This is a genomic window from Helicobacter mustelae, from assembly GCF_900476215.1.
Lineage (GTDB): Bacteria > Campylobacterota > Campylobacteria > Campylobacterales > Helicobacteraceae > Helicobacter_H > Helicobacter_H mustelae.
On record NZ_LS483446.1, the window covers coordinates 461371 to 519041 of the forward strand.

51 protein-coding genes and 1 tRNA gene (2 of these 52 only partly in view) are annotated in these 57671 nt (G+C 42.9%); 41 read left to right on the forward strand and 11 right to left on the reverse strand.

Annotated elements, in window-relative coordinates:
- The 3 genes from DQN48_RS02230 to DQN48_RS02240 all read left to right on the forward strand — a co-directional run.
- A protein-coding gene (locus tag DQN48_RS02230) for a cytochrome b (protein ID WP_013022757.1) crosses the window boundary here: on the forward strand, positions 1-469 show its 3' end. It extends 767 nt beyond the left edge of the window; the window shows 469 of its 1236 coding nt (coding positions 768-1236); its start codon lies beyond the left edge, outside the window; it ends in the stop codon at positions 467-469.
- Positions 466-1380: a c-type cytochrome gene (locus DQN48_RS02235; RefSeq protein WP_013022758.1), complete on the forward strand. Its 915-nt coding sequence runs from the start codon at positions 466-468 to the stop codon at positions 1378-1380. Before DQN48_RS02230 ends, DQN48_RS02235 begins: the two co-directional genes overlap by 4 nt.
- 440 nt (positions 1381-1820) lie before the next feature.
- On the forward strand, positions 1821-4049 hold the full coding sequence (locus DQN48_RS02240; RefSeq protein ID WP_013022759.1) for an NADP-dependent isocitrate dehydrogenase: 2229 nt from the start codon (positions 1821-1823) through the stop codon (positions 4047-4049).
- Positions 4050-4638: 589 nt separating this feature from the next.
- Here DQN48_RS02240 and DQN48_RS02250 read toward each other — a convergent pair.
- The 3 genes from DQN48_RS02250 to DQN48_RS02265 all read right to left on the reverse strand — a co-directional run bounded on the left by DQN48_RS02250 (position 4639) and on the right by DQN48_RS02265 (position 9810).
- Positions 4639-5946 carry a restriction endonuclease subunit S gene (locus DQN48_RS02250; protein WP_013022760.1) on the reverse strand — a complete coding sequence of 436 codons (1308 nt, stop codon included), beginning with the start codon at positions 5944-5946 and terminating at the stop codon, positions 4639-4641.
- A gap of 835 nt (positions 5947-6781) precedes the next feature.
- The gene (locus DQN48_RS02260; protein WP_013022763.1) at positions 6782-8380 is read right to left on the reverse strand and encodes a bifunctional anthranilate synthase component II/anthranilate phosphoribosyltransferase; all 1599 of its coding nucleotides are present in this window, start codon (positions 8378-8380) and stop codon (positions 6782-6784) included.
- A complete protein-coding gene (locus tag DQN48_RS02265) occupies positions 8380-9810 on the reverse strand; it encodes a chorismate-binding protein (RefSeq protein WP_041913071.1) in 1431 nt (476 codons plus the stop codon). The genes DQN48_RS02260 and DQN48_RS02265 overlap by 1 nt, the downstream gene beginning before the upstream one ends.
- A 304-nt stretch (positions 9811-10114) precedes the next feature.
- Here DQN48_RS02265 and DQN48_RS02270 point away from each other — a divergent pair, with 304 nt between their 5' ends.
- The 4 genes from DQN48_RS02270 to DQN48_RS02285 are packed head-to-tail and all read left to right on the forward strand — an operon-like array spanning position 10115 to position 15890.
- On the forward strand, positions 10115-11428 hold the full coding sequence (locus DQN48_RS02270) for a TolC family protein (protein ID WP_013022765.1): 1314 nt from the start codon (positions 10115-10117) through the stop codon (positions 11426-11428).
- Positions 11429-11437: 9 nt separating this feature from the next.
- Positions 11438-12136, forward strand: coding sequence for an efflux RND transporter periplasmic adaptor subunit (locus DQN48_RS02275; RefSeq protein ID WP_013022766.1), 699 nt, complete (start codon positions 11438-11440; stop codon positions 12134-12136).
- A complete protein-coding gene (locus DQN48_RS02280; protein WP_013022767.1) occupies positions 12136-15321 on the forward strand; it encodes an efflux RND transporter permease subunit in 3186 nt (1061 codons plus the stop codon). The genes DQN48_RS02275 and DQN48_RS02280 overlap by 1 nt, the downstream gene beginning before the upstream one ends.
- The gene (locus tag DQN48_RS02285) at positions 15321-15890 is read left to right on the forward strand and encodes an outer membrane beta-barrel protein (RefSeq protein WP_013022768.1); all 570 of its coding nucleotides are present in this window, start codon (positions 15321-15323) and stop codon (positions 15888-15890) included. The genes DQN48_RS02280 and DQN48_RS02285 overlap by 1 nt, the downstream gene beginning before the upstream one ends.
- Before the next feature lie 182 nt (positions 15891-16072).
- On the opposite strand, the gene DQN48_RS07625 is transcribed toward DQN48_RS02285, so the two are convergent.
- Positions 16073-16375 carry a hypothetical protein gene (locus tag DQN48_RS07625; protein ID WP_013022770.1) on the reverse strand — a complete coding sequence of 101 codons (303 nt, stop codon included), beginning with the start codon at positions 16373-16375 and terminating at the stop codon, positions 16073-16075.
- A 499-nt stretch (positions 16376-16874) separates the two neighbouring features.
- Entirely contained in the window at positions 16875-17693 is an 819-nt protein-coding gene (locus tag DQN48_RS02295; protein WP_013022771.1) for a HugZ family heme oxygenase, read from the reverse strand.
- 534 nt (positions 17694-18227) lie between these two features.
- On the opposite strand from DQN48_RS02295, the gene DQN48_RS02300 reads away from it, so the two are divergent.
- Both DQN48_RS02300 and DQN48_RS02305 read left to right on the forward strand, forming a co-directional pair.
- A complete protein-coding gene (locus DQN48_RS02300; protein ID WP_013022772.1) occupies positions 18228-20285 on the forward strand; it encodes a carbon starvation CstA family protein in 2058 nt (685 codons plus the stop codon).
- Positions 20263-20454 carry a YbdD/YjiX family protein gene (locus DQN48_RS02305; RefSeq protein ID WP_041913072.1) on the forward strand — a complete coding sequence of 64 codons (192 nt, stop codon included), beginning with the start codon at positions 20263-20265 and terminating at the stop codon, positions 20452-20454. Before DQN48_RS02300 ends, DQN48_RS02305 begins: the two co-directional genes overlap by 23 nt.
- A gap of 394 nt (positions 20455-20848) precedes the next feature.
- Here the strand turns inward: DQN48_RS02305 and ruvA are convergent, their stop codons facing one another.
- Complete coding sequence (gene ruvA, locus DQN48_RS02310) at positions 20849-21403, reverse strand: Holliday junction branch migration protein RuvA (protein WP_013022773.1); 555 nt, start codon at positions 21401-21403, stop codon at positions 20849-20851.
- Positions 21400-23226, reverse strand: coding sequence for a FapA family protein (locus DQN48_RS02315; RefSeq protein ID WP_013022774.1), 1827 nt, complete (start codon positions 23224-23226; stop codon positions 21400-21402). Before DQN48_RS02315 ends, ruvA begins: the two co-directional genes overlap by 4 nt.
- A 176-nt stretch (positions 23227-23402) precedes the next feature.
- On the opposite strand from DQN48_RS02315, the gene murJ reads away from it, so the two are divergent.
- On the forward strand, positions 23403-24854 hold the full coding sequence (gene murJ, locus DQN48_RS02320; protein ID WP_013022775.1) for a murein biosynthesis integral membrane protein MurJ: 1452 nt from the start codon (positions 23403-23405) through the stop codon (positions 24852-24854).
- Positions 24855-25071: 217 nt separating this feature from the next.
- On the opposite strand, the gene DQN48_RS02325 is transcribed toward murJ, so the two are convergent.
- Complete coding sequence (locus tag DQN48_RS02325; protein ID WP_013022776.1) at positions 25072-26127, reverse strand: transaldolase; 1056 nt, start codon at positions 26125-26127, stop codon at positions 25072-25074.
- A gap of 117 nt (positions 26128-26244) precedes the next feature.
- Here DQN48_RS02325 and DQN48_RS02330 point away from each other — a divergent pair, with 117 nt between their 5' ends.
- Entirely contained in the window at positions 26245-31563 is a 5319-nt protein-coding gene (locus DQN48_RS02330) for a hypothetical protein (RefSeq protein WP_013022777.1), read from the forward strand.
- Positions 31564-31802: 239 nt separating this feature from the next.
- Here DQN48_RS02330 and DQN48_RS02335 read toward each other — a convergent pair.
- Positions 31803-31890: transfer RNA gene (locus tag DQN48_RS02335), tRNA-Ser, on the reverse strand.
- 240 nt (positions 31891-32130) lie between these two features.
- On the opposite strand from DQN48_RS02335, the gene obgE reads away from it, so the two are divergent.
- From obgE to DQN48_RS02430, 19 genes are all read left to right on the forward strand, one after another.
- Positions 32131-33204, forward strand: coding sequence for a GTPase ObgE (gene obgE / locus DQN48_RS02340; protein ID WP_041913274.1), 1074 nt, complete (start codon positions 32131-32133; stop codon positions 33202-33204).
- Positions 33201-34100 (forward strand): methionyl-tRNA formyltransferase, encoded by a 900-nt coding sequence (locus DQN48_RS02345; RefSeq protein ID WP_013022779.1) that lies wholly within the window; start codon positions 33201-33203, stop codon positions 34098-34100. The genes obgE and DQN48_RS02345 overlap by 4 nt, the downstream gene beginning before the upstream one ends.
- Positions 34097-34711, forward strand: a complete 615-nt coding sequence (locus DQN48_RS02350; protein WP_013022780.1) for a biotin--[acetyl-CoA-carboxylase] ligase — start codon at positions 34097-34099, stop codon at positions 34709-34711. The genes DQN48_RS02345 and DQN48_RS02350 overlap by 4 nt, the downstream gene beginning before the upstream one ends.
- Positions 34712-34725: 14 nt before the next feature.
- A complete protein-coding gene (locus DQN48_RS02355; protein WP_013022781.1) occupies positions 34726-35517 on the forward strand; it encodes a ParA family protein in 792 nt (263 codons plus the stop codon).
- Positions 35517-36398: a ParB/RepB/Spo0J family partition protein gene (locus DQN48_RS02360; RefSeq protein ID WP_013022782.1), complete on the forward strand. Its 882-nt coding sequence runs from the start codon at positions 35517-35519 to the stop codon at positions 36396-36398. The genes DQN48_RS02355 and DQN48_RS02360 overlap by 1 nt, the downstream gene beginning before the upstream one ends.
- A gap of 43 nt (positions 36399-36441) precedes the next feature.
- On the forward strand, positions 36442-36867 hold the full coding sequence (locus DQN48_RS02365) for a F0F1 ATP synthase subunit B family protein (protein ID WP_041913073.1): 426 nt from the start codon (positions 36442-36444) through the stop codon (positions 36865-36867).
- A gap of 9 nt (positions 36868-36876) precedes the next feature.
- Positions 36877-37395, forward strand: coding sequence for a F0F1 ATP synthase subunit B (locus DQN48_RS02370; RefSeq protein WP_013022784.1), 519 nt, complete (start codon positions 36877-36879; stop codon positions 37393-37395).
- The gene (locus DQN48_RS02375) at positions 37395-37928 is read left to right on the forward strand and encodes a F0F1 ATP synthase subunit delta (protein ID WP_013022785.1); all 534 of its coding nucleotides are present in this window, start codon (positions 37395-37397) and stop codon (positions 37926-37928) included. The genes DQN48_RS02370 and DQN48_RS02375 overlap by 1 nt, the downstream gene beginning before the upstream one ends.
- Before the next feature lie 18 nt (positions 37929-37946).
- A complete protein-coding gene (atpA, locus tag DQN48_RS02380; protein WP_013022786.1) occupies positions 37947-39458 on the forward strand; it encodes a F0F1 ATP synthase subunit alpha in 1512 nt (503 codons plus the stop codon).
- Positions 39459-39466: 8 nt separating this feature from the next.
- Entirely contained in the window at positions 39467-40366 is a 900-nt protein-coding gene (gene atpG / locus DQN48_RS02385; protein ID WP_013022787.1) for an ATP synthase F1 subunit gamma, read from the forward strand.
- Between the two features lie 30 nt (positions 40367-40396).
- Positions 40397-41797 (forward strand): F0F1 ATP synthase subunit beta, encoded by a 1401-nt coding sequence (gene atpD / locus DQN48_RS02390; protein ID WP_013022788.1) that lies wholly within the window; start codon positions 40397-40399, stop codon positions 41795-41797.
- A gap of 9 nt (positions 41798-41806) precedes the next feature.
- A complete protein-coding gene (atpC, locus tag DQN48_RS02395) occupies positions 41807-42187 on the forward strand; it encodes an ATP synthase F1 subunit epsilon (protein WP_013022789.1) in 381 nt (126 codons plus the stop codon).
- Positions 42187-42747 carry a MotA/TolQ/ExbB proton channel family protein gene (locus DQN48_RS02400; protein ID WP_013022790.1) on the forward strand — a complete coding sequence of 187 codons (561 nt, stop codon included), beginning with the start codon at positions 42187-42189 and terminating at the stop codon, positions 42745-42747. Before atpC ends, DQN48_RS02400 begins: the two co-directional genes overlap by 1 nt.
- 11 nt (positions 42748-42758) lie before the next feature.
- Entirely contained in the window at positions 42759-43145 is a 387-nt protein-coding gene (locus tag DQN48_RS02405; RefSeq protein ID WP_013022791.1) for a biopolymer transporter ExbD, read from the forward strand.
- The gene (locus DQN48_RS02410) at positions 43145-43906 is read left to right on the forward strand and encodes an energy transducer TonB (protein WP_013022792.1); all 762 of its coding nucleotides are present in this window, start codon (positions 43145-43147) and stop codon (positions 43904-43906) included. Before DQN48_RS02405 ends, DQN48_RS02410 begins: the two co-directional genes overlap by 1 nt.
- The gene (gene tolB / locus DQN48_RS02415; RefSeq protein ID WP_013022793.1) at positions 43899-45155 is read left to right on the forward strand and encodes a Tol-Pal system protein TolB; all 1257 of its coding nucleotides are present in this window, start codon (positions 43899-43901) and stop codon (positions 45153-45155) included. The genes DQN48_RS02410 and tolB overlap by 8 nt, the downstream gene beginning before the upstream one ends.
- Positions 45156-45244: 89 nt before the next feature.
- Positions 45245-45754, forward strand: a complete 510-nt coding sequence (locus DQN48_RS02420) for an OmpA family protein (RefSeq protein WP_013022794.1) — start codon at positions 45245-45247, stop codon at positions 45752-45754.
- Positions 45755-45757: 3 nt separating this feature from the next.
- Positions 45758-46726 (forward strand): tetratricopeptide repeat protein, encoded by a 969-nt coding sequence (locus DQN48_RS02425; RefSeq protein ID WP_013022795.1) that lies wholly within the window; start codon positions 45758-45760, stop codon positions 46724-46726.
- Positions 46727-46729: 3 nt separating this feature from the next.
- Positions 46730-47275, forward strand: coding sequence for an FKBP-type peptidyl-prolyl cis-trans isomerase (locus DQN48_RS02430; RefSeq protein WP_013022796.1), 546 nt, complete (start codon positions 46730-46732; stop codon positions 47273-47275).
- 624 nt (positions 47276-47899) lie between these two features.
- Here DQN48_RS02430 and hisA read toward each other — a convergent pair.
- A complete protein-coding gene (gene hisA / locus DQN48_RS02435) occupies positions 47900-48622 on the reverse strand; it encodes a 1-(5-phosphoribosyl)-5-[(5-phosphoribosylamino)methylideneamino]imidazole-4-carboxamide isomerase (RefSeq protein WP_041913275.1) in 723 nt (240 codons plus the stop codon).
- Between the two features lie 97 nt (positions 48623-48719).
- On the opposite strand from hisA, the gene DQN48_RS02440 reads away from it, so the two are divergent.
- From DQN48_RS02440 to xseA, 11 genes are read left to right on the forward strand one after another with little or no spacing between them, the layout of a single operon-like run.
- Positions 48720-50405, forward strand: a complete 1686-nt coding sequence (locus DQN48_RS02440; RefSeq protein WP_013022798.1) for an N-6 DNA methylase — start codon at positions 48720-48722, stop codon at positions 50403-50405.
- The gene (locus DQN48_RS02445; RefSeq protein WP_013022799.1) at positions 50402-50866 is read left to right on the forward strand and encodes an acyltransferase; all 465 of its coding nucleotides are present in this window, start codon (positions 50402-50404) and stop codon (positions 50864-50866) included. Before DQN48_RS02440 ends, DQN48_RS02445 begins: the two co-directional genes overlap by 4 nt.
- Complete coding sequence (locus DQN48_RS02450) at positions 50853-51044, forward strand: hypothetical protein (protein WP_013022800.1); 192 nt, start codon at positions 50853-50855, stop codon at positions 51042-51044. Before DQN48_RS02445 ends, DQN48_RS02450 begins: the two co-directional genes overlap by 14 nt.
- Positions 51045-51104: 60 nt before the next feature.
- A complete protein-coding gene (locus tag DQN48_RS02455) occupies positions 51105-51305 on the forward strand; it encodes a flagellar biosynthesis anti-sigma factor FlgM (protein ID WP_013022801.1) in 201 nt (66 codons plus the stop codon).
- A 36-nt stretch (positions 51306-51341) separates the two neighbouring features.
- Complete coding sequence (locus tag DQN48_RS02460; protein ID WP_013022802.1) at positions 51342-51770, forward strand: hypothetical protein; 429 nt, start codon at positions 51342-51344, stop codon at positions 51768-51770.
- Between the two features lie 2 nt (positions 51771-51772).
- The gene (gene flgK, locus DQN48_RS02465) at positions 51773-53593 is read left to right on the forward strand and encodes a flagellar hook-associated protein FlgK (protein WP_013022803.1); all 1821 of its coding nucleotides are present in this window, start codon (positions 51773-51775) and stop codon (positions 53591-53593) included.
- Positions 53590-54345: a TIGR02757 family protein gene (locus DQN48_RS02470; RefSeq protein WP_013022804.1), complete on the forward strand. Its 756-nt coding sequence runs from the start codon at positions 53590-53592 to the stop codon at positions 54343-54345. Before flgK ends, DQN48_RS02470 begins: the two co-directional genes overlap by 4 nt.
- A gap of 58 nt (positions 54346-54403) precedes the next feature.
- Positions 54404-54592, forward strand: coding sequence for a 50S ribosomal protein L28 (rpmB, locus tag DQN48_RS02475; RefSeq protein WP_013022805.1), 189 nt, complete (start codon positions 54404-54406; stop codon positions 54590-54592).
- Between the two features lie 21 nt (positions 54593-54613).
- Complete coding sequence (gene pgsA, locus DQN48_RS02480; RefSeq protein ID WP_041913074.1) at positions 54614-55138, forward strand: CDP-diacylglycerol--glycerol-3-phosphate 3-phosphatidyltransferase; 525 nt, start codon at positions 54614-54616, stop codon at positions 55136-55138.
- Positions 55138-56199, forward strand: a complete 1062-nt coding sequence (gene rseP, locus DQN48_RS02485) for an RIP metalloprotease RseP (RefSeq protein WP_013022807.1) — start codon at positions 55138-55140, stop codon at positions 56197-56199. Before pgsA ends, rseP begins: the two co-directional genes overlap by 1 nt.
- Positions 56192-57448, forward strand: a complete 1257-nt coding sequence (gene xseA / locus DQN48_RS02490; protein WP_013022808.1) for an exodeoxyribonuclease VII large subunit — start codon at positions 56192-56194, stop codon at positions 57446-57448. Before rseP ends, xseA begins: the two co-directional genes overlap by 8 nt.
- Here the strand turns inward: xseA and DQN48_RS02495 are convergent.
- A protein-coding gene (locus DQN48_RS02495; protein WP_013022809.1) for an ankyrin repeat domain-containing protein crosses the window boundary here: on the reverse strand, positions 57435-57671 show its 3' end. It continues 597 nt past the right edge of the window; the window shows 237 of its 834 coding nt (coding positions 598-834); the start codon falls outside the window, past its right edge — the gene reads right to left on this strand; it ends in the stop codon at positions 57435-57437. The genes xseA and DQN48_RS02495 overlap by 14 nt on opposite strands.

Here is a 57671-nt window from a genome sequence, read left to right on the forward strand (position 1 = left end):
GGATATTTTTGTCATTGCAGTCTTTATGATTTTCTTCTTTTATTTGGTGTGCTATCACTATGAATTTGCAATGGACCCTATCAATTTTGAACGTGCTGATAGTCTCAAAACTCCCACCCACATCTATCCGGAGTGGTATTTCTTGTGGAGCTATGAGGTATTGAGAGGATTTTTCTTTAGCGCAGATTTGGGGCTCATTGCCTTTGGAATCGCGCAAGTGGTGTTTTTCATCCTGCCTTGGCTAGATCGAAGTGATGTCGTCGCTCCCGCACATAAGCGCGGCTGGTTTATGGTCTGGTTCTGGTTACTCATTATTGATCTCATCTTTTTGACCATCTATGGCAAATTGCCACCAATGGGCATGAATACTATGGTTGGATTCTTCTCATCCATTGGATTTTTGTTCCTCATGTTCATCGCTCTTCCTTGGATTACCTGGATGGAGAGAAAAAAAGGAGGTGTTAGATGAGAGAAATTAAGATTTTAGTGCTTTTGATTGTTGTGATTGGTGTGATTTATTGGGGTGTGGAGCCGTTTGCACATTCTGTGATGCATCCCAAAGTTGCCCCAGCAGATTTTACCTTCAAGGATCTCTCTAATGTGGAGCTAAATGGCGATCCCAAAAAGGGCAAGGAATTGGTGCAAACCAACTGTACAGCATGCCATGGCATCAAATCCCAGGGCCTTGCTGCCCCAATGGATGGGGCAAGTGCAGCATCTGCTTTTGGTGTGGTGCCACCAGATCTCTCCAATGTTGGGGCAGTGTTTGATGGGAAATATCTCGCACATTTCATCGCAGATCCTGTGCGCACCACGCTTTTGAGCCATAAATTCAAGGCTACTTGCGAGGGACTCAGTGGGGCTATGGCCAAAGAATGCGAGAATGCCAATGAGGGCAAGCAAGATTATCCAATGAGTTCTTTTAAGGGTGTATTAAGCGATGCTGAGATCGCAGATGTCGTAGCTTATCTTAAGTCCATTGCACCAGAAAAGCTGAGCAATAAGGAAGTATTTGCAGAAGCCTGCCAAAGATGCCATGATGTCAAATACGACCATATGATCGCACTCACTCCAGAAGGGGATCTCAAGAAATATCTAGGCACAGGTGCCCCAGATCTCTCCATGATGATCCGCAGCAAGGGTGAGCATTATCTCAATATCTTCATCAATGATCCGCAAAAAGAATTGCCCGGAACTCCAATGCCTAGGGTGGGCCTCACACAGAGTGCACAAACTCAGGTCATCCACTATATTGAGGAGGTGGGAGATAGGAAAAAGCATCAAAGAGATCAGCTTGGCATCAAGATCATGATTTATTTTGCAGTGCTTGCCATCCTGGCTTTTGCTTGGAAGAAAAAAGTCTGGAAAAATCTCCACTAATCTTCCCCCATGCCTTGTGCATGGGTTTTTTGTGTTTTTGATTTCCCTCCTGTAGTTTCCTTGCACAGGTTTTGTGATTCTTTTGTAACCCTCATGTTTTTGTGCTTGTTTTTTCTCTGTGTCAAACAATTCCCTCGCTTTAGCAGCATTGTTTAGTCTTTGTGATTTTCACCAAGATTTTTTGGGTTTTTAGATTGTTGCCCTCATTTATATTTTTTATTATCCAGCACTCATGCATTGCCAGTATTATCTGCCTGCCTATCATTTAGCCACACATTCCCATCCCCCCATGGTCTCATGCCAAATCCTCTTGCTGTGCATCCAAAATCACAGTACTTTATAAGAATTATTTTGATATAGTGGAGGTTTGAAAATTTCAGAACCCTTTTTGATCATCAATGATCACAACTCACCCTAACTTTTATCACAAAGGATTGATTATGAAAATTACCTACACCCTTACAGATGAATCCCCCGCTCTTGCTACTTATTCTTTTTTGCCCATTGTTAGGGCTTTTTTGCATACTGCTGGCATAGAGGTAGAGAGCGCAGACATCTCTCTAGCAGGCAGGATTTTGGCGCAATTCCCCCAACATCTCACCCCCTCTCAGCGCATCCCCAACGCCCTAGAAGCATTAGGAGAGCTGGTCAAACACAAAGATGCCAATTTGATCAAAACCCCCAATATCTCCGCCTCCATCCCCCAGCTAAAAAATGCCATCGCAGAATTGCAGGCCAAGGGCTACAATGTCCCTAATTATCCTGATAACCCCAAAAATCAAGAAGAGGAAGAAATCAAAGAGAATTATCAAAAAATCCTAGGCTCAGCGGTCAATCCTGTATTGCGACAGGGGAATTCTGATCGCAGGAGCACCAAGGCTGTGAAACAATATGCCAAAAAAAATCCTTATAAAATCGCGCCTTTTGATAGCAATTCTAAAACCATCGTCTCCTACATGCAGGAGGGGGATTTTTTCAGCAATGAGAAGGCAGTATGGATCAAGGAGCCTACAGAGGCTAGGATCGTGTTTGAAAACAAAGAAGGCAAGAGGGAGATCCTCAAAAAGGGCCTGAAATTAGAAAAAGAGGAAATTTTGGATGCGACATTCATGGATGTGGAGGCGCTGGATCGTTTCTATGTGGATCAAATTGCTCTATGCAAAAAGCAAGATATTCTTTTTTCTTTACATCTCAAGGCCACGATGATGAAGGTAAGTGATCCTGTGATCTTTGGTCATGCAGTTAGGACATTTTTTGCCGAATTATTTGAGGAATTTGCAGATGAGCTCCATGCCCTTGGCGTGAATCCCAATAATGGGATCTCAGAACTCCTACAAAAAATCCAAACTTCTGCGAAAAAAGATGCGATTTTGCAAAAATATGAGGAGATTTTGCACAAAAGTGCCAAGATTTCCATGGTGAATTCTGATAAGGGCATCACCAATCTCCATGTTCCTAGCGATGTGATTGTGGATGCTTCCATGCCCGCCATGCTCAAAAATGGCGCAAAGCTTTGGGATAAAGAGGGGAGGGAATGTGATACCAATGCAGTGATCCCAGATAGAACCTATGCCACCATTTATGAGGCTGTCATAGAAGATCTGCACAAATTCGGTCCCCTAGATCCCAGTAAGCTTGGAAGCGTGGCAAATGTGGGATTGATGGCTAAAAAAGCCCAGGAATATGGTTCTCATGACAAAACTTTCATCGCCAAAGAGGCAGGAAGCTTCAAAATCCTAGATCATCAAGATCGTGTTTTGTTGGAGCATGCGGTGCAAAAGGGCGATATCTACCGCGCCAATCAGGCCAAGCATGATGCCATCATCAATTGGATTGATCTGGGTATCCAAAGAAGTGAGACTAGCCACACTCCAGCGATTTTCTGGCTAGATGAGAAGCGCCCCAGTAACAAAATCATGATTGAAATGGTCCAAAAAAGATTGCAAGAGAGGGGCATTGCCCTCAAAAGCTCTCATGGCGCCAATCTTGAGATCCTCCCTCCCAAGGCCGCTTGCCTCAAATCCCTAGAGATCATCCGCAATGGCGGGGATGTGATCTCCATCACAGGCAATGTTTTGCGCGATTATCTCACCGATCTCTTCCCCATTCTTGAGCTTGGTACCAGTGCCAAAATGCTTTCCATCGTCCCCATGCTTAGCGGTGGAGCGATGTTTGAGACAGGCGCGGGGGGTTCTGCACCCAAGCAAGTGGAGCAGCTTCTTTTGGAAAATCATTTGAGATGGGATAGCTTGGGGGAATTTTTGGCTCTGCAGGCAAGTCTAGAATTTTTTGCACAGCAAAATCACAATGCAAGGGCAAAGGTGCTCGCAGATGCGCTAGATGTAGCAATAGGGAAGTGGTTGGACAATAACAAAGCTCCATCACGAAATGCTGGGCAGGATGACAATCGCACGAGTCATTTTTATTTAGCCATGTATTTTGCAGAAGCACTCGCCAAACAAAAAGAAGATACCGCACTGCAAGAGAGATTCGCGCCTATTGCTTCAGAGCTACAAGCCAAAGAGCAAAAGATTAAAGAGGAATTTTTGAGCAAAGAAGGCGTGAGTGTGGATCTTGGCGGGTATTATAAATTTGATGATGAGAAAGCTATAAAAATCATGCGCCCTAGCGCGACATTCAATGAAATCCTGCATAAAATCGCTCAGTAAACCCGGTTGGATAAAATTTGAATTTCTAAGCGCCACGGTTAGGCCGTGTGCAGAGCATTTTTCCCTCCCTTAAAGTCTCTTTTAAGGTGTTTTTAAAACCCCTTTAAGTCATCGAGGAAAGAGACTCCTCGCAAGGGTGGTAAAGGAAAAAAGAAACTTCTCAAGTCATCAAAAAGCAACCCGCTTAGGTTATTCGAGGAAAAAGTGCTACAGATTTAGAGAAAAAAGTGTTTTTTTTGGAAAGTGCTTTACTTGCTTTTTTGGTTCAACCCACCAAAAGGGCGGGGCAAAAGCCCCAAAGCGTTACCTCTTGAGTAGAATCTCCAACCTAAACCAAAAAAGGCTAAATTTGAAGTATAATACCCTCGTAGGACGCTTTTTGCTATGTCTCTTCATAGCAAAGCTCCTTTCGGATGGATTTGCCCCTCTAAAGAGGGGCGTTTGTATTATAGCAAAGCACTTAGATTTATTAGCTTCCCCTAACCCTCATCGCCAAAGAGTAAAACTCCCCCTCATCATCCACGGTAAGGTAGAGCCTAATGTTAAGAATGCCGCACTGGCAGTGCAGGGGTACAAGTGAGTAAAAGCATCATTCTCCCTCCTTTATGAGGGGTGTGAAGGTGAGCAGTTTGTCACGATAATATTCATATTGCTTTTTTCTTGCAGCAATCTCTGCAGGGATGCCAGAGCTAAGGTCCTCTGTGAGGGTGGAGAAATCATCTAAAATCTTCACAATCTCTCTTTGGACTTCCAGAGGGGGAAGGGGAATGGGGAGATTATCCGTATGCGAAACTTTCAGCTGTGGCATCTTTGTAAATTCATTTGCCAATCTTTGGAAATAATCCTGCTTGCTTGCAAGGTAGTAATGCAGAAATTTAATCATTGCCTCATTTGTTTTTGAGGAATATGACCAAATCTCGTTTTTGTGGGAAAAGGGTTCATTGCAATATTCAAATCCTATGTTTCCCCTTGATTTGACGACTACGCTTTCAGCATTAATAATGCTTTTTTCTGAGATGTCTTCGCTTCTTATGTTGACCTTTGTCTCTCCTCCACCAAAGATTTTGATTCCTCTTTGCGAAGATGTTTTATTGAATGTTTCTTGTAGTTTTTTCATTTGTGCGGCTGTTATGTTAATTCCTGTGCTTCTCTCACACACCTCCCCCAACTTCCTAAACTCCACACCATGAGGGCAGAGAGAGAGTAGCAATGCTTTGAGGGCTTTGGGATAGGATTTATTTCTTAGTCTCTGCTCTGCTCCTTCTTTGCTTGCATCCACATCGCCAAAAGAGAGCAGCCAATTGCGATAGTATTCATATTGCTTTTTGCGCAACTTTAATTCTGTATTTAATTCTGTATTTAATTCTGTAAATGTGTCTAAAATCTTCACAATCTCTCTTTGGACTTCCAGAGGGGGAAGGGGGATTTTGAAGTCTGAAAATTCCTCCTTTGTGATTGTTTTCAATGTTGCGCCCCGTGCAAGCATTTTTTCCATTGCAAATTTTTGATACAACATATATGCAAAATATTTCTTATCAATGTTGATGCGATAGCTTGTAAATATTGCTATGGTTCTATCAATGTAAGAATCATATTGCGTAATTGCAACTTTTCCTATTGTTCCCTGCAAGGTAACAATTACGGTGCCTTTCGGGACAAATACACTTTTTGGTTGAGCAAGTTTTGAAATAGACTGCTTTGATTTCTCATTAAGTTTCATAGTATCCGCAACATCAATAACCTGTATAAATGGCATAGAATTATCCCCACCATACCATTTTGATCGTGTATAAGGCTGAGGAAAGGATCCCCTACGAAACATTGCTATATCTTTTATTGCCTTAAACTCCACACCATGAGGGCAGAGGGTTTGGAGTAATTTCTCAAATCTATTCATATTATTACCTTCCTCAAACTCCTTGAATCTCTTTGACTTGGGGTTTGCATCCTATTTTCTTTGGCTTGTTTTCTGTGTTTTTTCTTTTGGCTTTCCTATGTCTTTATAGCATGCATCCCATCACCTTCTTTTATCAAATTCCAAAAATTACAAGGGAATTTTACCAATACAAAGCGAGTTTATCAAAGACATCAAGCAAAGGCTGTGTTTTCTTTGCTCACTTCTCTTTATGCGGAGTGGCTTTGGTGATGGTATAAAGCCCTCTGATGAAATTAAGCTTTATTTTCTCTGGCCTTTCTCTTGATGACTCAAGGGGGTTGCTTTATCCCCTGCGGAGGTTCTTTCTCTCGAAAAACCCGAGGAGGTTTCTCGATAGCTCGAGTGGCTTCCCTCGCAAAAAATGCTTTATCCCCTCCCCGCTCCCGTGCACCGCCTACGCGCTACACTGCTCAAAAAACGCCGCTGCTTTTTTGGCAAAGAAGGGGAGAGCCTCGCTTTTCCACTTCTAGCAAAAAAAGAGCGGAGTCACTCCTGCCTCCTTGATTCTCTTTTTTTGCACCCAGATCGCGGGCGAGAAGCAATTGAGTGCAAAAAAGTGTCTTGAAAAATGTGGGCGAATGCCCACGGTAAAAATAAGGTAGAGCGTGTCGGGGTGGGGGTCCATAAGGGGGAGGGAGCGACTTTGCCATTCAAGCCCCTCCCCCTTGTGAAAGAAAGAAGCAACCCGCTTGGGTTATTCGAGGAAAGAAGAAAACCCGCGCAGGGAAGCGAGAAAACTCCTTGAGTCATCGAGGAAGCTACTTGCGCACGGGAGAGATAAAAACAGGGCGGGGCTTTATCGGCCTTGGTGGCTTAGTTTTTGGAATGCCTCTAGGGTTTTTTTGGGTTTTTGGGTCTTGAGATGCTCTTTGATGCGCAGGTAGCCATCTTTGATAGAATCCGCCTCCCCATAGATATAGAGTGCCGCGCCAGCATTCATGCAGACAAGATCGAGCCTAGGGGAAGGCTCTGCGCGCAAGATCTCCCAAGCAATTTGGCGATTTTTTTGCACATCTCCGCCTTTGAGCTCTGCATAGTCTACATATTCTAGCCCTAGGCTCTGGGGTGTGAAGAGATAGGTTTTTTGATCCTTGCCGTGCAATTCGGTGATCTGTGTGGGAGTGGTGAGAGAAATCTCATCATAGCCATCCATGCCACTTACTACCAGGGCACGCTGTATGCCTAGGATTTGCAGGGTTTGGGCGAGCACCTCGGTGTATTTTGGATCAAAAACCCCCAAAATTTGGTGAGTGTTGCAAGAGGGGTTGATGAGCGGACCGATGAGATTGAATAATGTTTTAAATCCCAATTCCTTGCGTATGGTTGCGAGTTTTTTGAGTGTGTAGTGGAATTTTTGCGCAAACAAAAAAGTAAAGTGTAGTTTTTCATAGCAGTGGATGCAGATTTCTGGCGACATTTGGATATTGACCCCCAGTGCCTCCAAAAGGTCTGCGCTTCCGCATTGGCTGGTGGCAGCGCGATTGCCGTGTTTGAGCACATTCACGCCCATGCTTGCCAGAATGATGCTAGAGATCGTGGAGACATTGAAGGTCTTGTGCATACTCCCTCCAGTGCCTACGATATCTAAGCGCTTTTCTCCTCTTTTGGGCTTGGGGAATTCCAGGGATTTGTTGCGCAAAAGAGAGCTAAAGCCTGCAAGTTCTTGGGCGTTTAGGCCTTTGATCTCAAGGCTTGTGAGAAGTGAGGCAATTTGGCCTTCAGAGAGATTGCCCTCTGTGATCTCATCCATCATGTCATAGGCTTCTTGGAAGCTAAAATTCTGCTGTTGCAGGGCTTTTTTGAGCAGGATCAAAATGGGGGTTTCCTCGCGCTTGTAATGCAAGAAATTGCTAAACATTTTCAGACCATCTGTGCTGCCAATGGATTCTGGATGGAATTGCACGCCTATGAGTGGATATTCTTTGTGCTCGATTGCCATGATTTCTCCATCACTGCTTTTTGCTGTGATTTCCAGGCATTCTGGCAGATCGCATTCCCTGCCCACGAGAGAGTGATAACGTGTGATGAGCGTGTTTTGCGGGATGCCGCGAAAGAGCCCGCGGGATTTGTGGGATAGGGGTTGTATCTTGCCATGTAGGATGTTTTTTGCCTGCACGATTGGCATGCCAAAGCTGGCCATGATGGCCTGATGTCCCAGGCAGATCCCAAGAATGGGGATTTTTTTGTAAAACTTCTGAATGACTTCCATGGAAATCCCTGCTTCTTTTGGGGTTTTGGGACCTGGGCCGATGATGATGTGGCTTGGGTTTAGTTCCTGGATTTGCTCGCATGTAATTTTGTCGCTACGCACTACCAAGACTTTTTGATGCAGCATGCAAAATGCTTGATAGATGTTGTAGGTGAAAGAATCATAATTATCAATAAGCAGCAGCATCACTCTCCCTTTTCTTGCAAGATTGCGCTAGTAAGCGCGCGCATTTTATTTTGCGTCTCCAAAAACTCTAGCTCACCCCTTGAGTCTTGCACGATCCCAGCGCCCGCTTGTAGATGGTAGATGCCATTTTGATAGACTGCGGTGCGAATGGTGATGGCGCTGTCAAAATTGCCATTGCCATCAAAATATCCAATGAGGCCGCCATAGATACCGCGCTGATGGGGTTCTAGTGCATAGAGGGTTTTGATGGCCTGGATCTTTGGCGCTCCACTCACCGTGCCTGCAGGGAATGTCGCAAAAATCGCATCTTTGTGACTATAAGATCCATCAAAATCCCCCTCCACCTGTGAGACGATGTGCATCACTTGGGAATAGCGCTCAATGTTTTTAAACTTCGTGACTTCCACGCTACCGATCTTGGCTACCTTTCCGATGTCATTTCTAGCAAGATCTAGGAGCATTAAATGCTCAGCATTTTCTTTTTCATCATTTTTGAGTTCTGCCTCTAGTGCCAGATCTTGGGCGGTGTTTTTCCCACGTTTGCGCGTACCTGCGATGGGGGCAATGAGGATTTTTTGTTGATGGATTTTTATCATCATTTCTGGGCTTGTGCCAAAGAGTTGAAATCCTCCAAAATCAAAATAAAACATATAAGGGCTAGGATTGTTTTGACGCAGGCGCTTGTAGGCATCAATGGGGGGTAGGGCGCTTTGGATTTGCATGCTAGTAGATGCCACGCATTGCAAAAGATTGCCCGCAGTAATTTCTTTTTTGATTTTTTCTACCATCTCTAGGAAATCCTCCTTGGGGCTGGGGGAGAGGATTTTGCTAGGATGGAAATCTTGTTCCAAATCCTTGGGGCTAAGGTTTTTGATTTTTTCCTCTAGCTTTTTTATGCGTTTTAAGAGATCAAGAGGGCTTTTTTCCTTGGCATAATTGATGCTAACAAGATAGGCACAATCATGCAGATGATCAAAGATCAAAAAATCTCTACCAAACAAAAATGCACATTCATAGGTTTGCATACTTTTCTTTTTGTGGTTTTTGATTCCTTCAATTTCTTGGAAAAATTCAAATCCAAGATAGCCTATGCCGCGCATTGGCAGTGGAAAATCTTGAGTTTTTGCCTCTGGAGAAAGGGAGCCAAAAAATTCCACCCAATCCAAAAAATCCTTGCTAGGATCCATGGCGCTAAGACTTGTTTTTGTCTGATTTTCTAGCAAAAAATAAGCATCATTTTCTTTGATGAGACAAAAGGCAGGGGATAGCAGCATCAGCGAATAGCGACCCTTTCCGGTTTCTTGGTAGGCAGATTCTAGCAGTGCCTTGGCTTTGAGATCTTGTAAGATCATGATGGGGGTTAGGCTGTGGGATGGGATTTTTTGGATCTGGATTTGTCCTTGAGTCTTGAGATGGAAGTCAAAAAACATAAAAAACCTCTTTGATTCTTTGGTATGGAGTTTGGGAATTTTGCAATCTGTAAAATCATGAAAAGTATAGTAAAAGAGACTTAAATTTTTGTAGAATAGCGAGTTTAAATAACAACAAGGCAAGAAAAAAACAACGAGATAAAACAAGCAAAAATCCCAAACAAAAGGTAACATAATTTTTAGTTGTTTATGCCACTATATTACTTTTTTGTGCTACCATACCGTTATTTTTTGAGATGGGGCGAACGCTTTATTTCAAAAAGCAGTGGAGTTTCACAAAAATCCATGGCAATAAGGAGCTTTTATGGCAAAAAGATTTTTATGGATTGTCTTGGTGTGTATGATTGGCGCACATGCTGCAAATTTAGATGATACAGAGCAGTTAAGCATTATGGCAGATATTCGTGAGTTGCAAAAAGGCGCGGTCAAAAAATACGCTCTGCAGGATTTGTTGAAAGCCGCAGATTCCAATTATTCTCTGCAAAGCAAAGCCCTAGCGACTCTACAAAGCAAAAAAGATGTGATGATTCAGACGCTGCGTGGATTTATCCCATCAGTGAATATCAAATACAAATTCAACAACAATGAGCGTACGCAGAGCATCTATCGAAACTATAACACCCAACAGGGTTTGGGGACTTTTACATTCAATCTCTTTAATGGCTATGCAGACATCAATGCCATTAAAGAAAAAAATGCCACCTATCTCTCCAAGCTAGCAGATGAGGGCTACACAAGGGAAAATATCTATCTGCAAGTCGCGCAGCAGTATTATGGGTATTTTGATAATTTGGTACGACTTATTTCGCTACAAAAAAAATTCCGCCAAATCCAATCAGATGTGGCAAGGGTGGACAAGCTCTATACCCAGGGGCTTTCTCCCATTGATGATCTAGAATCACTCAAGGCCCAAGCCTCTCAGAGTGAGTACCAAATCGCCAATGCAAAGCTAGCAATCGAGCAAAATAAATTGATGTTAGAGCTTCTGACCAATCTCAAAGTCGAGGGACTGATCTTTAGCAAGATTCGCATGCCCAATTTTGGATTGCAGGACCGACTCGACATTATTTCACTCAATGAGCAGATTAATGTATTGCGATACCAAAACAAGCAGATGCATTTTTATCCCGTCGTGGATCTGGATGACACCTTTACCTATAACATCGAAAAACCAGCATTTGCAAGAGGGCCACTCTCCTACATCTACCCAACCATCCAAAATTCTTTTGGAGCCACAGTGACCATGAAGGTTTTGGATAATGTAGGACTTAGCATCCAAAAACAATCCACCAGGATCGCCCAGCTCTCCAATGAAAAAATGCTCACCTACAAAAAACTCGAACAAAAAAAAGATGAAGAGCTCTATCGCATGACGCTAGAAATCGCCCAAAAGCAAATCCAATCTGCAAGAGATAATCTCAAATCCGCATCCATTGCTTTTGAGAGCAAAAAGAAAAAATATGAGGCAAATTTGATTACTTTCACCGAGTACTTACAAGCCCTTAGTATGAAATTTGATGCGGAATCCACCTTCAACCAAAGCATCAATAATTTTGAATTTCAAAAGGCAAATTATATTTTTTATAGTGGTCAAAAAATCAAGAACTATATCAACTAAGGAGTAGATATGAAAAAAATATTAATCCATCTCTTCTGTGGCCTGGGATTGTCTTTTGGCGTGGATGTTTATGCGATTTTTAACATCCAAGCAGTCCAGGACTCTGATCTCGCACTGGATAGCTCTGGGATTGTGGGTTCTTTGTATGTGGATGTGGGAAGCGTGGTCAAAAAGGGGGATGTGTTGCTAAAACTTGTCAATGATGACAAGGTAGCCCAGGCTTCTTCAACTAAGCAGCAATATATTTTTGCCAAAAATCAGTATCTGCGCTACCAAAAAACCGGTGGTGCGGTGGATAAGAATTCCATGGAGCAATACTATTCCAATTATAAAAAACTTGAGGCAGATTATAATTATTCCCAGACTTTGATTGAAAAAACCATTCTTAGGGCATCCTTTGATGGCGTCATTGCTGCGCGTTATATTCAGCTAGGAGATGGCGTGGGCTCTACTGCTACAAAATTATTTCGCCTTGTAAGTCATGACAAAAAATTTGTCATTGAATTTGACTCCAAATACATCCATCAGGTAAAAGTGGGGGATGTGTTTTATTATTCTGTTGATGGGAGCAGTGATAAAAAACAAGTGGTTATCACAAAAATCTACCCCACCATTGACATCAACACCAGAAAGGTGAGCGCAGAGGCTAAGGCAGATCAAAAAATGATCCCTGGAATCTTTGGCGATGGTTTCATAAGGACGAAGTAATGTATAAATTTGCGATACAACGGCCCATCACCACGCTGATGTTTGCCATTGCGGTGATGTTTTTTGGGATTTTGGGGATCAAAAAAATCCCCGTGGCTTTGTTTCCCAATATCGATTTTCCTATCATCGTTATTTCTACGACCTATCCTGGAGGTAGCCCAGAGATCATTGAGAGCAAGGTGACAGACAAGGTCGAAGAAGCGGTAATGGGGATTGATGGCGTGAAAAAAATCACCTCCAATAGTGCGCGAAATGTGAGCATCGTGGTGGTGGAATTTTATTTAGAAAAGCCTGTAGAGCAAGCAATGACAGATGTCATTGGCAAGATTTCTTCCATAAAATTTGATGATTCTAACATCCAGCAGCCATCCATTCGAAAATTTGACACCAGTGGACAGGCGATTATCTCTCTTTTTATGAGCAGCAAGCAAAAGGGGCCAACAGAAATTATGAGGCATGCGGACTTGATTGTTAAGCCAATTTTGCAATCCATCTTAGGAGTGGGAGGCGTGCAGCTCAATGGTTATCGCGAGCGCCAGATTCGCATCTATGCAGACTCCACTTTGATGAATAAATATGGCATTACCTATGATAATTTGTTTGGCATGCTTGGGAAGGAAAATCTAGAAGCCAATGGTGGAAGGATTGAGAGTGCAACCAAGGATTTTAGTATCACTGTTGATGCCAATAGCACAAGTATCAAAGATATTGCCAACATCCGCATCGGCAAAGATAATGTCAGACTCAGTGATGTGGCCGTGGTGGAGGATGGACTCCAGGAGGAGACCACCTATGCGGCATTTAATAATGAACCAGGTGTGATTTTTGAGGTGATGAAGGTCTCTGGTGCCAATGAGCTAGAAGTCGCTGATGGAGTTTACAAGGCACTTCCAAAGATTCAAGTAGCCAGCCATGGATATGAGATTGTCCCCTTTTTGGATACCACACAATACATCCGACATTCCATCAAAGATGTCCAATTTGACCTCATGCTAGGGGGAGTGCTGGCAGTTTTGATTGTATTTTTGTTTTTGCGCAGCGTGACAATTACGCTAGTTGCTGCCATAAGTTTGCCCATTTCCATCCTAGGTACATTTGCATTGATTGAGATGCTGGGCCATACGCTTAATATGATGACGATGATGGCGCTGACTTTGGCTATTGGCATCATCATTGATGACGCCATTGTGGTGATTGAGAATATCCACAAAAAGCTAGAGCTTGGCATGAGTAAAAAACAAGCAGCCTATGAGGGTGTGAATGAAATTGCCTTTGCTATCATCGCGATTTCTGCGATGCTGCTCTCTGTGTTTGTTCCTATTGCCAACATGTCAGGGATCATTGGCAAATTTTTTGCAAGCTTTGGGGTTACTGTGGCACTTGCGATTGTGATCTCTTATGTGGTTGTTATCACTGTGATCCCAATGGTAAGTTCTTTGATTGTGAGCTCCAAGCAATCCAGATTCTATCACTTCACTGAGCCGTTCTTCAATGGCATGGAGAATTTTTATCTCAAGATTTTAAGGCTTGGGCTTTCTCATAAGCTGCTTTTTAGCGCCTTGACTTTTTTGATTTTTGGGTTTTCGATTTATGTTGCCAAGGGCCTTGGCATGGAATTCATGCTCAAAGAAGATAAATCACAATTTTATGTATGGCTAGAGACAAGTCCAGGAATCAGCATCCATGAGATGAAGGTGCGCACATTGGCTTTGCAAGAGGCAATCGCTAAGCATGAGGAGATTGAATATACCACTTTGCAGGTGGGTTATGGATCCATCCAAAGCATCTTTAAGGCTAAGATTTATGCCAAAATGAAACCCATTGAAGAGCGCAAGATTTCGCAGTTTGATATGATGAAATCCATCACAGATGAACTCAAAAAAATGCCACAGGCAAAGGGACTCAATGTCTTTAGCTCAGAAGTGCCTGTGCTAGGCGGTGGGGATAGTACACCCTTCCAGGTTACTATCTATGGTATGACGCAGCAGGCGGTGGATAAAAGTGTGGCAAAACTCAAAAAAATGCTTGATGAAGATCCGCGCTTCCAGGGCAAGATTACTAATTATCACACCAGCACTTCAGATATTCAGCCCGAATACAAAATCACGGTTCTGCGACAGAATGCTGATAAATACGGGGTTAGGACCCAGGAGATCGCAAATGTCGTGAGTGCGGCATTTTCTGGTGTCAACCAAGCAGCCTACTTCAAACAAGGTGGCAAGGAATACAAGATTACCATGCGTGTGCCTGATGATGAACGAGTCTCTGTAGATGACATTAGAAAGCTTCAGGTAATGAATTCCTCAGGGAAATTGATGTTTTTGGATGGGCTTGTAGAGATTACAAGATCCCAGTCCCCCTCGCTCATCAATCGCTATGGTCGCCAGCGCAGCGTGACTGTATATGCTGCTCCTTTGAAAAATTCTGGGCTTTCTTTGGGAAGCATGATTTCTATTGTGCAGACAAACTCCAAAGATTGGCTAGAAGAGGGTGTGAATTTCGCCTTTAGCGGGGAATCAAACAATGCAGCAGAATCTGCTGCTTCTTTCATGACAGCAATCATCACGGCATTTATTTTGATTTATTTGATTTTGGCTGCACTGTATGAGTCTTTGCTTGAGCCATTCATCATCATGATCACCATGCCCTTAAGCTTTGCTGGGGTGTTTTTCTCTCTCAAGCTTGCCCATCAGCCCTTCTCGATGTTTTCTTTCATGGGGCTTATTTTGCTCATTGGAATTGTGGGGAAAAATGCCACATTGCTCATTGATGTAGCAAATGAATATCGCAAGAAATTCAAGGCGGGTGTGCATGAGGCCATCATATTTGCCGGGAAGTCTCGTCTGCGCCCGATTTTGATGACTACCATTGCCATGGTTTTTGGTATGCTGCCTCTAGCCGTAGCCACGGGAAGTGGTTATGCCATGAAGTCTCCCATCGGCATTTCTATGATTGGCGGGTTGTTGATTTCGATGTTTTTGAGTTTGTTGATGGTGCCGATCTTGTATGTGATTGTCGCTCCCATTGATGATAAGCTCAAGCGTTTCTATCAGAGTGAAGATGGCGAGGGTATCTTGCAGTCCGTGGTCAAGAAAATCAAACCTGGCAAAAAAGAAAAAGAAAAGCAAGAAGAGGACAAGGATTCCAAAAAGAAAAAAAAGAAAAAGGATAAGAAAAAAGATTAATGAGACTAGTTTTGATTTTATTGCTTGCGTGCCTAGGGTTGCGCGCCTATGATCGCCATAATTTATTTGTGGGTGTTGGTATTGGATTCATCAAAGACATCATTGTCCCCCAAAGCCCCCAGGGCAAAAGGCGTTTTAGCAATCGCTTTATTGGGGCTTGGAATATCCAGGGAGGATATGAATACAAGCCCTTGCGCATCGTTGGAGTGCGTGCTTATTTACAATCTGTCATGGGCATCGCTCCCTCTGGTCTTGGCACCTCCATTACTACACAGCTAAGTGTAAACACTGATGTGTTGTTTAACTTCTTTCATCAAAAGGAAAAAGCCTTTGGCGTCTATGGGGGCATTGGTTTTGGATATACGCAAAAACAAGAACTCGTTGTGCAAAACAACGGCAATAATGCCAAGACTGCTTATGGCTTGTTTTTGTTTAATGTAGGGCTTGAGGCGGCTATTGATGACAATAATCATGTACAGCTTGGCGTGAAAATCCCCGCTTTCACAGCCCCAAGGAGAGCTTCCCCCGTCCCTTTGGATGTTATGCTTTCTTATAATTACAGCTTTTAGTTTTTTTGACTTTTGGCCCTCTTAGGGTTTGTTTTGGATGGGTGTCTGCTAAGTCTTGTTTTTTGTCTACTGCCCATCAATCAAGAATGTGGCTTTTTCATTGCGTGGGAGATTTGGAGGGTTTGGGATTTTTTTGGCGAAGTTTTTGAATTTTTTCAGGCAAGCTTGAATAAGGAGGCATTTTAGTAGGAGTTTACAAGGGGGATGGGGAAGATTTGGCAGGAATTGGGAAGCTTTGTGGATCTGTGAGATTGAAAGAAGTCTCTAGGCTTCTTTGCTAAAAAATCTAATCCCCCTCCTTTGGAGGTGTCACTTCCCGTGATGATGCTCTCCGTGATGATGCTCTCCGTGATGATGCTCTCCGTGATGATGCTCTCCGTGATGATGCTCCCCGTGATGATGCTCTCCGTGATGATGCTCCCCGTGATGATGCTCTCCGTGATGATGCTCTCCGTGATGATGCTCTCCGTGATGATGCTCGCCATTATGTTTGCCGTTTGTAGAAAAATTCATGTTTTGCTCCTTTGAATATGATTACCACCCGCCACTGCTTTTATGGATTGAAACAATCACCCTTGCAGCGAGGGTGTAGAGACAGTGTAATACCCTTGCATAAATTTTTGTTTAATTTATGCAAAAATTGCACTTTTTATCGCGGATAAATCGCGCTTTTTTGGTAGCTTTGCCTCCTTGGTGTCTGGTTTTTTAGTTTCTAGCTCCTGTTTTTCTAGTTTTTTGGCCCATTTTTATGTAGCTCGGAGCTTTTTTGGTGTGAGGTTGCTTAGTGATGTGTGAGGGTTTTTGTGTGTTTCTGTGTGTCATGACTCAAGGGTGTATCTTGTGTTTTTGGCTATGGGTTTTTCGTCTAGGATTTGTGCGTCTATTTGTGGAGTTTTTTTATCGAGGGTGTGGAGTATCAGTGCTCTTGTGAGATTGGGGGGAGTCTTTCAAACTCCCACCTTGTAGCCCCTCCTTTGGGGGATGTTATTTCCCATGTGGGTGACCATGAGGATGACTGCCATGTCCGTGGGGATTGCCGCCATGCCCGTGTGGAATAGTGCCATGAGGATTGCCAGAGATGCCAATATGTGCAACCTCCCCATGATCTGAGATGAGATAGGCCTGGCCAAATCCTTTTACAAATCTTCCGCTTTTTAGCTGCAACTCAATCAAATGAAAATCTGCAAAATTTCGGATTGTCTTGACTCCTCCAGTGCCTCCCATGGATTTCTCAAGATGATCAAGCGCATGTTCAAATTCCGCACTTCCTCGCTCGATGAATTTTGCATGTGCTTTGTAGCGCAAGCGCTTACGCAGGATCACAGATTTTGCCTTGGACTCATCTTCCAAAAACATTACTTCGATTTTTTGAGGATGGTTTTTGATGTTTTCATAGTGCTCTGCAGTGGCACTGATATAGATGTAATAATGCCCATTTAGTTGAATCAATGGCGCATAGGAGGCCATGGGATGACCATGATTATCGATGGTGGCAAGTGTAATGGAGCCAAATTCTTTTTTGAAGCCTTCAATTTCTTTTTTGACTTCTTCAAATTCTAGAGTCTTGGGGACGCTCATACACAAATCAATGATTGCCTGCTTGATAGTTTCCATGGTTGCTGCCTGAGGAAATTCGATGCGTAGCTCCTCTTTGCCATTATAGATAAGATCAATCCCAGCAAAATCCACGCCCTTCATGGCTACGCTATGGACTTCACTCACAGCCCCAAATTTTTTGCAAAGCCCTACCATGTCCGCTTCATGATTTTCATTCATGTGTCTGATGATCATAGAAAAATCCATTTTCTACTCCTTTGATGTGTTGTCTACTATCCACGGTTTTTTGGGATCGAAGCGATCCTTTTTATGGTCGAGGAAGTATGCGCGAGTATAGCACCTTTGCATAAATTTTCTTTTAGCTACGTAGAAATCTTGATGCAAAAAAATTGCGCTTTTTATCTGGTGTTTCTCCGGATTTTTGTCACGCTTTTTGTCGCTAAAATTTTGTTTTTGTGCTTTTTGCCACCTTGTCCCTGCATTTAGAGATTTGCATCAGAGCTTGCTTTTTGTTTTGTGCACATTCACTCTATATTATCCTGGCATTTTTCTAACCTGGTGCCAAATATAGCCGCCATGTTTAGTGCCTTGATTGTATGAAGGGGGGGGGTTGTATTTCATTCAAAGACTAGCCAAACTCATCCCAATTAGGCTTAGCCAACCTCATGAAATCATGCACAAATGTAATGGAATTTCTGTTTCTTTCTCCTAGGAAGGGAGTTTTTCTATCAATGCCCTGGTTTTGTGTTAAGATGAAAAAGTTTGCTTTAGGAGTGAAAAATGATGAAAAAAATCTTTTGGATTTTGTTGGCATTGGTGGGGGCCTGGTGTTTTGGGATTCTGGCATTGCATCGGGGAGAAAGTATCTCAGCGCTCTATCTTGTGGTGGCAGCGGTTTGTATTTATGTCATTGCCTATCGTTTTTATAGTGCCTTTATTGCCTCTAGGGTATTAGGGCTAGATGATGCGCGCCAAACCCCTGCGGTTTACAAAAATGATGGCAGGGATTTTGTACCCACCAATCGCTTTGTGTTATTTGGACATCATTTTGCTGCGATTGCGGGCGCTGGGCCGCTTGTGGGCCCTATCTTGGCTGCACAGATGGGCTATTTGCCTTCCATGATTTGGATTTTGGTGGGGGGTGTACTGGCTGGGAGTGTGCATGATTTTGTCGTGTTGTTTGCCTCCACTCGCAGGGGAGGGAAATCGCTAGGAGAGATGATCAAAGAAGAGCTAGGCAGCGGGGCTGGTAGTATCGCATCTCTGGCCATTTTTGGCATTATGGTCATCATCATCGCGATTTTGGCAATGGTGGTGGTCAAGGCGCTAGCTAAGTCCCCTTGGGGGCTTTTTAGCATTTTTATGACCATTCCCATCGCGATTTTGATGGGTGTGTATATGCGCTACATCCGCCCTGGCATGGTAGGGGAGGCGAGCGTGATTGGCTTTGTTTTGTTGATGCTCTCTCTTTATTTTGGCCATCATGTCGCAGCAGATCCCACACTTGCTAGCTATTTCACTTTTGATGAGCCAACTTTAGCAATTATGATTATTTGTTATGGCTTTGTTGCTAGTGTCTTGCCAGTGTGGCTCTTGCTTGCCCCGCGTGATTATCTAAGCACATTTCTCAAAATCGGTGTGATTCTTGTCATGGCACTGGCCATTGTGCTTGTTCTGCCTGATCTGAAAATGCCAGCAGTGACGCATTTTACTGATGGCAGTGGGCCGGTATTTGCAGGGAGTCTTTTCCCCTTTTTGTTTATTACCATTGCTTGTGGGGCCATTAGCGGATTCCATGGACTCATTGCAAGTGGCACCACTCCCAAAATGCTTGCCAAAGAAAGTCATGCTAGGATGGTGGGCTATGGTTCCATGCTCATGGAATCCGCAGTGGCAATTATGGCTTTGATTGCTGCGAGCATCTTGGACCCTGGGGTTTATTTTGCCATCAACTCTCCTGTGGCAGTGCTTGGGAGCGATGTGTATAGTGCTAGCTCTGCGATTGCCTCTCTTGGCTTTGTGGTCAGGCCTGAGGATCTCTTGCATCTTACTAGGCAAATTGGCGAAGAGACACTGCTCTCTCGCACAGGAGGTGCACCGACTTTTGCTGTGGGATTGTCATTAATCATGCACAAGCTCATTGGGGGAGAGGCCTTCATGGCATTTTGGTATCATTTTGCCATTTTGTTTGAAGCGCTGTTCATTCTCACAGCTGTGGATGCGGGCACTAGGACCTGCCGCTTCATGATCCAGGATATGCTTGGTAATCTCTACAAACCCCTCGCAGATACCAAATCCCTGCCCGCGGGCCTTTTTGCCACATTGCTCTGTGTGCTTGCCTGGGGCTATTTCCTCTATCAGGGGGCCATCGATCCCCAGGGTGGGATTTTCACTCTGTGGCCATTATTTGGCGTGAGCAATCAAATGCTGGCACTGATGGCCTTGATGCTCGTGCTTGCAATTTTGTTCAAAATGAAAAGAGAGAAATTTGCCTTTATTGTGGCTTTGCCTGCAGTATTTGTTTTCATCGCTACTATGAGCGCGGGGGTGCAAAAGGTATTGCCCAGCAATGGCGAGAGAATTCATGATAAGATTAGTCATGTCGCCACTGCCCAAAATCTTAACAAATCCCTAGCCACCATGGAGGATGGCAGGGCCAAGGATCGCGCCAAATCCCGCATGATTAATAACATCATTGATGCAGTGCTTTGCATCTTTTTTATGCTCACTACTTGCATCGTGTGCTTGCAATCCATACGAATCTGCCTGCAATGCAAGAGCAATAATTGCAAATATCCACTTAGGGAGGAGGGCTATGGTCTTGGCAGGGTTGTATAGAGGTTTGGGGCATTTTGTCCAACTGCTCGTTGGCATGCCCAGCTATGAAAAATATCTAGAACATCACAAAAAGCACCATCCCCATTGCACACCCCTAAGCAGGAAGGAATTCTTTGCTCAAAGTCAAGAGAGGCGCTATGGAAGAGATGGCGCAAAAAAATGCTGCTAATTTCTTTTTTTGTAAAGTCCCTCCGCGTCTTTTGAAAATCCCTCCTCCTAGGAGAAAGCGGGCTAGGGAGTGGGTTTAGCTGGATTGCATTTTTTGTGCCAAACCTAGCTAAAACCTAATGGCATTCATAACGCTAATGCTATCGGTGCTGGCATCAGCAACGCTATCCCCAAAAACACTTATTGCTCAATCGCTTGAGTAGCTTTTTTGAATTAAGGTAGAGGGGCTTGAATAAGCAAGCTCCCTCCTTCCCCTTCATTATCCCCACTCCGGTGGTTTTATTATTTTTTTACAGCAACTGCATTCGCCTGCAAGGGATTTTTTCATGGTGCTTGAGGCGGTGGGCCATTTAAAACAAATCCTCCCTAAAGAGAGGGGATTCTCAATCAAACCCTTATAAAAGTTTTAGTGCCTCTTTGATGATGTCTTGCACATTGCTAGCCTTGATGCTTTTAAGTGCTTTTTGGATCGCAGCCCTCTTATAACCTAGGTTTTCTAGGGCCATTTCTGCTTGCTGGAAATGCTCTGTGTGATCTTTTTTGGGTAGGAGCTCGACATATGCCCCAGATAGCTCTACCATAATCTTACCCGCGCTCTTTGTGCCTACTCCTGGTACCTTTTGGAGTGCAGCGATGTCTTTGCGCTCAATGACTGCCATAAATTCCTGTGCACTGAAGGTTGAAAGGATTGCGAGCGCGACCTTTGGGCCTACGCCATTGATTTTTATCAGGGTGTCAAAAATTTGCTTCTCCATTGGCGTGACAAAGCCAAAAAGCAAATGCGCATCCTCACGGATGATTTGACTGATATACACCAAGGCCTCCTCCTTGCCTTGCAGCTCCTCTGCGCTACCAAAAGAAATATGGATTTCATAGATTACATCATGCACATCAAGCAATAATTTTGCGGGTTCTAATGCAAAAACCTTGCCCTTCAATGCAAAAATCATCCAATCCTCACAAACTCTTGCGTGTTTTTATCCAGGCAGTAATTGCCAGCAAAATCTGCATTCACGCCAAAAGACTTGAGTGTCTTTTTTGGATATTCTCTTTGGTAGCAAAGCTGGGTATTTGTACCCCAGGATTTACTGCAATACGCCTCTGCCTCTAGCACCTCATCATCTAGCTTTTCTAGATCGCTAGAGATCTCTTTGAGATGGGATTCTATGTCAGAAAGCTCTTTTTTGAGTTTTTCGGACTCTTTGATGGCAAGGCCATAGCGCTGCACGATGTTATGGATTTGCTTATTTTGCAGCATTTGGGTTTGGATATTGTGCTCACTTGTTTTGATTTGTTCGATGGTGTTTTGGTATTTTGAGAGGAATTCTGTGATTTTCTGGTATTTGGCAAAGATTTCTTTTGATGTGTTTGTGACATTTTCTTTTTTGGCTAGGAGTTCTTGTTCAAGCTCTTTGAGCCTGCCATTGGCAAAGGCATAGAAAATGATCTCATTTTGCCTACCAGAGATATTTTCTAGATACAAGCGATGATTGAAGGTGATTTTATTATTGTTTTCTAGCTCGATGATCTTAATCTCACTCCCTGTAATCCTGCTGCCATTGCAGTATTTTGCCTCGATTTTTTCTGCCTCGATACTGCCAGATTCTAGGCTCCCAACCTCTGCGTTTTTTGCGACGAGATGGCCCTTGTGCAGCAGGATTTTTGCATCCTGGGCGATGATTTGAGTGCTTTGGTGGGTTTGACCTTCAATTTGCAATTTCTTGGCCCTTAGGATTACATCTTGGGCGATGTTCCCTTTGACAAAGATTTCCTTAGCCTCCAAGATCATGCCAGATTCTATGGCATCTTTGAGGGGATTGGTTGCAAGGATCTCTAGACGTACTTGCTTTTCCTCGCCTCCAAGGAGTAGAGGAGTGTTGTAGATGCTGACATTATCTAGATGCTCTTGTTTAAAAAACAAGATTGCATGGTCTTTGTATTGTACAAAGGAAGGAATCAATGCCTTAATCCAGATACACTCCCCCCTATCTTCAAGCATTGCATCTTCTCTCTCAAAGAGGGGGATCTCTAGATCTGTTAGGTCTGTGTGATCTCCTTTTATGAATTTTCCAAAGATGTCGCGCCCAGGCTTGCTTGGCGTAGCAGGATAGTATTTGAGGATGGGATCATTTTTATCGACTGCAAAAAACGCATCCTCAAATTCCTTTTTGTGGTCTTTGTATTGCTCTTTATCTTTGCATTCTTCCTTGGGTACAAAGACAAAATAAGGGGGCTTGGGAGGTGTATAGAAGGTACTTTCATCAATCGTGATAGAAAGTGGGTAGGGGGTTTTGTGGCGGATTTTTTCTTTGATTTGTTTGATGATTAGGATCCTTTTTGCGCGGCGATTGCGCAAGATCGCCTTATGCAGTGCCAGCAAACCCTCTGCAAGCGAGATGATTTTGTCAAAAAATTCTGGGTTGTTTTGGAGGCTGTCATCTTGATAGAAATACAAAAATGCCCGATCATTTCTCTCAGAGAATTTCAAACTCACATCAGGGACTTTGATTTTGGGAAGGATCTTGATATCAAAGCTTTGGGAGATTTCAAAATCCGCAAGATTGTAATATTCATCATCTTCTAGAAAATGGATATTGTGCTCTTCTAGGAGCTCTTTTTTACCATTGGGATAATGCAGAAATGTAGAGATTTTTAGGATCTCAAATCCTATATTTTCTAAATCGATTTTGTATAAAGCAGAGAATTTTTTTAGTTCTTTGGAAATGTCATCGCATTGTTTGATGATTTGGGGGATGAAATTTACATCATTCACTGTCTCTTCCTTGTGAGCAAAAGATCAAAGCTTTATAAGCATCTGCGAAATTCTAGTATAATTCTTTATAATTCTTATTAATCCTGCATCCATAATTTTGCTTTTATCGTGAAGCCTTGGAGCGAAATTTTTGAGCACATAAAGAAAATAACTGCATTCCAAAAAAGGAGTTTTTTTTGTTAAAAAAGGCTTTTTTCACCAATAGTAGTGGCATCTTTTTCTCCAGAATTTTTGGTTTTTTGCGCGATTTATTGATGGCAAATATCCTTGGGGCTGGCATGTTTAGCGATATTTTTTTTGCGGCTTTCAAGTTCCCCAATCTCTTTCGCCGCATCTTTGGTGAAGGGGCCTTTGTGCAGAGCTTTTTGCCAAGCCTTATTTCCTCCAAGCGCAAGGGCATGTTCATCGTTAGCACCTTTTTTATTTTTCTTTTTAGTGTTTTGCTTTTGAGTCTTTGTGTTTATTTTTTTGCTCCCTTTTTTACCAAGCTTCTTGCCTATGGATTTTCTAGAGAGCAGCTAGCCCTCACAGAGCCCATTGTGGTGATTAATTTCTGGTATTTGGGGCTTGTGTTTGTCTCGACTTTTTTTAGCACTCTGCTGCAATACAAAAATATTTTTTGGGTCAATGCCTACAATACCGTGCTGCTCAATGTTTTTATGATCCTCTCTCTCTTTCTCGCGCGGGATTTGGAAAAAATGCAGATTGTGTATTTCCTTAGTTATGGAGTGCTATGTGGGGGTGTAGCTCAGATTTTACTGCATTTCTATCCACTCTATCAAGCAAGATATTTCAGGCTTTTTATTCTAGGTTGCAAGGATCTTTTGGCGCTTTTTCAAGGCAGGCTTAAGGCTTATAAAAAGGCGGAATTTTTCTCCAGCACCAAGGGATTTTTTAAGCAATTTTTCCCTGCGTTATTTGGAAGCTCCACGGCTCAGATCGCAGCCTTTTTGGATACGATTTTGGCCTCATTTTTAGCCACAGGAAGCATCTCTTATCTTTATTATGCCAATCGCATTTTTCAGCTCCCCCTTGCCATTTTTGCCATCGCTATCTCCACAGCCCTCTTTCCCACCATAGCCCGCGCGATCAAAAATTTAGAGGAGCACAAGGCCAGAGATCTGATGAAAAAAGCTTTTTGGGTATTGCTGATTTTGCTAAGCCTTTGTGTGTGTGGAGGGATTGTGCTCAAAAATGAGGTGATTTATGTGCTCTTTGAGCGGGGCAAATTCCTGCGCCAAGATACCCTGATCGCGGCAAATGTCTTTGCACTCTATCTGCTAGGACTTGTGCCCTTTGGCCTTGCTAAAGTCTTTGCCCTATGGCTTTTTGCTCACAAAAAACAAGGCGTGGTAGCGCTGTGCTCTGGGATTTCTTTGCTTGTAGGGCTATTGTGCTCGCTTATTTTGATGCAATACATAGGTGTCTATGGTCTTGCGCTAGCATCAAGTATCAGCGGGCTTGTGCTATTTTCTTTCACGGTTAGGGGATTTGGATTTGCCCATTTTCTCATCATCCTACGCAATAAGAAGGGATTTTTACTTTTGTTTCTTTTGCTTGGGTTTGAATTTTTACTCCTAGAGGGAGGGCAGATGCTCATGAGAGATCTGGGTTTTTTTATCATTTAGTTTGGCTTGGATTTTTATAGATTGGATTTTTTGAAATTTTTGCGACGCAGATTTTGCAAAACTTCGCACCATGACAACATTCTTGCACCAAGCCTCTTGGTGGGATTGGCAGAATTTATTAAGTCTTTTTGCTGCGAGGCTAGGAGCACGATTTTTCTATTCTCTCTTGCTTTTTACTTTTCTCCCTGCTTCTGATTTTCCCCAATTTTTTGGGATTTTATAGCTCTCTTAGCATGGATTCAAAGGCTTCTTTGAATGCCAAGAGTCCTTCTTCCAAAAGCCCCTGGGCCAAGATCGCAAAATCCTCTTGCAAAAGTGTTTTGATGGAGGAGAGGCTCTCATGGATTTGGTCGGGGTCTGGGATATAGGGAGCGAGGTCTTCATTTTGTGCCTTGAGGGCATGGTTTTGTAGTTTTTCTAGTCTTTCTAGCGGATTTTGCACGCGTGCATGAGTGCCAGTGATGCTTCCACTGCCTCCATTTTCTAGAAATGCTGCGATACTCTGCAGGGGTGCAGTGTTGATTGAGTGGGGATGCAGCAGGGCTTTGATGTAATAATCCTCTGCCCATCCTGTGCCCTTCACCCCCGTGGAAGCAAAGAGCACCCGCGTCTCTTTGCTTCCTTGCGCACACGCCCATGTATAGCATTCTTGGGCATTGAGGATGCCAAGCCTCCTCTGCCATTTCTTTGGCAAAAACTCATCAACCCTGCGATCCCAGCGGGATACAAAGACACTAATCACCCCGCGCACATCCCCCTTGCCTCTGCCCTTACGCATCGCTTCCAAGCAATTTTGTGTTTGTTCTTTGGTAAAAATTAGCGTCGCATTTACGGGGATGTTTTCTCTCATCAATGCCTCCATAATCTCATAGCCTGCCTCTGTTGCGGGGACTTTGATCATGACATTGGGCATGCCAATGATTGTATGAAGCCTTTTGCCCTCACTAATGCTCTCTGCTATGTTTTCTTCCAAAAAGGGATCGATTTCTAGGCTGATGTAGCCAGTATCTTTGTCCTTTTTCCAAAGCCCTAGCATCTTGCTTGCTGCTGTTTTGATGTCTTTTATGGCAAGACTTTCATAGATCTCCTTGGCCCCAAGGCCTTTGAGCTTAGCGATCTCTTCTTTGTAGATGGGATTTTTTAGCGCGCTGGCAAAGATGGCAGGATTGCTCGTAGCCCCGCAAAATGCGCCCTGATTCAAAAGCCCTTCAAATTCCTTTTCCAAAAAATTTCTCTCGATAAAATCGCACCATAGACTAAAATTTTGACTCATGAAAATCCCTTGTTTTTGCTAAAATTTTAGCGAACTCTGTAAAAAATATCCTATAATAACGGATCAAAAATTCTAGAGAATCATACTTCCATATCAATACCTAAGGACCAAATTCCCATGAAGTTAAAAACATTTAAAATTCCCTCGATTCTTTTAAGTTCTTTATTGACGAGTGTGTTTGCTACAGATGTCAATATCGACCTCTCTCAGCCCTTCAAATCTGGCGGGGGCAATCCTATCAGCTTTGCTTATGATTTTACCACCGATGGCAAAAAAATTCCTCCTTCAAATCCTCCCTCAAGTGCGACGCCTGTGCCACTAAAACAAGGAAGCAATTATTTTTGGGCAGAGAGTAGTACAGGTTCTACCCTCTCCCTGCTAAGCAATCCACCAACAACTGGGTCTGGTTCAAGTGGTCTCCCACAGGTGGCCACTGCAATCTTTTCTGCCCCAGGGAATAATGACAATTTAGTCCTAAATTCTTTCAACTACATTTCTATCAAGGGAAACCTCACTACAAAGGGGCAGTCGGATTCCTATTTCATGATCCTGAATGGACCTGTGCCCTATGTGAGTTTTACGCTCAATGGTGCGAATGTCTTTTCGGGATCCAATCTCTACATTGGTCCCATTGGCAAGGGGGATAGCCAAACCGGGGGGTTTGCGAATGTTTTTTTGAGTGGAGTGATCAAGGTTGATGCCAATGCCATCGACCAGGCAGATATCAAGGGTAGCGGGCAGAAGAATGCGACGCTAAATTTCTCTAGCGAATACAATAATGCCACCTACACCCTGCAAAAAGGCGCAGTGCTCGATCTCATCTCTGCCACCAATACCAACAGCAGCCAAGTGTTTTTCAATCTAGGCCAGACGAAGGAAGGCACCATCGCTACGGGACAAAGTGTGCAAAATCTAGGCACAATCAACATCACCAACATCAACGCCAATAAACCAGGTAGCCTCACCCAGCCAATCAGTCAAACAAGCAGCAGCGCTGGCACCCAAGGAAAAAGCGTCAGCACTCAAGCAGATAATGGAGGCAATCAGGAGAAAAATTCTATTTTTTTTAATATCGATCTGAATAACCAGGGTACCATCAATCTCCAAAACTCCACACTCAATCTCATTTCTGCCAATCTTACCAACTCAGGCAGCGCTGGCACCATCAATATCGCAGCTCTAGCCACCACGATAGCAGCAGCCAAAAATGGCGGTATCACGCCCACAACGTCTACTTCGGGAAATGGCGCAAGCGGCTCTCTGATGGGGGGATCTCAGTTTGCTAATGTCAGCAATTCTAGCTCTATTTTATTCCAGATAAAACCCCCTAGCATCGCATCATCAGCTCCTGTGGTATCTGGGGTTCAGAAAAGTTCTGCATCAACAATGGTGACATTGGACAGCACTCCGGTGGCGACCCCAGCGCAAAATACGACCTTTTCAATTAGCTCACAAAATATCAATGTCATGGGTGTTGCGGCCACAGATGCGAGTAAGCTTGATGCGCTCATTGGCTCTAGGCTCACCATTACCGTCGCAGAGAGCGCGGCAAGTGCGGGAGGCGCGGTAGGAGGAAAGGGGGGAAGTGGGGTGGCATCCAGTCCCACGAGTACTATTTTGTTTACAGGAAGCTCTAGCAATCCCACGATCATTAATGTGGGAAATGGCGCAGGTGATGATCGAAATACCGTCTTGGCATTGGGTGCCTCTAACACTCCCGCAGGTGGTCCAGTGGCTCAAGCAGCAGCGTTGGTTCAAACCGCACAAGCCACTCCAAGTGGCACGATCAGCTTTAAGCTTGATAATTTTGCAGCAATCAACATCGCAGGAGGAGCAAAGCTGGATTTGACAAGCAATCAAATTGCTGCCACCCGCACTTACACTACTAGCAACTCCACCGGGAGTGCTTTGGTGAGCAGTCCTTCTGGCTCCACCACTGTCAATGGAATTTTGAATTTTTACAACCAGGGGAGCATTACCATCAAGGGAGTACCAGAATATTACGCCACAAAATCCACCTCCAATAGTAAAGATTCTAGTACTTCCATGACCTACTATCCCAAGGATGGTCAGACGAGTTATTTTGGCGCCAGTGTCAATCCCAATGTCAGTATCGATGCGGCGGGCAAAAAGGTCATTCTCACAGACTATATCACTACTGTTACCACAGGAAAACAAATTACCAATCCTCAGGAAAATTGTACCGATCTCACCAATTGCACACTTACCACCAAAATAACCGCAGCTGCGGGCAGCCTGACTTTTGATGGCGGGTACAATCAGATTCTCGCTGGTGTGGTGTATAACTTCGGGAATCTCATCCTTAAAAATAATGCGACATTAGATCTTTCTAAAATCAGCATGAACCAAAATGGTCAAGCTCTTCCAAGCATGAGCAGCGCTAGTGGTAGTACTGGCAGTACTACAAATGGTGCGAATTCCATCATTGGCTTTGTGAATGCGGGGGTATTTGTGTCTGATGGTGGCGTGATTGATGCGCGTGCCACCCAGCCAAGTAGTGCCACAGATATCAATGGTGAAAATGCAAACTCAAGTGCTTATACGCTAGTCATCACAGAAAATAAAAAAGAAAAAGTCTTTGATCCCACTCCTGCAACCACTCCCATCAATGGCGCTAGCGCAGGTGCAGTGGCTGCTAAAGGTGCTAGTAATGAATTGAAAACAGAGGGCGCACTATGGGCAGCAAATAAAGCAAATCAAACACGTGCAGCATTTATCGTGCAAAATGGTACCACCATCATTCGCGCACATGCCCTTATTAATAAAGGGATCACGATCGTGCAGGGTGGTGGGATTTTGAATCTGGATTGCGTGGGGAGTGCTTATTGTTATAATGGGAGATATTTCGCTAACCCGACAACAAACCAGCAGGGCAAAAGCTATGTATCAGCCCCTAGTAATGCAACAGATAATGGTCAAACAAAGATTGCGCCCACGCAAATTGTGTTTAATAATATTGGTCTTAGTTCCAGCCAATCTAGTGGCGCGAATTCAAACAATAAGGCAAATGAGGGGATTTTGCAACTCAGTGGTGGTACCATCAACACCATCGATTCCTATCGCTACCAAGATCCAAACAACAATTACGCGGATGTGAACAAATATATCTATCATAGCCTCAAGATTGAAGGTGGGGCACTGGATGTGAGTGGTGGGGCGATCTCTCGCATCCTCGTGGGGCTCAATGATAGCACCACTAATGGCTCAAGTGGGACTGGGAAAATGACCTCTGCGCTAACACTCGATCACACCAATCTGAGCCTTCAGGGGGCCTCGCGACTCCTCATCTTCACGCAAAAAGATAACACGACGACAAATACCATGGCAGATGTGACCTGGATGGTGGGGCAAAAACAGACTAGCACTCTAGCTGCCACAAAATCTACTGGCGTCACTGCGTCAAATTCCCCCAATACATTTACCATGAGTTTTGCTAATAATAGTTTTGCCAATAACACAGGGGGCTTCTTCGTGCTTGGCTCAGCACAAAATGGAAATTTTAGCGGTGGAGTCTTCAATATCCAAACTGCAAACACCACCCAAAAATCAGGCAATACCACGCCGAGTAAGGATTTTGAGTTTGTGATTGATTTAAGCAATCTCTCTGGTACCAATACCCTACTGCTTGATAAGCAGTATAATTTCATTATCGCCAAGCAAATCCAAATCGATGGTCAAAGAATTGCCAGTGCCAAGGACTTTAATATGATTATTAATTTTGGCTCAGGACTCTCTAGCACTGGCACTTCAAAGGATTATGGCAACTATGATGCTGCTCTTTGTGGAAGCAATTCCAAATTCTGTCTCAATGCTCAGGGCACAGGCCCAGAAACAGCTGCTCAAAGCAGTAGCAGCGACCCAAGTGGTCATGAACAAGCACAAAATGGCCAGATCACCATCGGGCAAAAACCAGGTGAGGGCGTAGCAGTCATTGATAAAAGCAAAAGCTCTGAGATCCCCAATCTCCAAAATAGCTGGCAGGGAAGTGGAGTGACGTATGGGGATTTTGTGACTTTTAGCAAAATTTATAAAGAAGGAAGTGGGAGCTGTAATTTTTCTACCTTGGAGGGCTGTGCGGTGATTGGATTTAGTGCAATCAAGTCTCAAAATCTGCTAGATCATGGAATTCTTGGGGTGTTTCAAAACATCAAAGATCGTGCCAATCAGCTAAAAGATTCTGGAAATCCTGTCTTTGAAAATGCCGCTAGGGGCGTGAGCATGATCGAGGATGCAAATCCCAATGCTAAGGCGATTTTGCAGAGCGTGGCTGCTAGCAATGGCGCGCTTACCTCCAATATGCTTTTGAATCTCCAAAATGTGCAGTATACGGGGAATTTGGGTGTGGCAGATTCTGTAGCAAGGACACTTAATACCATCAATAACTCCTTGAATGCGCTCTCAAACAATGTGCTACAGATGACAGAGCTATCCCAGAGACTGATTTTTACCTCTACGCTTGCTACTAATGCTCGTTTGGCCCAGATGTCTAGTCCTTACAATACTGCATTTGCGCGCCTCATCCGCTCCCTCAAGGGGCAAAAACTTGCGGATAATGGAGATTTGTATAATTATTCTGATCGCTTTGATTATGATCATAATGTCTGGGCTCAGGCCATCGGCGCATATGGTGGGCTTTATGGCAATGGTTATAATGCATTGGGTGGATTTAGCGCGGGCTATGATAAGATCTTTGATCGTATTTTGTGGGGTGGGTTTATGGCCTATGCCTATTCCCATAGCATGCTTGATCGCTTCAATCATGATTTCACTGCTGGAAACAACACCACCACACACAATCTCGAGCTAGGAAGCTATATGCGAGCCTATATTAATTCCCATGAGGTGGATGTGGTGCTAAGTGAGACCTTCGCTTATAGCGTGCAACAATTCCGACCTATCAACCCCATCCATCAAAAGGTGCATTTTGGAACCTTTACTACCAATCTCATTGCCCGCTATGGCTATGTCTTCCCCATTGATTCTGAAAAAGGTTTTTATATCAAGCCCTATGGCGCAGTGGATCTGTACTATCAGTACAATACTCAGCAAAAGGGCAGGGGACCCATACCCATCCTAGGGGGATCGAGAAATTCTGGAGGTATGGCTATCTCTGTGTTTGCTGAGATTAGAAAATACGCTGATGAAAAGAAATATTTTTATTTTACCCCGGGGATTACGCAATATGTCTTCAATCTTAGCACAAGAGCCCCAGTCTATCTGGGCAGCAGCCCCGCATTTCCTATTTTTTATAAGCTAGGCAATCAGATCCGTACCTATCTAGTTTTAATGGGTGGGGGTGAAGTAGAGCTCAAAAGTAATCTCTTTTTAAATTTTGGTGTGGGCGCTAAGATTTCTTGGGATCGATATTTTGTGGATGCTAACATTGGCTTGAAATATAAATTCAACACGAATTGATGTGAAGCGTGCATTTTGACCTTTCCACCACCTTGGGCCGGGCACAGCCAAGGTGGTGGAATTTGCTGTGTTTGGCGTGGTTTTCGCGTAAAAAATGGTGTAGCGCATGCACTGCCATGGTACAAAAGAATGCCAGGAGTGAGAGAGTTAAGGATTGTCTAGGTTTGGCACATGCGAAAATATGTGAAATGCAGCTTTTGTATGTGGCTTGCGGATGTTTTATGAGATTTTGTAAGAGATGGCGGAGAGAGAGGGATTCGAACCCTCGAAGGCTTGCACCTTACACGCGTTCCAGGCGTGCTCCTTCAACCACTCGGACATCTCCCCGTGACAAAGAAACTTTAAAGCCGCTATTATAGCAGGATTTTTCAAGATTCTTCTTTTTATCACGCAAAAATTTATCACGCAAAAATCCGTGCTAAATCTTTGAATTTTCCAAAAATCTGTGTCAAATCCAAAGGCTTGCATAAATCCAAAGTTTGGTGCCAGGCATGAAAGGGTGAGGCCATGTCTTTGGGGGTTGGGGGGAATTTTGTTAGAATTGCAAAAATTGGCAAGGGGTTAGAGATGTTTGTAGATCGTGTGGATATTTTACTTTCTAGTGGCAAGGGAGGCGCTGGGGCAGTTTCCTTCCGACGGGAAAAATTTGTCATCAACGGGGGCCCTGATGGTGGAGATGGTGGAGATGGAGGAGATGTGTATTTTGTGATTGATGAAAATAGCGATACACTCTCACAATTTCGAGGCAAGCGGCATTATCGCGCCCAAAATGGTCAGCCAGGGCAGGGCAAAAACTGCACAGGAAAGCGCGGGGAGGATCTCATCATCAAGGTCCCAGCGGGTACGATGGTCTATGATGAACAGAGCAATGCACTGCTCTATGATCTCACAGACCAAAAGCAAAGGGTAAGGGTACTTAGCGGAGGCAAGGGTGGCTTTGGCAATGCGAGATTCAAAAATTCCATCAATCAGGCCCCAAGTTATGCACAAAAGGGGCTAGAGGGGAAGCAGCTCCATGTGCGCCTAGAGCTCAAACTCATCGCCGATGTTGGTCTTGTGGGCTATCCCAATGTGGGAAAATCCACCCTGATTTCCACCCTCTCTAATGCCAGGCCAGAGATTGCAAATTATGAATTCACCACATTGATCCCAAATTTAGGTGTGGTGGATGTGGATGAAATTCATTCTTTTGTGATGGCTGACATCCCTGGGATTATTGATGGAGCAAGCCAAGGCCGTGGGCTTGGGCTAGAATTTTTGCGTCATATTGAACGCACGAGATTTTTACTCTTTGTAATCGATCTGACCTCTTATCGCGATGGAATCACGCAATATAAAAATCTAAAAGATGAGCTAAGGCGCTTTTCTAGTGAGCTTGCTGCGCGGAATTTTGGCATTGTTTTGAGCAAGATGGATGGCTTAGAAGATGGGGATTTGGTGTCTAGGTTTTTCTCTCATTTGGGCTATCCCTACAAAGAATACAAGGGCATTGAAGGAAGTGGTTTTATCTCTAGCCTGGAAGACTCGCCAAAGGATCAACCCCGCTTTATTTTGCCGATTTCCTCAGCCACCCATCTCAATATCAAGGCTCTCAAGCATTTGATTTTTGAGAGTCTGTGCAGGGGGGATGTGCAGTTATGAGGGTGCTATTCATGGGTACACCCCTCTTTGCCAAGGTGATTTTGGAGGCAGTGTGCGGAGAATTTGAAGTAGTGGGGCTATTTTGCCAGCCTGATAAACCCTCTGGCAGGAAGCAAGAGATCCAAATGCCTCCAACAAAGACCTATGTCTTGCAATCTCATCCTAGCATCCCTATTTTTCAGCCAGAGAGCTTTGATGAAGAGATCTATCAAAAAGTCGCAGCACTAAAGCCAGATGTCATTGTGGTCGTGGCTTATGGTAAGATTTTGCCATCAAGGCTTTTGGCGCATCGCTGCATCAATCTTCATGCCTCCATATTGCCCAAATATCGAGGAGCCAGCCCCATCCAAGAGATGATTTTGCAGGATGATGCGTATTTTGGCGTCACTGCCATGGCAATGGAAGAGGGGCTGGATTGTGGGGATATTTTGGGCATCTCGCTTTGTAAAAATGATCACAAAATCTCACTAGGCCTGCTTAGTGAAAAATTGGCCCAAATGGGTGCAGGGCTTATTAAAGAAGTGCTATGCAGAGAGGATTTACTCCCTCTTGCTCAGGATGAGATTCACTCGAGTTATTGCAAAAAGATCAAAAAAGAAAATGGATTAGTGGAGTTTGAGGATGCAAGAAAGCTAGAGAGGTTTTCTCGTGCCTATGAGGGATGGCCACAGGTATTTTTACAAAGCGGGTTAAAGCTCTTTGGTATAGAAATCAGAGAGGAGCAGGGCAGTCACAAAAAAGGGGAGATCCTAGAGATCACGACAGAAAAAATCGCGGTGGGATGTGTTAGGGGAAGTGTGTGGATAAAATTTTTGCAGGCTCCCAATAAGCAAAAAGTTCGTGCAGTGGATTATGTCAATGGCAGGCGTCTACAAGTGGGTATGGTGCTAGAGTGAAGATCCTTGTTTTTGAAGAGCTGGATTCTACGCAGAAGTTTCTGCTAGAAAATCCCCAGGCAGAAACTTGTGTGGTGGCGTTGCATCAGAGTGCTGGGGTGGGGAGCCGCGGAAATGCTTGGCAGGGAGTAGAGAGCGGGCTGTATTTTAGCTTTTGCGTGGAGAAAAAAACTCTGCCAAAAGATTTGGAATTGCAGAGCGCCTCGATTTTTTTTGGCTTTTTGTGCAAGGAGGTTTTGGAGCAAAGAGGCTTTGTGGTTTGGCTTAAATGGCCCAATGATTTGTATCTAGAAGAGAGGAAGATTGGTGGAGTGATAGTGAATGTAAAGAGGGGCTTTGTGATCTGTGGCATCGGGGTGAATTTTTTGTCCCAAAGCTTTGGTGCCTTGGGCGTGGAATTGGAGAGGAATGGGCTTTTGGAGGAATTTTTTGAAAAATTAAAAAAACCCCTGCAATGGAAGGAAACTTTTAGAAAATATAGGCTAGAATTTCATAAAAACTCAAGCTTTTATTTTCATCATAAAGGGAAGCTTCAAAGCCTCTGTGATGCAGAGTTGCTGCATGATGGTGCCATCTCCATCCATGGTGAAAAAATCTATGGCTTTAGGTAGTTTTGGAGTGTGAAATGGGAGAAATTATTGCCGTTGCAAATCAAAAAGGTGGAGTGGGCAAGACCACTACCGCAGTCAATCTGGCTGCATCCTTGGCACTGGCTGAGAAAAACGTCTTATTGATTGATTTTGACCCTCAATCCAATGCCACAACAAGTCTTGGTTTCCGTCGCAGTGATATTGAATTTGACATTTATCATGTGTTGATGGGGAGCAAGAATCTCTCAGAGATTATTTGTGAGACGGAGATGTCCCACATGCATCTAGCGCCCTCTAATATAGGGTTGGTGGGACTGGAGAAAGAATTCTATAAAAAGCCCAGGGGAAGGGAGCTGCTGCTAAAAAGAAGCATTCAAGAAATTGAGAATTTTTATGATTTCATTATCATTGATTCTCCTCCTGCGCTGGGCCCTCTGACCATCAATGCCCTGAGTGCTGCGCATTCTGTGATTGTACCCATTCAGTGCGAGTTTTTTGCGCTGGAAGGCTTGGCGCAATTGCTTAGCACCATCAAGCTTTTGCAAGAAAACATCAATCCCACGCTAAAAATCAAGGGATTTTTGCCGACCATGTATTCCACGCAAAACAATCTCTCCAAGCAGGTGTTTGCAGATCTTTCCCAGCATTTTAGCGCCAAGTTATTCAAGAATAGCCAGGATCCCGATCAGCCCTATGTGATTATTCCGCGCAGTGTGAAGCTCGCAGAATCCCCGAGCTTTGGGAAGCCTATTTTGCTCTATGATATCAAATCCAATGGCAGCGTTGCCTATCGCAATCTGGCGCAATCCATTTTGTGTAACACATAATGGCAAAGAAGCAATTAGCCCTAGGCAGGGGCCTTGATGCGATATTAGGAGATGTGGAGCGAGCCTATAGCAATCATCTCAGCGATCACAGTGAGAGGATTATTGATCTTAGTATTGATGCCATCGCGCCAAATCCCTTCCAGCCAAGAAAGGTTTTTCAGGAGGAGAGCATCAAGGAGCTCTCTGAATCCATTATTGAGCATGGATTGTTGCAGCCCATCATCGTCTGTCAAAATGACAAAAAAGACTATATTTTGATAGCAGGTGAGCGCAGATTACGGGCTTGCAAGCTCGCGGGAAAGAATAGCATCCGCGCTATTGTTGCAGAGATTGATTTGGCTAGACTTGGAGAATTGGCATTGATTGAGAATATTCAGCGTGAAAATCTCAATCCCATTGATCTTGCAAAATCCTATCAGACATTAATCAGCGAATATGGCATCACACACGAAGCACTCGCCCAAAAGATCAAAAAATCTCGCACTCAGGTGACCAATACACTACGTCTTTTGCAACTGTTGCCAGAGGTGCAGCAAGCGCTCATTGATGGCAAGATTACACAGGGGCATGCAAAAATGCTCGTAGGCCTTGAGGATGGCGATCAGGAGCTGCTCTTTCATTCTGTGGAGGGGCAGAAGCTTAGTGTAAGTGACACAGAAAAGATGGTGCAAAATTTCAAAAAAAACAAGCGGGGCAAGGGCATGTCAGATTCTTCAAAGCCTCTTCAGCTGCAAAAACTACAAGAAATCCTAGGGGAAATGGATCTCAGAGTAAAAATATCCAGACAAAGCCTTATTATTGATTTTCAAAATGAAAACCAGGTGGAGTTTCTTATTAGGAAGTTACAAAGTAGCAACGTAAATTCAGGTTTTTTTTGTTAGAATAGCACACAGTCCAAAAAACGAATTTCCTTAAGGAGAAAAAATGTCTACTCAGATCAGTTTTCATCTGATGAGTTTGGTGTTCATTGTTTTTATGATCACGCTGTATTTGCTGAATATTTGGGTGTTTCATCCAATGATTAGCTTCATGCAAAAGCGCAATGAGGCTATTTATCAAGATGCGCAAGAGATTGATGACAGCGAAAGGGAAGTAATCTCTATTCAGAATGAAATCGAGAGGCTTATCCATCAGGCCAAGACAGAGGCAAAGCAGATGGTAGAGGATTCTCTCAATGAAGTCAGGGCTGTGCATGATGCAAAGATCGCGAGATATCGTGCAGAGAATCAGGCCAAGATCGAGGAGTTTATGCAGAGGTTAGCTCGGGATAAACAGGTATTAAAGGCTCAGTTATTAGAAAATAAGCAGATGTTTCAAAGCGCTTTGTCTGCCAAAATCAAAGAAATATAAGGAGGGAGAATGCGCTTTGTTGTCTTATCGCTTGCATCGCTGTGTGCGCTTTTTGGAGCGTCAGAGCACCTCTTGGAAGTGGAATTTGCAGACTCGGATTTCATCGCTAGGCTGATAAATTTCGTCATTTTTGTTGCCATTGTTTGGCTTTTGCTCGCCAAAAGAATGAAGATGTTTTTTGGGGAAAGGAAAAATAAAATTTCTCAAAAGCTCTTAGAAGTGCAGGAGAGATTGAAAGTCGCAAAAAGCAATAAAGAGCAGGCCCTAAGGAAGTTAGAAGAAGCAAGGGAGAGGGCAAATAAAATCCTGGCGAATGCAAAAAAAGAATCCTACACCATCACTCAAAAAATCGAGCAGCAATCTAGTGCAGACATCGAAAATATGATGAAGAGCGTAGAGAATCTCATGGAATTTGAACAAAAAAAGATGGAAAAAGAAGTGGTGATGGAAGTGCTTGATGAGGTCTTTGGGGAAAGCAAAATAAATAGCCAGGAATATGTGAAGATCCTGGAGAAAAAGGTGGTTTGATGCTAAGTATGGTTGCGAAAAGATATGTGAAGGCGATTTTGCAAACATGGGATTCTTTAAGTGAGCTAGAGGGGCTTTTTGGCAATCTCCAAAGACTAGAGATCGCCTGGCAAAATAGAGAATTTAGAGAAATGATGCAAATTCCTTTTTTGGATTTTGCCAAGAAGCGCGAGATTCTTCTCTCCCTCCTAGAGACCCAAGATCAAAAGATGCAAAATTTTTTCAACCTCCTGCTAGAAAATCGCCGCCTAGAATGCGTGCCTTTTATCTGCAAGGCGCTGCGCAGCCATATCAGTGCGCAGAAAAAGAGTTATGAGGGGGTGATTTATTCCAAAGAAAATCTCGACCCCCAGATGCTAGAAAATATCCAAAAAAAACTTGAAAATCATCTGAGTGTGGAGTTGACTCTCTATCAAAAAAATATAGACAGAGATGAGATATCTTTGAATATTCAAGATTTAGGCGTAGAAATTTCTTTTTCTAAAGAAAGATTTTTTAATGATTTGAAATCTCATATTCTTAAAGCAATTTAGTTTCAATAAGGAGTAAAAGTGACAAAATTAAAACCAGAAGAGATTAGCGATATTATCAAAGAAAGAATCCAAAATTTTAATGTCGAGGTTGATATTGCGCAAACTGGAAAGGTCATTGCCTATGCAGATGGCGTAGCAAAGGTTTATGGAATCCAGGATGTAATGTCCTATGAGATGGTGGAATTTGACACTGGCGACAAGGGTTTGGCTTCAAATCTAGAGGAAGGAAGTGTGGGGGTTATCGTCCTTGGTTCTGGGAAAAATATTAGGGAAGGAACTTCTGTCAAAAGACTTGGAAAATTGATGAGGGTACCTGTGGGTGAGGGTGTCGTAGGGCGCGTGATTAATGTTTTGGGTGAACCTCTGGATGGCAAGGGTCCTATCGAGGCTTCAGAATATTGTTTTGTGGAGCAAAAGGCTCCTGGAATCATGGATAGGAAATCTGTGCATGAACCATTGCAAACAGGTATCAAGGCTATCGATGCGCTTGTGCCAATTGGAAGGGGGCAAAGAGAGCTTATCATCGGCGATAGGCAGACGGGTAAAACCACTGTAGCAGTTGATACAATCATTAATCAAAAAGGCCAGGGCGTCGTCTGTATCTATGTGGCAATCGGACAAAAAGAATCCACCGTAGCTCAAGTTGTTCGTAAGCTCGAGGAACATGGAGCAATGGAATACACTGTAGTCGTCAATGCATCTGCAGCAGAGTCTTCTGCCATGCAATTCCTCGCTCCCTATACAGGTGTGACAATTGGAGAATACTTCAGAGATCATGCCAAGCATGCCTTGATTATTTATGATGATCTTTCCAAGCATGCCGTGGCCTATAGAGAGATGTCCTTGATTTTGAGACGCCCTCCAGGTCGTGAGGCGTTCCCCGGAGATGTTTTTTATATTCATTCTAGATTGCTTGAGCGTGCTGCAAAGGTGAGTGATGACAAAGGTGCAGGATCTCTGACGGCATTGCCTATCATCGAAACGCAGGCAGGGGATGTCTCTGCATACATTCCCACTAATGTTATTTCCATCACAGATGGCCAGATTTTCTTGGAGACAGATCTCTTTTTCTCTGGCATCCGCCCAGCCATCAATGTGGGTCTTTCTGTTTCACGTGTAGGTGGAGCTGCGCAAATCAAGGCCACCAAGCAAGTAGCAGGTACCCTGCGACTGGATTTAGCGCAATATAGAGAATTGCAGGCATTTGCACAATTTGCTTCCGATCTTGATGAGGTAAGTCGCAGGCAGCTAGACCGTGGACAAAGAATGGTGGAAGTGTTGAAGCAGGGGCCCTATTCTCCATTGCCCATCGAGAAGCAGATTGTCATCATCTATGCTGGAGCAAAGGGGTTTTTGGATGATGTCCCGGTGAATAAAATCGTGCATTTTGAAAAAGAGCTCTATCTCTACATCGAGAATAAGAAGCCTGAGATTTTTGCAACCATTAAAGAAAAAAAGGCTCTAGACACAGAGATAGAAACCGCACTAAAAGCAATCATTGAAGACTTTAAAATGATCTTTAATGGCTAGGAATTGGAATGGGAAATAATTTAAAGGAAATTCGAAAGAAGATTGCAAGTGTACAAAATACACAAAAGACTACAAGGGCAATGAAGCTAGTCTCTACTTCAAAGCTAAAAAAAGCAGAAGAAATGGCTAGGCAGTCTAGGCTCTATGCAGAAAAACTCAATGAAATTTTTGATGATTTGATTATCAAGTTAAAATCCAGAGGTTTAAATAGTATCAATTCCAAGTATTTTTCCAAATCCAGCCAGAGGGATGTCAAAGTCATAGACATTATTACCATCACCTCAGATAAAGGGCTTTGTGGCGGGTTTAATATTGCTACCATCAAAGAGGCTATGCGCTTGAAAAAGGAATATGAGAGTAAGGGCATCACTGTGCGAATCCGGGGTATTGGAAGGAAGGGGATTGCTTATTTTTCCTTCCATGATATTGAGGTTTTAGACAGGGTGATTGGCTTATCTTCAATGCCTGATTATGAAAGATCTGCAGAATTCATTCTGCGAGCCATAGAGGATTTTATCGAAGGTAAGACCGATGAGATCATTTTGCTACATAATGGATTTAAAAATATGCTCACCCAAGAGTTGAAATCTAGAGTCCTTGTTCCTTTTGATTTGAGTGCTGTACAAGCTTTAGAAGGACGCGTTCATAATGTCTTCATTGAGCCTGATGATGAGGAAGATCGGGTGCTAGAGGAGCTTGCAAAAAAATACTTTGAGTACAATATGTATTACTCGCTCATTGATTCTCTTGCCGCAGAGCATGGTGCTAGGATGCAGGCGATGGATGCAGCTACAAAGAATGCGGGGGAATTGGTGAGGAGTTTAACCATTTCTTATAACAAAGCGCGACAAGAGGCGATTACTACAGAGCTTGTAGAAATTAATGCTGGTGTTGAGGCAATGAAATAAATCAAGTCAAAATTATAGAAGGGAGTTAGAATGGAAGGAAAAATTACGCAGGTTATCGGCCCGGTGGTGGATGTAGATTTTGATGCCTATCTGCCTGCCATCAATGAAGCATTGGATGTGGATTATCAAATCGATGGCGAAAAGAAAAAATTGGTATTAGAAGTCGCAGCACATCTAGGAGATCATCGTATCAGAGCCATTGCTATGGATATGACAGAAGGACTTACTAGAGGGCAGAAAGTCACAGCACGCGGCAAGATGATTGAGGTGCCTGTGGGAGAAAAGGTGCTTGGTAGGATTTTTAATGTCATTGGAGAAGTTATTGATGGTGGTGAGGAGCTCAAAGATGTGCAGACCTGGCCCATTCACAGAGAGGCCCCAAGTTTTGAAAATCAATCCACCAAAACAGAGATGTTTGAGACTGGGATCAAGGTGGTGGATTTGCTAGCCCCTTATTCCAAGGGTGGAAAGGTCGGGTTATTTGGTGGTGCGGGAGTGGGAAAAACCGTTATCATCATGGAGCTCATCCATAATGTCGCATATAAGCATAGTGGTTATTCTGTATTTGCAGGGGTGGGTGAGAGGACCAGGGAGGGAAATGATCTTTATTTTGAGATGAAAGAGGGTGGAGTCTTGGATAAGGTTGCGCTTTGCTATGGGCAGATGAACGAGCCACCAGGGGCAAGGAATCGGATTGCATTTACAGGCCTTACCATGGCGGAGTACTTCAGGGATGAAAAGGGACTTGATGTGTTGATGTTTATTGATAATATCTTCCGATATGCCCAGTCAGGTGCTGAGATGTCTGCACTTTTGGGGCGCATTCCATCTGCGGTGGGCTATCAACCTACACTCGCTAGTGAAATGGGAAAATTGCAAGAAAGGATTACTTCTACTAAAAAAGGCTCCATCACCTCTGTCCAAGCAGTCTATGTTCCTGCAGATGACCTTACAGATCCAGCGCCCGCATCAGTGTTTTCTCATCTTGATGCCAAAACCGTACTCAATAGAAAAATTGCAGAAAAAGGCATCTATCCCGCTGTAGATCCGCTGGATTCTAGCTCTAGGATTTTGGATCCTCAGATCGTGGGAGAGGAGCATTATAGAATTGCCACAGGCATTCAGCAGATTTTGCAAAAATACAAAGATTTGCAGGATATTATCGCCATTCTTGGGATGGATGAGCTTTCAGAAGAGGACAAAAAGACTGTGGAGAGAGCTAGAAAGGTCGAAAAATTCCTTTCGCAACCTTTCTTTGTGGCAGAGGTTTTTACAGGCAGTCCTGGCAAATATGTCACACTGGAAGAGACGCTAGAGGGTTTCAAAGGGATTTTGGAGGGTCAGTATGACCACATCCCCGAGAATGCGTTTTATATGGTAGGGGGCATCCAAGAGGTGCTAGAAAAAGCAGAAAAAATGAAAAATGCTTAAGAGGAAATCATGGCTTTAACAGTGAATATTATTGCTCCTTATGGAAAGATTTTCAGCGGTGGTGTCGATGGCATCATTTTGCCCGGAAGCGAAGGGGAATTTGGTGTATTGGAGGGGCATAGTGAGCTGTTTGCGTTGCTAAAGACTGGGGTCATTGAAATTTCTAGAAATCAGCAAAAGGATTTAATTGCAATCAACTGGGGATATGCAAAGGTTCAGCCAGAAAATGTGGATGTTTTAGTGGATGGCGCGGTCTTGATTAGTGATTCCAAGGGAGATATCGCTGGTGCTATAAGCAATGCCCAAAAATTATTAGAAGAGGCCACAACTGACAAGGTTGCTTTATCTAGCGTGATGTCAAAAATTGAAAATGTGGCGAAAGGAAAGTAATGCTAAGTTTACAGGGTTATTTCTATGACAGCGGCATGGTCACTCTCATCGTCTTGCTGTGGCTTTCTTTGTATTTGATTGTTACATTGTGGATCTTCATCTATCGGTTTATGATTTTGAGTAGGATGTATCGGAATCAGCGTGCCTCTCTTAGCGCAATCGTAAATGGAAAATCCAGAGCACCTAGTGATGTCTTTTTTGAGGGCAAGCATGCTGCTTCAGAGGATTTTTTATTGATTTGGAAACATAGCATCCTAAGGCAGAGCACAGCGATGCTTTCTTTTTTGAGCATCATTGCGTCCACAGCTCCCTTTATTGGTCTTTTTGGGACAGTGGTGGAGATTTTGGATGCCTTTAGTAGACTTGGTGGCAGTGGGCAGATTTCTTTTGATGTCATTGCGCCCATCATTTCCAAAGCCTTGGTAGCAACGGCAGGAGGGATACTTGTAGCAATCCCTGCATATTCCTTTTTTTTGATATTAAAGCGCAAGGCATTTGATGTGAATCTTTCCATCCAGATGCAAATTGATGCCATCACAAAGGGCGGAGCACGTAAGTGAATCAGGAATTTATGGACTGGGAGGAAAAGCCAGAGCTCAATATCACTCCCTTGGTGGATATCATGCTTGTTTTATTAGCAATTTTGATGGTGACAACACCAACTGTCGTCTACAAGGAGCAGATCACACTCCCTCAAGGTAGCAAACAATCCAGAGTTGGCCCAGATGACAAACTAGAGGTGCGCATGGACATCCACAAAAGAATCTACATCGGGAAAGATATTTTTGATTTAGCCACCTTTCCGGACAATTTCAATCTTTTGGCAGGTCGCTATAATAAAAGTTCTAACGTCTACATTCGAGCAGACAAGAAATTGCAGTACCAAGATATCATCTTTTTGCTTAAAAGCGTCAAAGAAGCAGGTTTCTCCAAGGTCTCTTTGGTGACGACAAACTGATGTATAGAAGCGCAAGATATTTTTATATTTCTGGGGCACTTGCTTTTTTTATTTATTTTGCACTGTTGTTTTTGATTGTCGCGACCATCATCCACCAAAAAAATACAGCCCACTACATCATGAAAAATAACACTAAATTCGATCAAATTGCTATCGATGCATTGATTGAAGACTCCAAGCCGCAGCCAAAGACCCAAGCTTCCTTCGTAAAAAAAACTGTAGAGAAGTCTCAAGGAGAGCCAAAGTCATTGTCTGATATCAAGGATTTGTTTTCTAAGATCCCGGATTGGGAAACAGAAAGCAAGGAGCAACAGCTCAAAAAACAAGAAGATTTGGAGCAAAAAAAGCTTCTAGATCAGGAATTGTTAAAGCAGCAGGAGGCCATACAAAATCTGCAGGCAAATCTAAGCAGCATGAACAAAACCCTCAATGAAATGAAGACAAGCATCGACATTAAGACAGATGTCTTACCCAATCAAGACAATGGACTCTATGATGAGTGGATTGCAAAAATTTATAAAATTCTGTATAAAAATTGGTCTTTTGCTTTTTATCAAGATGCCACGGTGAGTGCAATCATCACCATCACAAATACAGGACAATTTTCCTATAAAATCCTCAAGTATTCACCATTTGAGGAATATAATAACGGCGTAATTGCGATCTTGGAAAACCTGCGGGATCAAAAGCTTCCTCCCTATCCTAATGGAAACTTGATCCATATCGAAGTGAATTTTAAGGCAAGGGCAAAAGATGAGTAGAATAGTCATTTCTTTTTTGATTTTTTTTCAAATGCTTTGGTCGGTGGATGCTACCATTGATTTGGTAAAAACTATCCAAAAAACCCCCAGCATACAGGTGACCTATCTGGACAACAAAAATACAGACTTTGCGCAAGAGATTTATAGGGTTTTGCTCGGGGATCTGCAGGTGACAGGGCATTTTTTGGTGCGAGAGGGATCTAAGGGGAGGAGGAATCCTGATTATACGGAATTCATTCAACAAAAAACCGATCTCTACATCAACATAGAAGTGCTCAAAGAAGATGCAAATATCAAAGTCATACTCAAGCTTTTTGATGTAAATATGCAAAATCTCGTCCTCAATAAGGCCTATACTCTGGATGATGAAGCGCTCTATCCTTTTGTCGCGCACAAGATTGCCATTGATGCGAATAACTACATTAAGGCCCCTTCTATCGATTGGATGAAGCGTTATGTTGTACTTTCTGCGAATGTTGGCCCCAGGCGCAATGATATCTTGATTAGCGATTACACGCTGACTTATCGCAAGGTCATTCTCAATGACGGCTTGAATGTTTTCCCTAAATGGGCGAACGCGGAGCAGACTGAGATTTATTACACTAAGATTACGAGGGATTTTCCCATCATTATCAAATACAATATTTACACTGGAATTAGCTCTGAGATCTTGAGAGGTAGGGGGCTTGCCATCGTCTCTAATGTTAGTAAAGATGGAAAAAAAGCATTGATGACCCTAGCGCCCAATGGAGATCCTGATATCTATTTGTATGACTTTGATACCAAACAGCGTATTCAGATGACAAAATACAGAGGCATTGATGTTTCAGGGAATTTCATCGACAATGACACAGCAATGATCTTTGTCTCTGATCGTTTAGGTTATCCTAATATCTTCACTAAGAAGCTCCAAGAAAATGCACCTATTGAGCAGGTAGTGTTTCATGGCAAAAACAATAGTTCCGTCACTGCTTACAATAATTATGTGGTCTATACCAGCAGGGACACTAATAACGAATTTGGACAAAACACCTTCAATCTTTATTTGATTTCCATGAAGAGTGATTTCATTAGGAGATTGACGACCAATGGTGTAAATCAAATGCCAAAATTTTCTGCAGATGGTGGAAGCGTGATGTTTATCAAAAACTCAGGCAAGCAGAGTGCACTGGGGATTATTCGTCTCAATTACAACAAAACCTATCTTTTTCCCTTGAGTAAAATTCAAATTCAATCCTTTGATTGGTAGGGTTTTGAGCGAGGTTTTTTATTGACTTATTAAGAAAAAAACCTTAGAATTCGGGGATGCTTAAGGATACATAAGGGAAGAGGAGCTGCATGAAGAAAGTCTTTTTTTTAATTTTTTTGGTGTTATTTGTCGTTGGTTGTGCAAAAAAGGAGGTTGCTATCGATGAAGCACCTAAGGTGCAGCAGGAGGAGGAGCCTGTACAAGAAAATGTAGCAAAAGCTCCTGAACCCAAGAAAAAAGATATATTGCAGGATGGCACCGTGGTGGGAAGTGTTTATTTTGCTTATGACCAGTATAACATTCCTCCAAGTATGTCCGACGTTATTGATAGCAGCGTGGAAAAAATCAATGAAAATCCTGATATGAATGTGGTTGTTGAGGGGAATACCGATGAATTTGGGAGTGATGAATATAATTTCGCATTGAGTAACAAAAGAGCGATGGCTGTGCAAAGTGCACTAATCACAAGAGGGATTAGTAAAAATAAAATCTCTATTCTGTCTCTAGGCAAAACAAAACCTGTTTGCACAGAAAAGCGTGAGGAATGCTATCAAAAAAATCGCAGAGGAGATATCAGATTGATTAAGGCGAATAAATAAGCTATGAATTTGATGAAAATGTGTGGCAAGCTACAAAAGGATATTTTGATTCTGGCTCTCATCAATGGCTTTTTGTTTGCTGAGCCATCAGCGTTTGAGTTGCAAAGTGGAGCGACCAAAAAAGATATCTCTAGTCTGCAATCTAGCAGCAAAAATCTCCAGACCATTACTACAGATGTGCAGGCCCGCCTAGGCAATGTTGAACAGATACAAGATGGACTTAAAAGCTTGCTAGAGGGACAAAATCTCAAGATTAAACAGCTCTCTGATGACAATGGAGTTTTAAAAGACCAACTCAGTACGCTCCAGGCGCAGATGGAATTGCAAAAGGAGCAGAACAAAGAAAATTCTGAAGTCATGGATTTATTAAAGGTGCAGATCCTCTCTCAGCAAGACGAGATTAGAAAGCTTCAGGAATCTTTGAAAGATATCAATGATGTTATGGTCAAAAATAATGAAATGCTCTTACAGCAGCTTGATATTTTGTCTAAAAATATTGCCAAGGATAGGAAGATCTTGGAGGATAAGAGCAATACCATTGATGGCACTGGAGTTTCTCAAGAAGGTGTTTCTCAAGAAGAGGAAGAGGAGGCGTTGCAAAAAGACCCTGTCATGGTGTTTCAGGATGCCAAGTCTTCTCTGCGTTCTAAAAATTATGACCAAGCGCGCAAGAGCCTTGAGATTTTGGTGAAGAAAAAATACAAACTTGCTGAGGTTTATTTTATGCTGGGGGATATTTCTTATTCCAAGAAAGAATATCAAACTGCGGTGTCCTATTATAAAAAGAGTTTTACGCTGGATGAAGGTGCCAATTATATGCCAGTGCTTCTGTGGCGCACGGCATGGTCTTTTCGTTACCTGAAAGATGCAAAAAATTACGATCGTTTTACAGAGATTTTGGTTAAACATTATCCCAACAGTGAGCAGGCCCAAAAGATCTTGGAAATGAGAGAAAAAAAGAATAAAGGATGAAATATGAGCCAAATTAAACCAAACAAGGTTGTGACAATTGAGTATAGCGTCAGAGATAAGGAGAGTCAAAATCTCATCGATACCAATGTGGATTCAAAGCCTCTGGAATTTCTCATGGGTGCTAGTCAGGTGATTATTGGGCTTGAGAATGCGCTATCTGGTAAAAATAAGGGCGATGAGCTCAAGGCAGAAATCGCACCAGAGGATGCCTATGGGGTTTATCGCGTGGATTTTTTGCAAGAGGTGCCAAGAGAGCAGTTTGAGGGTATCGAACTGCAAGAGGGCATGACTCTCTTTGGACAGGGTGAGCATGGAGAGACTGTTCAAGTCACTGTTAGGGATTTTAATGACAAAATCGTGATGATTGATTACAATCATCCTTTGGCCGGCAAGACGCTTTTGTTTGATGTGAAGGTGCTAGATGTGCGCGAACCCACAGAACAGGAGATTCTCAATGGTGGAGTAGGTGGAGGCTGTGGTTGTCATGGAGGAGGGCATGGTCATGGAGATGGTGAGTGCTGCGGTGGTGGGGGTTGTGGTTGTCATTGAATAGGATCGCTAATCAAGTTGGTTTTTAGATCCGGTTGATAAATCCACCTCGATGAGCTTGGTTGATGCAGTCATTGTAAAACCTTGGTTTGTTCGTGATTCTGGTGGGAGCTTTCAGCCAAGCTGCAAAATCTATTCCCTTGAGATTTTTCTTCTTTGCGACCTCGCAGTGTTTTTGTTGGTTCATTCTATCTGACTAATTCTGCTCGAGTTTATTGCTTTTTTCTGATTTTTTAATGATTCTTCTCTTGCGGATTTTGTTTGTGGGTTTTCTGATCTAATGGTGATCTCAAGGATCTTGATAGTGATTTTTATGGTTTTTTTCGCTTTTTCTAGATTTTTGACTTTTATCGCAGATTTTTATTCTTGAATTTTTTGTTTCCATCATTCTTTGTGTTATTTATGCATTTTTTGATTTCTCCTACCCTTGATTCCCCCCCCCATTGTCTTGCGTGGCATTGAAGTGAATTTTTGGCTACTTCCCTCTTGATAGATTCCCTGCTAATTCTTCTGGTGGTGGTTTTGGAGATGGGGGGGGGATTTGTCTTTCTTTGCTTGGAGTGGCTACTTGTTGAATTTCTTTCATAAATCCATCTAAATTCAAGTTAAGGTTCATTCCTTGACTCATTGAATTTCTTGCAGAAGCCCTTCTAGGTCGATTTGCTTTTCATAGAATGCCTTGCCTATGATGACTCCACCCTGGAGATTTTCTCGCAAAAAACATTCTTTTAACATTTGCAGATCTTTTTTTGCGCTAAATCCTCCACTGGCGATGCAATATTTCCCACTGGCCCTGGCAATCTCCATGCTAAAGGGGATGTTGATGCCACTTAGAGCTCCATCCCTGGAGATATCTGTGCAAATGACTGCCTCTACTTTGGAATGAGAGAATTTCTTTGCAAATTCTGTGGCGCTAATATTTTGTACCTCTTCCCAGCCATGAATGGCGACCTTGCCCTCTTTGGCATCGATGCCAATGGCGATGGGATAGCGCTCTGCCATCTGGATGGAAAAATCAGGATCTTGCAATGCAATGGAGCCAAGGATGATGCGAGAGACGCCAAGATTTAGATAAGCCTTGATGCTCTCCTCATTTCTCACCCCTCCACCGATTTGGATTTTGATGCGAGTTTGTGTGGCAATTTTTTTGATGACTTCAAAATTCTGCGGGCTACCGCAAAATGCACCATTGAGATCCACGATATGCAGCCACCGCGCTCCGATTTTTTCAAAATATTTGGCAAACTCGTAGGGATCTCCATAAATGGTAGCACTTTGCATAGCTCCCTTGTAGAGGCGTACAGCATGACCATCTTTGAGATCAATGGCAGGAAAAATTTCAAACATCCCTTCCCCTTTTTTTGCTAGATGGGGCCCATTATAATCAAAAAAATGAAATTTTGATAAAATACTAAAAAGTGTCAAAACTTGGGCTGGAAGGGTCATGCAGGAGCAAGGGCTAAAAAAACTCGTTGATTGTTTTGGGTATCTCAAGCGCTATTACACCGATATTTTTGATGCATTGCACGCGATGCTTGAGTTGCTTTTGCTGCAAAAAAAATACCAAATCTTTGATGGTGTGCCAAAGGAGTCTTTGATACGCCAAAAAATCAAAGATCTCGCTTTGCAGGATTCTTTAATCTTGCAGGCAAATTTTAAACTCTGCAGACTAGAGAAATATTTTGCAGATATGGTGGTGGATCTAGAGATTGTAGAAGAGTTTTTCTTCATTATTACCCAGCAAAAAACCTCCAATAAGCTATATTATTACTCCACTCCCTTGCAGGTTAATCGCCTGCTTATAGGGCTTTTACAGATTGAAGAAGATGATAAAATCTATAATCCCTGTTATGGTATGGGGAGCATTTTTTTGAGCCTTGTGCAGATGCAAAAAAATATAGAGCTCTATGGCGAAGAGCTAGATCCTAGGCTTTCTCAGATTGCATTTTTGATTTTGCAAATCTGTGAGATCCCAACTCATGGCCTTTATGTCAATGATCTACTCAAATCCCCGCGTTTTGTGGATGGTGATCAATTCCAAATTTTTGACAAGGTGCTTTGCAATCCACCCTTGTATGCGCATCTTGGCATTGATTTTCTCAAAAAAGACCAGCGATTTCATCCCATCGGTGCTATTGCTAAGCATTATCCCGAGCTGATTTTTTTAATTCATTCTCTCTCCCATCTCAAAAAATGTGGTGTCTTCATCGTGCGCAATCAAGTGCTGCAAAAAAATGCTTCAGAGGCCAAGGTGCGCTCACGCCTTTGTAAGCAGAGAATGATAAGATCTATCATTGAGCTGCCAAAAAATATTTTTCCTCATCAAAATAATGATTTTTCCATCGTTGTGATCATGCCAAATAGCGAGGAGATTTTGCATATCAATGCTAGTGATGAGTTTTTCTATGAGCGAGAGGGGAAATATAATCGGCTCAAAAATATTGAGGTGATTTTGGAAATTTTCTTCCAGCAAAAAGAGGGCAAATATAGCAAGATTACAAAAACCGCAATGATAGAAAATGGGGATTTGCGTGCAAGTCACTTCATCTCCAAAAAAGAGCCTCACCAGGGAAATCGTTTGCGCGATATTGGTTTTGAGGTGATGCGCGGCCAGCGGGTGTATGGAGGCAAGAGTGATGAGGAGATTTGCTTTTTTGATGTGGGGATTGCAGACTTTGCACCACTGGGATTTTGCTCTGTGTTTGAAAATAAAAAGTATCGTGGCGACCCCAAAAAAATCAAAAAATACCAGCTCAAGCCCTATGACATCTTGCTATCTTTGCGTGGCGCAACACCCAAAGTCACTATACTTGGCGAGATTTATCAGATTTGCGTGGCAAATGTAGGCGTGGTGATTCTGCGTCATAAAAATAAGCAAAGAGCTCTGGCACTGTATTGTTATTTATTTTTGTTTGAGGGTGCACAAAGACTTAGGGAAATCTATGAAAAAAGCAGCGATGGGGTTTTGGATCTCCAAAGCTTGCTAGATTTTACCCTGCCAAAAGATTATGAGAGCATCGCGGAGAAAAATCTGCCAAAAATTTTAGATTTTGCAGAGCAATTCCAAGATCTAGAGCAAAGGATTCATGCATTGAGGCAGCAAAAAATTTCAACCCAGGAGGCAGAATGAGGGTCATAGAATCTGGTTTGTGCGATGTGAGGGCAGAGGAAAGTGTCACAGTGATGATGCCAAGCAATCTCTATGGATGCAGATTGATGGAAGATGTGTTCATCGGGCCTTTTGTGGAGGTGCAGTGTGATGTGGTTATTGGTGCGCGCACAAGGGTGCAGAGCCATAGTTTTATTTGTTCTTTGGTGGAGATTGGGGAGGATTGTTTCATTGGGCATGGAGTGATGTTTATTAATGATACTTTTTTGGGAGGAAGGCTTGCTAAAGAGAATAAGGAATGGAAAAAAACCCGCATTGGCAATCGTGTTTTGATAGGAAGTAATGCTACAATATTGCCAGTGTATATTTGTGATGATGTGGCAATCGGTGCTGGTAGTGTAGTGGTCAAAGATATCACAGAGAGTGGGATTTATGCAGGGAATCCCGCAAGGAAAATAAAGGATATTTGTGAAAAAAATTGATTTTAAGCTTTGGTTGTTTCCTAGCATCTGCTTTTTGTTTTTTATCTATGGAATGGCTTTTTTGTTTGTCTACACTTATAACGACGGCTTCGGGCGGCATTTGCTGGTGGAAAATAAAGCATCCAAACCCTTGGATGGTGATGCGATTCGCAATGAACTCAAGAAGATCGCAGAATGATAAAAAATTTTGTTTTTTTACCGATCCTTAGAGGAAATTATGAATTTCTAAGGAGTAAAGATGCTAAATATCATCGGGAAGAACCCCATGGTTGCGAATGTTGATAGCAAGATCCATAAAGTAGGAGATCAAAAAGTCCAAGCAGAAAAAATCCAAAGCGACAAAGTAGAAAAAATCAGTCAAGCGGTCAAAAGTGGAGGCTATAAAGTTGATTTGCAGGCAACTTCTGAAAAAATGGCACTAAATTTGCTTGGTCTATAAAAACCCCTTGGGGTATTTATAGAATTAGGACGTAAGATGTTGTATAAATATTTACGAGGCGCTATCAGCGACCTTGATGCTTTGATTTCTTTGACAGAGTGCGATATCCAGGATATCCAAGAGGCTAATCACGATGCGGTTTTTGCGCGGAATTTGGAAAAGCAGCCTCTTATCCTATCCTTTGAAAACAAAAAAAATATGGCACAGCAAGAAATTCTCAATCTCAGGGACAGTGATTCACAGAAAAGTCTTGCCGAGCTCCTAGATGATGAGGTCAACATTCTGCTAGAGCAAATGAAACAAAAGTTGCAAAATCTCAAAAATCTCAATACCAATTATGCGCGTATGGTTTTTGCTGTTTCAGAATTCTATTCTTCCCTTTTACATCAGATCGTCCCCCATGAGGTGAATGGTTATAGCGGCCCTCGAACTGCTCAAAGCACATTTTTGAAGATCAGGGTATAGAGATGGGCGGTATTTTCACTTCTCTTGGTACTTCTTATACGGGACTACAAGCCAATCAATTGATGGTGGATGTAACTGGGAATAACATCTCTAATGCCAGCAATGAATTCTACAGCCGTGAGCGCGTGCTTTCTGCTCCTGAAAAGTCACTGTTAATAGGAGGTAATCTTGTGGGTAGAGGGGTGGATATCCAGGCTGTCCAGAGAATCCACAATGATTTTGTTTTTGATCGCTATTCCAAGGCTGCAGAGGCCTATAGTTTTGCAGAAACAGAGTTCAATCATCTAGAAGAAGCTTCCTCTTTCTTCCCCGATGTGGATGATCTTGGGATCATGTCAGATCTCAAGGAATATTTCAATGCATGGAAGGATATTTCCAAAAATCCCAGCTATTCAGCTCAAAAGCAAGTACTTGCAGAAAAAGCAAAGGTTTTCACTCAGCACCTCAAGGATGTTCGCTCTAAGGTTGTGGATCTGCAAAAAAAAGCATCAGATGATTTAGAGATTCGAGTCAAGGAAATCAATGACATTGGTGCGCATATCGCCAAGCTCAATAAAGAAATCAAGGTGATGGAGGACAAAGAAATCTATAAGCGGGCCAATACGCTGCGCGATCAACGCGACGAATTGGAATTCAAGATGCGTGAACTTCTTGGTGGGAATGTCTTCAAAGATAAATTAGCTAGTCAGGGCAGGTTGGATCGCGATTCTGCGGATTTTGATGAGGATTATTTGTTTAGTATTGGCAGGGGGTTAAACATCGTGGATGGAGGTACTTTCCATCCTATTGTTTTGCAGAAGGATAATAATTCTGCTGGTCTTAATCGCGTCTATTTGCAAGGTTATGATTTCAAACCCATTGAAATTACGGATAAGTTGGTATCTGGGAAGATTGGAGCGTTGATTGACCTGTATAATGATGGGCACAATGGCACCAAGGTGGGAAAATTTCAAAATTATATCAACATGCTAGATACCTTTGCAAGGAGCTTCATTGAGGCGAGCAATGCGATTTATGCCCAAAGTGCCACGCATAGGATTGAGAGTGCACCCCTAGAACTTGAGGATAATGTCGCATTTGGGGATACCAATTACAACCTCAAGCAGGGCAGCTTTGATCTTGTAGTCTATGATGCAGATGGCAATGAAGTCGTAAAAAAAAGTGTCCAAATCAGTGACATTACCACCATGCGCGATGTGGTCAATCAAATCAATGCAAACACCGATGATAACGGCGATCATAACTCAAAAAATGATGTTGATGATTTTTTCAGGGCTTATTACAATAACAAATCCAAGCGCTTCATCATTGAGCCCACAAAGTCTGTCAATGGTTTTTCTGTTGCCATTCGCGATCATGGCACTAATTTCCCAGGGGTTTTTGGAATCAATAGCTTTTTTGAGGGGGATAGTGCGGCAAATATCGAACTCAATTACGCCTATCAAAAAGATGCGACAACCATCCGCACGTGGATGGCTCCTGTGACAGGGAATTTTGAGATTGCTAACATGATGCAGCAAATGCAATATGATGACATTGAGTTTTATGACAATAAATTTGATATCAAAAAGATGAAGCTTAGTGAATTTTATGAATTTATCGCAACAAAACTTGCTACAGATACTCAGAGTGCACAAACCACAATGAATACAAAAAAGGCACTTTTGGAATCTGCCAAAAAAGAACATTTGTCTATTTCGCAGGTAAGTGTAGATGAGGAAATGGTGAATTTGATCAAATTTCAGAGTGGTTATTCGGCCAATGCAAAGGTAATTACTGCTATTGATAAGATGATTGACACATTGCTAAGCATCAAGCAATGACACTGCACCAAAAGCTAGAATATCACTATCATCTGAGAAATGAAAATGAAGATTTTCTTACCCCAGATCCCATTATGGTGCTCAAAGAATATGCAGAACACAAGCATTTTGAGCTCATCGCACTTACCTGTGCGCTTTTTTCCTATGGAAATGCAAGGCAGATTGTCAAGTTTTTGCGAGCCCTGGATTTTGATTGTTTGGATAAGCGCACGCTTAAGCATGTCATTTTTCCTCATTATCGTTTTCAAAATGCTCATGATGTGCAGATGTTTTTTGAGATTTTGCAAAAGATTGGTGCTAGCGGCGGGATCAAGGCAGTGATGTTAGAAGGCTATTATCAAGCCAAGCAAAGCCAAGGCCAGGAAGGAATTTTGCGTGCCATTGGCAAATGTATAGAAAAAATGTATGCCCAAATCAAACAGAAACCAAGCAGAGGGTTAGAGCACTTGCTAGGCAGCAGAGGCGCTTCAAAGTCCCCGCTAAAGCGTTACAATCTTTTCTTGCGTTGGATGGTGCGAAAGGATAAGATTGATTTTGGATGCTGGAGGGAATTTTTGCCAAGTGATTTGATTTTGCCTCTGGATGTCCATACGTTTATGGTTTCTAGAAAACTTGGGCTTTTAGAGCGCAAGACCTGTGACCTGAAATCTGCATTGTTGCTCACAGATGTCCTTAAACAATATGACAGCAAAGATCCGGTGAAATATGACTTCGCACTCTATCGAATTGGGCAAGAAAAAATCCTAATTTAGCTAAGGTTTTTTATTTTTTTTCACTATAATGTCAGAAAGTATTTATAAAGGAAAAGTAATGGCAAAAAAATGTTTTCTTACTGGCAAGGGACCCATGGTCGGCAATCATGTAAGTCATGCGAACAACAAGACAAAAAAGCGCTCACTTCCCAATCTTAGGACTGTTCGCATCAAACTTGAAGATGGAGGCTCCATGCGCATCAAAGTCGCAGCTTCTACCTTGCGCACAATGAAAAAACGCTCATAACCCAGCTTGATAACCAAGCTGATGAAAAATTTACCAAATGTTCTTACAACTTCCAGAATCGTTATCTCAATCTTAATTATTTTTGTTTTGCTGCATGGTACAACTCTGGGGTTTCACTCCCCCAAGGCTGTGGCTTTTTGGTTTTTTTTGATTGCTTCTATTACAGATTTTTTTGATGGTTATTTGGCGCGCAGATATGATCTGGTCTCGGTTTTTGGTGAAGTTTTTGATCCTCTTGCAGACAAAATGCTCATCCTTGGTACATTTATTGGTCTGCTTGCTATTGGCGAAATCAATCCCTGGGCAGTGTTTATTATTTTGAGTCGTGAGTTTTTTATCACAGGATTGCGTGTGGTGGTTGCTAGCAATCAGCATAGCGTACGTGCAGGGATCTTGGGAAAATGCAAGACGGTTCTGCAAATGGGGGCTGTTTGCCTTTTGTTGCTGGGCTGGTATGGGGGGGATGTGGTATTGTGGGTGGCTACCTTTGTCACCCTCTATTCTGGTTTGGACTATGCCCTGCGTTATTACAAAAGTATGAAATAATGTTTATACTCTTTGCCTGTCTTATTCTCGCATTTTTAATTTTTTTTCATGAATTGGGGCATTTTTTGGCAGCCAAGCTTTTTGGCATTCATGTAGAGGTTTTTAGTATTGGTTTTGGTAAAAAGTTGCTTACAAAGACTCACAGGGGCACAGAATACGCACTTTCTTTGATTCCATTGGGTGGATATGTGAAGCTCAAAGGTCAAAATGATCTTGATGCTCTGCATTCACAAGGGGGAAAAGATAGCTATAGTGACAAAAACCCATTAGTTCGCATTGCCGTACTCTTTGCAGGTCCTTTTTTTAATCTCATTCTTGCTTTTTTAATCTATGTTGTTGTGGCGATGATGGGCATCCAGGTGATCCCCCCAGTTGTTGGCAAAGTATTGAAGGATAGTCCTGCTTATGAGGCTGGGATCCTACCAGGAGATCGGATTTTGAGCATCAATAATCAAGGTGTGAATCGCTGGAATCAGGTCTATGAACTCATCAGTCAGGAGCAAAAAATTCAGCTTAGGATTTTGCGCAATAACATGGAATATGAATTTTTTCTCCAAACAAAGCCTATAGAAGATCCTGCTAATTCCCAAAAAAAGCATTATCGCATCGGAATTGTCGCGAAAAATGAGATAGAGACCCTATATCTTCCCTTTGATGGGGCACTGGAATATGGGTGTACTAAGGTTTGGGAATCTTCCTTTCTCATTCTATCTGGCCTCCAGAAGCTGTTGCAGGGTGCCATCCCCATGACCGAGATTAGTGGGCCGGTGATGATTGTAGATAGCATTGCGCAGTTTGCCCAAAAGGATTTTGTGGTGATGCTGCTTTGGGTGGCTCTCATTTCTGTGAATCTTGGGATTTTGAATCTCTTGCCAATCCCAGCGCTAGATGGTGGGCAGATTTTATTCAATCTCTATGAGTTGCTTACCAGAAAGCCACTGCATGAACAAGGTGTCAAATATTTGACTCTACTTGGCTGGCTGATTTTGCTTGGTCTTATGAGCCTAGGGCTTTATAATGATATAGCTAGGATTTTTACTCAAGGCGCGCTGCATGGCTAATCCTTTGAGTGTATCTGCGCTCAATGCGCAGATACAGGCCTTATTAGAGACGACTTTTTTGCAGGTATGCGTGGAGGGGGAGATTAGCAACCTCACCAAGCACAACAGCGGGCATTTTTATTTTTCTATCAAGGATCAGGATTCTGTTATTTCCTGTGTGCTGTTTCGTGGTAACGCCCAAAAACTTCGCTTTGTGTTAGAAAATGCACAAAAAGTTATCGTGCAGGGCAGCATCAGCGTATATGTCCCTCGTGGGAATTATCAGATCCTCTGCACCAATATCACCCCTTTTGGCCAGGGTGCGCTGCATCTAGCTTATGAGCAACTTAGAAAAAAATATGAAAAACTGGGTTATTTTGATGCCGCGCTCAAGAAGAAGATGCCAAAATTCCCTAAAAAAATCGCACTCATCACTTCCAACACAGGCGCGGCCTTGCAGGATATGCTAAGTGTGGCCAAGAAGCGTTGGAATCTTGTGAAGTTAGTGAATTTTGATACTCTGGTGCAAGGAGATGAGGCAAAATTCCAGATTGCAGATCGCATTGCCTATGTGGATGGTTTTTTTGGCAGCTCCGATGCCTTTGATGTGATGATCATTGGGAGAGGTGGGGGCAGCATGGAGGATCTCTGGGCATTTAATGAAGAGATTGTGATGCAGGCGATTTTTGAGGCTAGGACCCCGATTGTCTCGGCAGTAGGACATGAGATTGATGTGGTGTTGAGTGATTTTGTCGCAGATCTGCGTGCCCCCACTCCTTCTGCTGCCATGGAGATGATTCTGCCAGAAAAACATCATTGGCTCTTGGTTTTGGATGAGATGGGAGAGGAAATCTCTTTGAAAATGCAAAAATATCTAGCACAGATGCAGGATCGACTGTCAGATTATGAATATTTTTTGCAGCAGTGTAATGTGGGGGGTAGGATTCATCTTGCTGAGGAAATCTTGCAAAATCTCTTGGTATCACTGAAGCAAGCAGCAAGGATTTTTTTTGATTGTAGGGCAAATCTCCTTGCCACAGAAGGACAGATGGCAATGGCGATGGAAAAATTTTTGCAAGATAAAAAACTCGAGCTTTTGAAATGGGAGAGATTGCTGCGGTGTGAGAGAGAAAAAGATAGAGCCATCCAGATTTCTCATGATGGCAGAAAGGTGGATTTGCAAAATCTTGTAATAGGAGATTTGATAGAAATCTTTGATGATCAGGGATTTGTATCCGCGCAGATCACACAGGATTTCACCAAGCTCTAGTGGTGGTTTTGGAGGTTTTATAGAGCGTTTGCTGGGAGTTGTTGATATTGTATTGAATGGCAAAGCCATATTGGATGTTCATGACCCCAGAGCTAGAGATTGATACGCTGCGGTAAGCATCACGTGGGATGTTAAGACTAGCAATCCCGGAACTAGAGCGAGGGGCTAGAGTCTTGTTGATAGGCATTTCTGTGATGAGTTCTCCATTGATATAGAGTGCGAC

Excerpts from the sequence above, each read along its gene's own strand:
- DQN48_RS02235 (WP_013022758.1), top strand. The coding sequence starts at position 466 with ATGAGAGAAATTAAGATTTTAGTGCTTTTGATTGTTGTGATTGGTGTG.
- DQN48_RS02240 (WP_013022759.1), top strand. The coding sequence starts at position 1,821 with ATGAAAATTACCTACACCCTTACAGATGAATCCCCCGCTCTTGCTACT.
- DQN48_RS02250 (WP_013022760.1), bottom strand. The coding sequence starts at position 5,946 with ATGAATAGATTTGAGAAATTACTCCAAACCCTCTGCCCTCATGGTGTG.
- DQN48_RS02260 (WP_013022763.1), bottom strand. The coding sequence starts at position 8,380 with ATGCTGCTGCTTATTGATAATTATGATTCTTTCACCTACAACATCTAT.
- DQN48_RS02265 (WP_041913071.1), bottom strand. The coding sequence starts at position 9,810 with ATGTTTTTTGACTTCCATCTCAAGACTCAAGGACAAATCCAGATCCAA.
- DQN48_RS02270 (WP_013022765.1), top strand. The coding sequence starts at position 10,115 with ATGGCAAAAAGATTTTTATGGATTGTCTTGGTGTGTATGATTGGCGCA.
- DQN48_RS02275 (WP_013022766.1), top strand. The coding sequence starts at position 11,438 with ATGAAAAAAATATTAATCCATCTCTTCTGTGGCCTGGGATTGTCTTTT.
- DQN48_RS02280 (WP_013022767.1), top strand. The coding sequence starts at position 12,136 with ATGTATAAATTTGCGATACAACGGCCCATCACCACGCTGATGTTTGCC.
- DQN48_RS02285 (WP_013022768.1), top strand. The coding sequence starts at position 15,321 with ATGAGACTAGTTTTGATTTTATTGCTTGCGTGCCTAGGGTTGCGCGCC.
- DQN48_RS07625 (WP_013022770.1), bottom strand. The coding sequence starts at position 16,375 with ATGGCGAGCATCATCACGGAGAGCATCATCACGGAGAGCATCATCACG.
- DQN48_RS02295 (WP_013022771.1), bottom strand. The coding sequence starts at position 17,693 with ATGGATTTTTCTATGATCATCAGACACATGAATGAAAATCATGAAGCG.
- DQN48_RS02300 (WP_013022772.1), top strand. The coding sequence starts at position 18,228 with ATGATGAAAAAAATCTTTTGGATTTTGTTGGCATTGGTGGGGGCCTGG.
- DQN48_RS02305 (WP_041913072.1), top strand. The coding sequence starts at position 20,263 with ATGGTCTTGGCAGGGTTGTATAGAGGTTTGGGGCATTTTGTCCAACTG.
- ruvA (WP_013022773.1), bottom strand. The coding sequence starts at position 21,403 with ATGATTTTTGCATTGAAGGGCAAGGTTTTTGCATTAGAACCCGCAAAA.
- DQN48_RS02325 (WP_013022776.1), bottom strand. The coding sequence starts at position 26,127 with ATGAGTCAAAATTTTAGTCTATGGTGCGATTTTATCGAGAGAAATTTT.
- DQN48_RS02330 (WP_013022777.1), top strand. The coding sequence starts at position 26,245 with ATGAAGTTAAAAACATTTAAAATTCCCTCGATTCTTTTAAGTTCTTTA.
- obgE (WP_041913274.1), top strand. The coding sequence starts at position 32,131 with ATGTTTGTAGATCGTGTGGATATTTTACTTTCTAGTGGCAAGGGAGGC.
- DQN48_RS02345 (WP_013022779.1), top strand. The coding sequence starts at position 33,201 with ATGAGGGTGCTATTCATGGGTACACCCCTCTTTGCCAAGGTGATTTTG.
- DQN48_RS02355 (WP_013022781.1), top strand. The coding sequence starts at position 34,726 with ATGGGAGAAATTATTGCCGTTGCAAATCAAAAAGGTGGAGTGGGCAAG.
- DQN48_RS02360 (WP_013022782.1), top strand. The coding sequence starts at position 35,517 with ATGGCAAAGAAGCAATTAGCCCTAGGCAGGGGCCTTGATGCGATATTA.
- DQN48_RS02365 (WP_041913073.1), top strand. The coding sequence starts at position 36,442 with ATGTCTACTCAGATCAGTTTTCATCTGATGAGTTTGGTGTTCATTGTT.
- DQN48_RS02370 (WP_013022784.1), top strand. The coding sequence starts at position 36,877 with ATGCGCTTTGTTGTCTTATCGCTTGCATCGCTGTGTGCGCTTTTTGGA.
- DQN48_RS02375 (WP_013022785.1), top strand. The coding sequence starts at position 37,395 with ATGCTAAGTATGGTTGCGAAAAGATATGTGAAGGCGATTTTGCAAACA.
- atpG (WP_013022787.1), top strand. The coding sequence starts at position 39,467 with ATGGGAAATAATTTAAAGGAAATTCGAAAGAAGATTGCAAGTGTACAA.
- atpD (WP_013022788.1), top strand. The coding sequence starts at position 40,397 with ATGGAAGGAAAAATTACGCAGGTTATCGGCCCGGTGGTGGATGTAGAT.
- atpC (WP_013022789.1), top strand. The coding sequence starts at position 41,807 with ATGGCTTTAACAGTGAATATTATTGCTCCTTATGGAAAGATTTTCAGC.
- DQN48_RS02400 (WP_013022790.1), top strand. The coding sequence starts at position 42,187 with ATGCTAAGTTTACAGGGTTATTTCTATGACAGCGGCATGGTCACTCTC.
- DQN48_RS02405 (WP_013022791.1), top strand. The coding sequence starts at position 42,759 with ATGGACTGGGAGGAAAAGCCAGAGCTCAATATCACTCCCTTGGTGGAT.
- DQN48_RS02410 (WP_013022792.1), top strand. The coding sequence starts at position 43,145 with ATGTATAGAAGCGCAAGATATTTTTATATTTCTGGGGCACTTGCTTTT.
- tolB (WP_013022793.1), top strand. The coding sequence starts at position 43,899 with ATGAGTAGAATAGTCATTTCTTTTTTGATTTTTTTTCAAATGCTTTGG.
- DQN48_RS02420 (WP_013022794.1), top strand. The coding sequence starts at position 45,245 with ATGAAGAAAGTCTTTTTTTTAATTTTTTTGGTGTTATTTGTCGTTGGT.
- DQN48_RS02425 (WP_013022795.1), top strand. The coding sequence starts at position 45,758 with ATGAATTTGATGAAAATGTGTGGCAAGCTACAAAAGGATATTTTGATT.
- DQN48_RS02430 (WP_013022796.1), top strand. The coding sequence starts at position 46,730 with ATGAGCCAAATTAAACCAAACAAGGTTGTGACAATTGAGTATAGCGTC.
- hisA (WP_041913275.1), bottom strand. The coding sequence starts at position 48,622 with ATGTTTGAAATTTTTCCTGCCATTGATCTCAAAGATGGTCATGCTGTA.
- DQN48_RS02440 (WP_013022798.1), top strand. The coding sequence starts at position 48,720 with ATGCAGGAGCAAGGGCTAAAAAAACTCGTTGATTGTTTTGGGTATCTC.
- DQN48_RS02445 (WP_013022799.1), top strand. The coding sequence starts at position 50,402 with ATGAGGGTCATAGAATCTGGTTTGTGCGATGTGAGGGCAGAGGAAAGT.
- DQN48_RS02455 (WP_013022801.1), top strand. The coding sequence starts at position 51,105 with ATGCTAAATATCATCGGGAAGAACCCCATGGTTGCGAATGTTGATAGC.
- DQN48_RS02460 (WP_013022802.1), top strand. The coding sequence starts at position 51,342 with ATGTTGTATAAATATTTACGAGGCGCTATCAGCGACCTTGATGCTTTG.
- flgK (WP_013022803.1), top strand. The coding sequence starts at position 51,773 with ATGGGCGGTATTTTCACTTCTCTTGGTACTTCTTATACGGGACTACAA.
- DQN48_RS02470 (WP_013022804.1), top strand. The coding sequence starts at position 53,590 with ATGACACTGCACCAAAAGCTAGAATATCACTATCATCTGAGAAATGAA.
- rpmB (WP_013022805.1), top strand. The coding sequence starts at position 54,404 with ATGGCAAAAAAATGTTTTCTTACTGGCAAGGGACCCATGGTCGGCAAT.
- pgsA (WP_041913074.1), top strand. The coding sequence starts at position 54,614 with ATGAAAAATTTACCAAATGTTCTTACAACTTCCAGAATCGTTATCTCA.
- rseP (WP_013022807.1), top strand. The coding sequence starts at position 55,138 with ATGTTTATACTCTTTGCCTGTCTTATTCTCGCATTTTTAATTTTTTTT.
- xseA (WP_013022808.1), top strand. The coding sequence starts at position 56,192 with ATGGCTAATCCTTTGAGTGTATCTGCGCTCAATGCGCAGATACAGGCC.